The organism is Acinetobacter sp. NBRC 110496 (assembly GCF_000876115.1).
Lineage (GTDB): Bacteria > Pseudomonadota > Gammaproteobacteria > Pseudomonadales > Moraxellaceae > Acinetobacter.
This window is the reverse complement of record NZ_BBTF01000018.1, coordinates 1-57671: the sequence shown is the minus strand read 5'-3', so window position 1 is coordinate 57671 and position 57671 is coordinate 1. Positions and strand designations below refer to the sequence as shown.

Genomic DNA, 57671 nt, shown 5'->3' with positions numbered 1-57671 from the left:
TCAAGGATACGGAGTGAAAATGAGCTCATTGGATGAGAAAGAAAAACATCAGTTTATTGAAAGCCGCAGTATTGATTTCATTCCAGAACATGAAAGGCATGGCAGCATATTTGGTCAATTCACATTGTGGTTTGGTGCCAACTTGCAAATTACTGCAATCGTTACAGGTGCCTTAGCTGTTGTACTTGGTGGCGATGTATTTTGGTCAGTTATTGGTTTATTGATTGGGCAATGCTTCGGTGCCATCGTCATGGCCTTACATGCCGCACAAGGTCCTAAACTGGGTCTTCCCCAAATGATTTCCAGCCGCGTCCAGTTCGGTGTTTATGGAGCCTGTATTCCAATCTTCTTAGTTTGTTTAATGTACATCGGATTTACTGCCACAGGTGAGGTTTTGGCGGGTAAAGCCATCGCACAATTGATCAATGTAAGCAGCACAACAGGAATTTTAATTTACGCAGCTTTTATTGTGATCTTTGCAACCATTGGTTATCGTCTAATCCACTGGGTCGGGAAAGTTGCCAGTGTCATTGGCATCATTGCCTTTGTGATTATTTTAAGCCAAATTTTGACTCATTCAAATTTTGCAGCGTTAATTGCCGTTCAAAAATTTAGCTGGCCATCCTTTTTATTAGCGATCTCACTGTCAGCCTCTTGGCAAATTTCATTTGGTCCTTATGTTGCTGATTATTCCCGATATTTACCCTCAAACACCTCTTCCACACGTGTCTTCTTGGCAGTCGGTTTAGGCTCTTTAGTCAGTTCCCAAATTTCGATGACTTTAGGCGTATTCATTGCACAGATTGCTCAAGGCGGATTTGTCGGAAATGAAGTGCAATATGTCGTCGGCATGAATACGGCTGCTCTTATTATTACCTTTTTATATTTCAGTATTGCCTTTGGCAAAGTCACCCTGTCAACCCTGAATGCTTATGGGTGTTTTATGTGCATTGCAACGATTTGGAATAGTTTCAAACCTCATTCTCAAATTTCAAAAATGACGCGTTTATCTATCGTGCTTGCGATGGTTGCCATTTCTACACTCATCGCGATTCTTGGTGAACATACTTTTTTAAATACCTTCAAGGCCTTTATTCTGTTCTTGCTCACCTTTTTTATTCCTTGGAGCGCCATCAACCTCGTGGACTACTATTTCATTTCTAAAGAAGAATGTGATGTTGCCGCGTTATACGATCCAGATGGGGAATATGGTCGTTGGAACCCTATTGGTATTGGTTGTTATGTCATGGGAGTACTGTTACAACTCCCCTTTATTCACAGTAAAGTTTACACGGGTGCAATCGCGACCATGCTAGGTGGAGTCGATATCTCCTGGTTAGTCGGTCTCTTAGCAACGGCTATCATTTATTATTATTTTGCAAAAAAGGCACAAATTCGAGTATCGCACCCCATCGGCCATAAATAAAGAAATATTGCAAACGAAAGCCATCTTTTTTCTACTGATAACTTTATGAAATATGGTGCATACGTTATGATGAATAACGATTTTTGTAGAGTGTTTGAAAACCCTTATGCAACCTTTTGTTCTATATAACTCTGAGCAACGTAAAAAAGTTGAATTTGTCCCACGTAAAGAAGGTCAAATCGATATGTATGTCTGTGGCATGACAGTCTATGACTACTGTCATATCGGACACGCTCGGGTTATGGTTGCATTCGACTACATCATTCGCTTCCTGCGTAGCCAAGGCTGGAAAGTTCGTTATATCCGCAATATTACCGATATTGACGACAAAATCATTGCACGTGCCAATGAAAATGGTGAAAGCATCCAGCAACTCACAGCTCGTTTTATTCAAGCCATGAATGAAGATGCAGCAAATTTAGGTTGTGCTGAACCTGATGAAGCACCGAAAGCCACCGAATATATTGATCAAATGCAAAATATGATCGGTACATTGGTTGATAAAGGAGCTGCATACCCTGCTGCCAATGGCGATGTTTATTTTGAAGTCAGCAAGTTCAATAACTATGGCCGTTTGTCAGGCCGTAAATTGGATGATATGCAAGCAGGTGCATCTGAACGTGTCGATGTTGAAGTTGAAAAGAAGCATCCTTTTGACTTTGTACTCTGGAAACACGCCAAAGAAAATGAACCTGCTTGGGCTTCACCTTGGGGTAACGGTCGTCCAGGTTGGCATATCGAATGTTCAGCAATGTCAACCTGCTGCCTCGGCAACCACTTTGATATTCATGGTGGTGGTTCAGACCTGATGTTCCCGCATCATGAAAATGAAATCGCACAAAGTGAGGCTTCAACGGGCGAACAATATGTAAACTACTGGATGCATGTTGGCTTCATCAATGTAGATGGTGAGAAAATGTCTAAGTCTTTAGGCAACTTCTTTACCATTCGCGATGTGATGGAGAAATTCCACCCTGAAGTGATTCGCTACTTCATTGTGTCATCACACTACCGTAGCCCGGTTAACTTCTCTGATGTGGCTCTAAAAGAAGCAAAAACAGCACTCAGCCGTTTCTATCATTCGTTTAAAGCCTATCAACAGGTGTACGGTCAAAAAATGGTTGAGACGCTAGAACAGGGCTTTGTTGAACGCTTTAACAATGCCATGTGTGATGACTTTAATACTGCTGAAGCAATGGCGGTACTATTTGAACTGAATAAAGAACTAAATCGTGCAGTGAAAGAAGAGCAAGCAGAACAAGCAACAATGCTTTACTCTACCCTACGCCACTTAACGAACATTCTTGGTTTAGTTCAACATGATGTGGATGAATTCCTTAAGTCAGATATTGGTCAAGAAGCACTTAAACTGTCTGATACTGAAATTGAAAACTTCATTCAACAACGAGTCGATGCAAAAAAAGCCAAAGACTTTGCGAAAGCCGATGGCATTCGCCAGTCTTTATTGGATCAAGGTGTAGTTTTGGAGGATACCCGTCAAGGTACAATTTGGCGACGTGCTGATTAATTCAACACTTAGCATGATAAAGAGTTGACACTTGAATGAAACTCTCTATAATGCGTCCTATTGCGGGAATAGCTCAGTTGGTAGAGCATAACCTTGCCAAGGTTGGGGTCGGGAGTTCGAGTCTCCTTTCCCGCTCCAGATTCAAAAAACCCTCATCTAAAGATGAGGGTTTTTTTATTTCCCACACTTATCTCATCACCACTATTCTTCAAATAATAAGGCAAACTTTACAGCACAAATTAAATGTAATATTATAACATTACATTAAAACTTAGGAACCAAAATGAAAGTATGCTCATCCCTCAAAAGCGCCAAACGTCGCAGCAGTGACTGCCAAATTGTTAAACGTCGTGGCAAGCTATTTGTCATTTGCAAATCAAACCCCCGCTTCAAAGCAAGACAAGGTTAACTTGTCCTGCTTTACCAAAGGTTAAATAACCCTTACATTCCCTTACTACCATTTCTTTTTAAAATCTAATAACTTGGATATTAATGTTTTCACAAGGTTATATCTAAGATGAAAAAATCAATTATCGCCATTTCTTTAGCTTCTATTTTTTTAGTCGCATGTAATAAAGCAGAAACCCCTAAAACTGATGAACAAACCCCACCTGCAATGAGCACGGAAAGCAGCTCAGAAGTTGTAGATAGCGCACATACCGCAGAAAATTCATTAGACTGGAATGGTACATATAAAGGCGTTCTTCCTTGTGCAGATTGCGAAGGTATTGAAACCCAACTTCAACTCAATTTGGATAAAACCTACACACTCAAAGAAACCTATCTTGGTAAAGGTGATGGAAAAGCATTTGAAAACAAAGGTAAATTTACTTTTGACAGCAAAAACACCTCTGTTATTGAGCTCGATAAAGCGGGTGATGGCCGCAAATACTTTGTTGCTGAAGGCTACTTGAAAGCTCTCGATACAGAAGGCAAAGAAATTACTGGCGAACTGGCTGAAAAATACGAGCTACAGAAACAAGACCAATAAGCCCATCTATAAAAAGCCCACTCTTCTTGCTGGGCTTTTTAACAGGCAATAAAAAACCCAGTCATAAAGACTGGGTTTTTTAGAAGATACGAATTACTTCGCAGCAGCTTGAGCAGCAGCAACTTCTTCTGCAAAGCTCATTTCAGCTTTCTTCTCAATACCTTCACCCACTTCGAAACGAACGAATTGAGCTACAACAGTACCAGTCGCTTTTAATACATCAGCAACTTTCTTGTCATTGTCGATTACATACATTTGACGATCAAGAGCAACTTCGTTCAAGTATTTTTCAACTGAACCCGTTACCATTTTCTCAACGATGTTCGCAGGCTTACCAGATTCTAACGCTTTCGCTTCAGCAATTTCTTTCTCTTTAGCGATCAAGTCAGCTGGAACAGCTTCAGCATTTACAGCAACTGGGTTGAACGCAGCAACGTGCATTGCAATACCTTTACCAGTGTCAGCATCACCTGTGTAAGAAACAACAACACCGATTTTTAAACCGTGTTTGTAAACAGCCAAGTTTTCGCCTTCAACGATTTGAGCACGACGAACTTGAATGTTTTCACCGATTTTTTGAACCAATGCAACACGAGCTTCTTCTACAGTCGCACCGTCTTCAAGCTTAAGTTCAGCAATTTTCGCAGCATCAGTTTCGTTTGCAGCAAGTGCAGCAGCAGCAACTTTATCAGAGAAGTTTTTGAAGTTTTCGTCTTTAGCAACGAAGTCAGTTTGACAGTTAACTTCAACAAGAATTGCTTTGTTACCGTTTTGAATAATAGTGATCGCACCATCAGCAGCAATGTTGCCTGCTTTTTTAGCAGCTTTTGCTTGACCTGATTTACGAAGGTTATCAATCGCAAGTTCGATGTCACCGCCTGCTTCTGTTAATGCTTTTTTGCATTCCATCATTGCAAGACCAGTACGGTCACGTAATTCTTTTACCATGCTCGCAGTAACTGCAGTCATGTTGATCTCCTAAAATCGGTAGAAAATAAATCTGTTCAACAAAAACGGCCCAAAGAATCTCTGGGCCGTTTGCAATCTCGACGCTTTAATTTGCCACCATTACATGTCGCAAAAATGACAAGCTTGCGTCAAAACGCATTAAGCCTCAGAAGCGTCTTTAGCAGCGTCGTCGCCTTTAGCTTGTGCATTTGCTTGTGATTGAGCATATTCTTTACCAGCAAGAATCGCATCAGCCATAGCAGAAGCATATAAAGTTACTGCACGGATCGCATCGTCGTTACCCGGAATAACGTAATCAACGTTGTCTGGGTTAGAGTTTGTATCAACGATACCGATTACAGGAATACCTAAGTTTTTCGCTTCTTTGATTGCAATCGCTTCGTGATCAACGTCGATTACAAATAATGCGTCAGGTAAACCACCCATGTTTTTAACGCCGCCTAAAGCACGTTCAAGTTTTTCCATCTCACGAGTACGCTCTAAAGCTTCACGTTTAGTAAGCTTAGCAAAAGTACCATCTTGAGATTGAGTTTGAAGATCTTTTAAACGGTTGATAGATTGGCGAAGTGTTTTCCAGTTCGTCAACATACCACCTAACCAACGGTGATCTACATATGGTTGACCAGCGCGTTGAGCTTGTTCACGGATGATGTTAGAAGCAGCTCGTTTTGTACCAACGAACAATACTTTGTTCTTTTTGCTCGCTAGGTTGTTAACAAAGTTCAAAGCATCATTTAACGCAGGAACAGTATGCTCAAGGTTGATGATGTGAATTTTGTTACGCGCACCAAAAATGTATTGACGCATTTTTGGGTTCCAGAAACGAGTTTGGTGACCAAAGTGTGCGCCTGCTTGAAGAAGGTCGCGCATGCTTACGTTGTAATCTGCCATTTTCTTTACCTTAAAGTTTGGGTTAGGCCTCCATATATCCGCATTCTCCACCTATTGCTAGGCACCCAGAGTAATGTGTCGATATATGTGCGGATTTTTTTACGACTATTGTTATCAGATATCTTCGTAAAATCTTTTCATAAATAATAAAAGATAGTCACGAAAAGCATTTGATAAAATAGGCGGCTATTTATACCATAGACGCTTGCAAATTACCAAAAGTTTTTAGAGATCATGAATACGACTTATACAGCTCCTCGTCGATTAATCAAAACGCCCGAAGAAATTGAGAAGATGCGTGTTGCAGGCAAATTGGCGGCTGAAGTTCTAGACATGATTAAACCGCATATCAAAGCGGGTGTGAGTACATTAGAACTCGATACAATCTGTCGCAATCATATTGAAAATGTTCAACAGGCGATTCCTGCCTGCGTTGGCTATGGTGCTGCACCTGGTCGCCCTGCTTTCCAGCATTCTATTTGTACTTCTGTAAACCATGTGGTTTGTCACGGTATTCCTTCTGAAAATAAAATTTTAAAGAATGGCGATATTCTTAATATTGATGTGACCGTAATTAAAGATGGTTATCACGGCGATACCAATATGATGTATGTCATTGGTGGTGAAACTTCAATTTTAGCTAAACGCTTGTGCTCAGTGGCTCAGGAAGCGATGTATCGTGGCATGGCAACAGTAAAGGATGGTTCATACCTTGGTGATGTCGGTTATGCAATTCAGCAATATGTTGAATCTGAGCGCTTTAGTGTAGTACGTGAATATTGTGGTCACGGCATTGGCAATGTGTTCCATGATGAACCACAAGTGCTACATTATGGGCAAAAAGGTACAGGTATGCGCCTAGAGGCTGGCATGACCTTTACGATTGAACCAATGGTAAACGCAGGTGTTTGGCAGACTAAACTTTTAGGTGATAAGTGGACCGTCGTCACAAAAGATCACAAGTTATCTGCTCAATATGAACATACAATTTTAGTAACCAAAACAGGGATCGAAGTTTTAACAGCTCGCCCAGATGAAGATCTATCACGCTTTATGTGATTAATTTTCCTTAAATTTAGTTTAAAAAGTCACTTCGGTGGCTTTTTTTATTCCTTCACAATTTCTTCATCAATTTATCTAAATCAAACAAAAAAATTCATAAGCATAACAATTATAAATCCTAACTAAACAAAGCCCAAATAAAAATCGCGTTAAGGTGGGCGCAAGAAAAATCCTAACAAACATTCGGACATGGAGTCCTCAAATGATGAAAAAGCCCTTCGCTTGCCTAATTACAGGCTTATGTGCCCTACCCACTTTTGCTTTTGCAGACTCACCTTATTTCAGTCTAAAAGATGGCGATGGTTTCAAACGCTTTTCGGTTTCCGCAGGTTGGTTACATGCTATGCCTCAAGGCAACGGCAACCCAATTAATATCAACACGAGTGTAGCCGAGGGAACAAAGTCCAAAGTTGGTGATATCACCGTTGACTCTGTTTTGGGTGCTGTAGATCAATCCACAGCAGATGGTAAGAAAAAACATGATACCCTGCAAAGTCTGGTCACTAATCCGTTAACAAAACCACTTATTACTCACAAGGGTTCTGATGGAAAAACCTATTTAAATTCAGAAGTTGCTGGAGATGCCACCATCAATGGTTTATCTAATTGGCAAGCCCAAGGAACAGGTCTGACCGCAAATAATGTCGACACACTTGGTATAATGGCCAATTATCATTTTACTGATAATGTGTCCTTAGAATTTAAAGCAGGTATACCACCCAAAGTTAACATCAAGGGAGAAGGACAAATCTCAGCACCCTTAAGTGGATCAGATAAGCCAGGAAAAGTTGCAGGCATAATCGATGCTGGACAGATTATTGGTGGAGACTTACCACTGAGAAAAGATATTCCGATTACGAACCTCTCACAGAGCAAAAAAGCCGCGTCAGCAACTGCCTGGTTACCGGCTGCTGAACTTCATTATCAATTTGGTAAATCTGGTGTGAATAAATTCCGACCTTATGTAGGTATAGGCGTTATGTATGCCCATTTTACTCATCTAAAACTAGATGATAATGTTGGCAATGACTTAGTTGCTGCTGGTCATAAGATTCAGAATGTGCTTGATAACAAAGCTGGGGCAGCGCTTGATGGTAAAATATCATCGGCTAATCCTAAAATTAAGGTCGAAGCAGATGATGCATGGGCACCAATGGCGACTCTAGGTGCGACTTATGACTTTAATCCAAACTGGTTTGCTGTAGGTTCTGTCACGTATGCACCAATGAGCAGTGATGCAAAAATCACTATTTCAGACTCCAATACAGGTAAAGAGTTGATCCGCGCTAATACCAAAATTGATATCGATCCATTAATCACCTATGTCGGTGTCGGCTATCGTTTCTAAGCGTTTTAGCTCATAAAAAAGCAGCCGTTGCTGCTTTTTTTATTTCCTGACATTTTTTAATGGGAAACAAGTTATTCAAACGAATAGAACTCTAATCATTTTTTAGAATCGAAATATAAACAGAAGTATTTTAAAATACTTTTCACTTATTCCAAGATCACAACAACAATGCCAACTCCTCAATTTTCCAAACAATTGGTCTATATGCTAATTGGAAGTGCACTGATCCTTGCACTCTCATTAGGTGTCCGCCATGGTTTTGGTTTATACCTCGTTCCCATGAGTGATACCTACGGCTGGGGTCATCATATTTTTAGTTTTGCCATTGCCATGCAAAACTTAATCTGGGGTGCAGCGCAACCATTTACAGGGGCCATAGCTGATAAATATGGAACGAAAAAAGTGGTCATGACAGGTGGCCTCTTCTATGCCATTGGTTTAGTGCTCATGGCATTTAGCTCCACAAGTCTTTTACTTAATCTTAGCTTAGGCCTTATCATCGGGCTTGCGCTATCAGCGACCTCTTTTACCGTACTGCTTTCTGCGGTTGGTCGTGCTGCACCACCAGAGAAACGTAGTATGGTGATGGGGATTGCCAGTGCTGCGGGTTCCTTTGGGCAGTTTATCATGTTGCCTTCAACCCTCTTGCTACTTAAAACGATCGGTTGGTCTTCTGCTTTACTGGTGAGTGCCTTTGCCATTGCATTTATTGTCCCGCTGGCTTGGTTATTGAAATCCCCTGCCTCTACAACACCTAAAGCGTTAAATCAACCCAGCCTCAGCTTTAAACAAGTTTTACACATTGCCAGAAAACACAAACCATTTTGGTGGCTATCTCTTGGTTTTCTGGTCTGTGGCTTCCAAGTGGTGTTTTTAGGGGTACATCTGCCTGGCTATCTGATCGATCACGGCTTTGATGCGACAACAGGAACGGTGTTTTTAGCACTCATTGGTTTATTTAACATCATTGGGACTTATGCTGCTGGCTGGTTAGGCGACCGCTATTCAAAACCGAAGTTACTGATGCTGCTCTATGGTTTACGTGGGATTGCGATTATTGCATTTCTATTGCTACCACTCAGCACATTGACCGTTTATGCTTTTGGGATCATTATGGGCTTACTTTGGCTTTCAACGGTTCCACTCACCAATGGCATTGTAGCCAACATGTTTGGGGTCAAATATTTATCCATGCTGAGTGGTATTGTGTTCTTTACCCATCAAATCGGTTCATTTTTCGGTGGTTGGTTAGGTGGCGTCAATCATGACCTTGCAGGTAACTATAATATGATCTGGCTGGCCTGTTTAGTGCTTAGCGTATTTGGTGTGGTGATCCATCTTTTCGTCAATGAAGAGGCTATCATTCATGATGAATATTGAACGATATTTTACATTGATCCTGCTCGTCTGCGTTGTTGGCCTCATCAGCATCTCGATTCTGATCTGGTTTCAAACGCCTGATTTATTTGAATACTTCAATCAAGCCTTCTGTGCACATTAAGCACATATTTCGACTCTTCATTATTGTCATCTAACAATCAGAAAACTGTCATCAAATCATCAAATTTCGATGCTTTAATAAAAAATAAAAAGCTCTAAAAATGCAAAAAGCCTGCTGATTGATTCAATCAGCAGGCTTTTTACACTATGAATAAATGCATAAAATAAAAGAGCTGCACTTGAGCAGCCCTTTTATTAATCAACATCAATCAAGTTTACTACTGACGTTTAGGCAGCGGAATATATTGCGATTGTGCATTTTGCTGCACTTTACGCTCCCCAACTTTGACTTGCACAGTTTGCTGCTTACCATCACGCTCAATCACAACATCAATTAAGCTTTCTGGTGCTTGTAATGCAACATAATTAATTAAATGTGATGCAGAAGAAATCTGTTCATTATTCACCTGAATGATTTTATCACCACGTTTAATTCCCGCAGAATCAGCAGGACCTTCGCGTAGTACATCTGCAACAGTAACGCCAATCGGTTTAGCAGCCAATACATCTTCATCCAAGTTATTTGGAATCAAACTTATTCCTAACCAGCCACGCACGACACGACCATCTTTCAGAATAGAGTTCAGCACTTGCTGGCAGACTTTGGCAGGAATCGCAAAACCAATCCCTAATGAGCCACCTGATTGAGAGAAAATCGCGGTGTTAACACCAATAAGATTGCCCGCAACATCAATCAATGCGCCACCCGAGTTCCCCGGATTAATTGCAGCATCGGTTTGAATAAAGTCTTCATAGGTATTAATTCCTAAATCAGAACGTCCAGTTGCCGAGATAATGCCCTGAGTCACGGTTTGCCCCACACCAAATGGGTTACCAATTGCAAGCACAACATCACCCACTTCATTACCACTCAATTTGAATGGAAGAACAGGTAACTTGTCTAACTCAATCTTAATCACAGCCAAATCTGTATCAGGATCAGTACCAATCACTTTTGCTTCAGCACGACGACCATCATAAAGTGCAACTACGATATGCTCAGCTTGGGCGATCACATGATTATTGGTCAGAATATATCCATCTGCACGTACAATCACGCCTGAACCTAAACTGTTTTCATTTTGAGGCTGTTGCGGTACTTGGTTGCCAAAAAACTCACGAAATACAGGATCATTCAATAAAGGATGATTCATCTGCTTTACTTTCTGGGTCGTGAAAATATTGACCACGGCTGGCGCTGCCACTTTAACCGCAGCACTATACGACACCACCCCACCCGCACGCGAGGTATCGATCAACGGTTCAACCTTCTCGGCTGGCATTTTTACACCATCAGCCGCTACAGTTGGTTTCGGCTGATGCGATTTCTGCCAAGCCAGAAAACTAAATATAACAAGAATGAGTAATACCCAAGGTAACCATGTAAATGCACGGCGCACGTTTATTATCCTCTACGCGAAATTATGTTATGAACGTAATTTATTGAAGAACTGGAAGTTTCCACTATTGTAAAGTAAATTGCTTAAAATCAATGCAAAAGTTAAAAAAGTTTTGTCTAGCTTTAGTTACATTTAAAAATATGTTCTTATTGATCTTTAGAAAAGATGTAAACAATTGAGGAATCGCATGGCAAATTTGCATGACATTGTGCAGTGGTGTAATCAAACCTTAAAAGCAAATGAGTTTAAAGACTATGCACCAAACGGCTTACAAATCGAAGGCAAGCTTGAAGTCAACAAAATTGTCTGTGCTGTAACCGCATCAGAAGATGCGATTGATGCTGCCATTGTTCAGCAAGCTGATGCATTGCTTGTTCATCATGGCTATTTCTGGAAAGGTGAACCCTACCCAATTACAGGAATGCGAGGCAATCGCATTAAAAAACTGATTCAAAATAATATTTCTTTAATTGCCTATCATTTACCTTTGGATGCACATCCAACATTAGGCAATAACATCGCTATTGCCGATTTGATTGGTCTACACGATCTGGAAGCACTAGATCCAAGTGAAAAGCATCCTATTGGTAATATCGCCTATTTAGACGACTCGCTCAGCCCTGAACACTTCAAGGCAAAGTTGCAGACTATTTTTGATTTTAATGTGATCCATTTACCAAGTGATAAAACTGCAATTAAAAAAATAGGCTTCTGTACGGGTGGAGCGCAAGACTTTATCGCCAAAGCAGCTCAAGCAGATTGTGATGCTTATATTTCTGGTGAAGTAAGTGAGCGTACTTTCTATGAAGCTAAAGAACTTGGGGTACATTATTTTGCCTGTGGTCATCATGCCACTGAACGTTATGGTGTACAGCGCTTAGCACAAGCGATTGCCGATCAATTTTCAATTGACACTGCATATTTTGAACTCAACAACCCAATTTAACCCGATCCATCCATCAAGGGAGTGAAGTTTGTTTCACTCCTTTCCTTTATATTTCAACTCAATATTTAGACCAGCCCCTATCCAATTTAACTGATTAAAATCATGAGACGCTCCGCATCGCACTGCTTCTGACTATTTAAAATACGCGAACAGTCGGAGAGCAGATCCGCGTTACTCACCCTATCAGCTGCCAACTAGAATAAATGATAAATAAAATTTATTTTTTATCCCCTTTTGTATAGATAAAAGCGAATTAAAAGATATTGATTCTCATTTGCTTTTAAATAAATAATGAAGACGCTTTAATTTATGCCAATAAAATCATTTTGATTAAAAGGAATCAAACACATGGCTTATTCTTTACCAACGCTTCCTTATGCTTACGATGCACTTGAACCCAATATTGATACCAAAACCATGGAAATTCACCACAGCAAACATCATCAGACGTACATCAATAATATTAATGGTGCAATTGAAGGTACAGAATGGGAAAAACTCCCCGTAGAAGAATTGGTTGCCAAAGTGAATGAAGTTCCTGCCAACCTTAAAAATATGGTGATCAACAATGCAGGCGGCCATGCCAATCACTCACTGTTCTGGACAGTCATGAGTCCACAAGGAGGAGGAAATCCAACTGGCTCTGTTGCAGAAGCCATTGATCAACAACTAGGAGGCTTCGATGCTTTTAAAGAGGCTTTTACCAAGGCTGCCATTAGTCGCTTTGGGAGTGGCTGGGCATGGCTGAGCGTCACATCTGAACATCAACTCGTTGTGGAAAGTAGTGCTAATCAAGACTCACCACTGATGCATGGCAATACACCTATTCTAGGTCTGGATGTATGGGAACATGCCTACTACTTAAAATATCAAAACCGCCGCCCTGAATATATTGCTGCGTTTTATAATGTTGTGGATTGGGATGAAGTGAATCGTCGTTATCATGAGGCATCACAAGCTAAAGCGCAGTAGTTTTTCCGAAACTGGGCTTAGATCAGCATTGTTATAAAAACAGGTTAGAGTTTTTTATACCGTTCACTAAATGAACTAAAAACTCTAATCATTGTTGTATCGTATATGTCTCATAAAGAAATTTTTTGCATATTTTGTGTATTAAAAGACTGCCCTATTGTCTATAGAATCATTTACAATAAAGGCACTTAATGTAAAACCCAGCAAATTTGCAAGGAATGAAACATGACAACCATTACTTTACCTGCACTGCCATATGGCTATGATGATTTAGCGCCACACATCACTCGCGAAACTTTAGAATACCATCACGACAAACACCACAATACTTATGTTGTTAACTTAAACAACTTAATCAAAGGTACTGACCTTGAAGGTAAAACTTTAGAAGAAATCATCAAAGCATCTGCTGGTGATGCATCTAAAGCAGGTATCTTTAACAATGCTGCTCAAGTATGGAACCACACATTCTACTGGAACAGCATGAAGCCAAATGGTGGTGGTAAACCGACTGGCGCGATTGCAGCTAAAATTGATGAAGCTTTTGGTAGCTACGAAAAATTTGCTGAAGAATTCACTGCTGCTGCAACAACTCAATTCGGTTCAGGTTGGGCTTGGTTAGTGGCTGATGAAGTAAACGGTAAATTATCGATTACTAAAACTGCCAATGCAGATACACCACTTGCTCATGGTCAAGTTGCAGTATTAACAATCGACGTTTGGGAGCATGCTTACTACATCGACTTCCGTAACTTACGCCCAAAATACATCGCGACTTTCTTAGAAAGCCTAGTAAACTGGGACTATGCAAATGCAAAACTTGCAGGTCAACCAGCAGGCGTTGAGAAATAATTGATTATTTCTTGAATAAAAAACTGCTCTTGATGAGCAGTTTTTTATTGCCACGATATTTCTCATATCGCGCATCAGGACAACAGCTTTTACGACAATAAGAATGAGGCTTAATATTAATTATTCTTTGGCAAATCTTTTAAATGTAGCCTCTTGTCTGGCCTGACAGCAGAGACTCAAACAATAAACTTAGCTTCCCTTCTGAAAAGAATCACATTCAAACCACCACAGCACATCCAATTTTTAAGCAATGAAAAAACCCTGCTTTCGCAGGGTTTTCTTGAATCAGTTCAGTGCTTAGTGAGCAGCGAATTGGTTCATTGTGTTTTTAGCATCATCGTGTGCTTTAAGTGCGTTGTCACCAGAGAAGATTTCTTTGTGATCATCACCGATGTCAGAACCCGCCATTGCTTGGTGTTTAACACAAGCGATACCACCACGGATTTCTTTACGTTGTACGCCAGCAACATAAGCCAACATACCTTCAGTACCGAAGTAACCTTGTGCAAGCTCATGAGTAGAAAGCGCAGCAGTGTGGTAAGTCGGAAGTGTGATCAAGTGATGGAACACACCCGCTTCACGAGCAGCATCAGCTTGGAAAGTACGGATCTTAGCATCAGCATCAGCAGCTAATTCAGTTGCGTCGTACTCAGCGCTCATTAATTTAGCACGGTCGTAAGCAGAAACGTCTTTACCTTCAGCAACCCAACGGTCGTAAGCTTGTTGACGGAAGTTTAACGTCCAGTTGAATGATGGGCTGTTGTTATAAACAAGCTTCGCATTTGGAACTGTTTCGCGTACACGGTTAACCATGTGAGCAATTTCTTCTACGTTTGGAGTCGCAGTTTCGATCCAAAGAAGGTCAGCACCATTTTGAAGGCTAGATACACAGTCAAGTACAACACGGTCAATTTGAGTGTCAGCACGGAACTGATACAAGCCAGAAGCTAAACGCTTAGGACGGTGTAATTTACCATCACGCTTGATCAGGATTTCATCTTCTTGAGCATCAGCGATGTCAATTTCAGTTGTGTCTAAGTAGCTGATGTATTGAGAAGCGATGTCGCCTGGCTCTTTAACCACTGGGATTTTTTGAGTCAAGTCAGCGCCTTCAGAGTCAGTACGCGCAACGATGATACCATCATCAAGACCCATTTCTAAGAATGCATAACGTAATGCATGGATTTTAGCGATGAAGTCTTCGTGTGGAACAGTTACTTTACCAGCTTGGTGACCACATTGTTTTGCGTCAGATACTTGGTTTTCGATTTGAAGTGCACATGCACCCGCTTCGATCATTTTCTTAGCAAGTAAGTAAGTCGCTTCTTCGTTACCGAAACCAGCGTCGATGTCAGCAATAATTGGCACAACGTGAGTTTCAAAGTTGTCGATTTGAGCAGTGATTTCAGCTGCTTTAGCTGTATCACCCGCTTCGTTTGCTTTTTTAAGTGCGCGGAATAAATCGTTTAATTCTTTCGCATCAGCTTGACGTAAGAATGTGTAGATTTCTTCGATCAATGCTGGAACAGATGTTTTTTCGTGCATAGATTGGTCAGGAAGTGGACCAAATTCTGAACGAAGTGCAGCAACCATCCAACCAGAAAGGTAGATATAACGACGTTCAGTTGTACCAAAGTATTTTTTATTCGCGATCATTTTTTGTTGCGCGATAAAACCGTGCCAGCAACCTAATGATTGAGTATATTTGCTAGAATCAGCATCATAAGCAGCCATATCACGACGCATAATCGCAGCTGTATATTTTGCGATGTCTAAACCAGTTTTGAAACGGTTTTGCAATTGCATACGAGCAGCATCTTCAGGACTAATATCTGCCCAAGTGTTGCCAAATTTTGCTTTTAATTCGCGGATTGCATCAATCGCTGTTTGATATGTAGTCATGATCTATTCCTTTGAGGATTGGCATCGAATGTGGGCTAAAAATCCTGATTTTATTTAGTCTAGATTTCAAGCGCCTCATCAACATGTATCAAAGCTTAGTCTTTGGCAAGCGATTTATCCAATATTCTGGCTTAATCTTCAGTATTTTCTAAAAAAATATATGTATAAATATTTTTCAAAAATGCAAAAAATACAACACAAACACATGTTTTTATTTAATTTTTAAAATAAACTATCAAGTATAATTATTCGATTTTCGAGTCATTTATTAGACTCATCAGTTCAGAAAAAGCCAAAATTTGATTCTTAAAAACACTCAAAATGACAATTTTCAGCCGTGTTTTTCCACAAATGATATCGAAGAAATAATCACCTAAATACCTCTCAAATTAAATAAACCAACAGAATGTGCCAAGTTGCAGTACACATCTCGCTACTGTCGCTTTTATGTAGGATTAAGTTACACAAATAGCTTTGGATATGTCATAATTCAAGGCAATTCAAGGATTTTATTTTCGGTATTTTTTTTATGAATCTGGAGCGGGTCGATCTCAATTTATTAATTTATCTTGATGTACTTCTTCGTGAAAAAAATGTCACCCGTGCAGCGGAGCAATTGGGTGTTACCCAACCTGCAATGAGTAATATTTTACGTCGATTACGCAATCTGTTTAATGATCCCCTACTCATTCGCTCTTCTGAAGGCATGACCCCTACTGAACGTGCACTAGAATTACAACCTCGTATTCGAGATGCATTGTCAGATCTTTCAATGATTCTTGAACCACGTACCGAATTCCGTCCTTATACCAGTAATCGTGTGTTCCGGATTATGACATCCGATTATGCTGAAGCCACACTTGTTCCACGCTTAGTGAAAGCATTACGCTCAGAAGCACCTAATGTGGTTTTGGATTTCTTAACTCCGAGTGATGTGTCTTATCGTGATATGGAGCAGGGTAAAGTTGATTTGGCGATTAATCGCTTCAATGAAATCCCGCAAAGTTTCCATCAAGTCTTGGTTTGGCGCGATAGCTTTAGCTGTATTCTGAACGACAAACATCCCGCAGTAACCCACCTCAATTTAAAAAGTTATCTAGATGCTCAACATATTTGGGTATCTAAAACTGGCATGGGCGTTGGTTTCGGCGTAAATCCAGAAAAACAGGCAGGTTTAGGCTGGATTGATCAAGCTTTGGAACGTATCGGGCAACGTCGCAAGATTTCTGTCTTTACCCGTCACTATCAAATGCCCGCTCTGCTCGCTCAAAATGTAGATTTGATCGCAACCTTACCCACCCGTATGGCACGTTTGCAAACTCAGAATCCTAGACTGGTTATAAAGGATCCTCCATTTTATATTCCAGAGTTTGAATTAAAAATGGCTTGGTGTCCGTTATTGCACCATCATCCTGCTCATCGCTGGCTCAGACAACTGATTTTGTTTGTTGCACGCCAAATGATTGAGGAAGAAAATCGTGAGTATTTATTAAATAATGGCAACTCACAATTACCACATAGCTTTTTTTAATTGGCCAAATTAACTAGATGAAATTTCAGCCATATCTTAAGTATGGCTGACTGTTTTAATAACAATATCAATAAAAACTTATTTCTTTTACTTATTGATACATTATATTCTATTAAAGAATAAGCGAGTGAAATAATGCCAAAGCAAGCATTATTTACATAAGCGAACTATAGGCTGCGGCCTACCAACATAGGTGATGTATGGATATTTTTCAAAGCATGATGATTCTAGTTATTCTAGTCGCATGTTCATTCTTTTTATCCTTATCTGAAATCGCGATTGCAGGATCACGAAAAATTAAACTGAAACTCCTTGCTGAAAGTGGTGACGAACGCGCAAATAAAGTGATTGAGTTGCAAGAAAACTCAGCAGACTTTTTTGCATCAACTCAAGTCGGTGTCAATGCCGTCGCGATCTTAGGCGGTATTGTTGGTGAATCATCATTACGCCCCTATTTCTACAATTTAGCAACCGAGCTTTACCCAGGCCCATGGGCAGAAACAATTGGTTTTAGTTTATCCTTTTTAACCGTCACATCTCTTTTTATCTTATTTGCCGACTTGATGCCAAAACGTTTGGCGATGATTTTTCCTGAAAAACTAGCCATCAAAGTCATCAATCCCATTACCATCTTTATCAAAATTTGCAGGCCTTTAGCTTGGGCAATTAACATCATTGCTAATTCAATTTTCAGAGTCTTTAAAATTGATACCAAGCGTGATGACAGCATGACCTTTGATGATATTTCTGCCATCATGAATGCAGGTGCGCAAGCCGGTGTCTTACAAAAACAAGAACATCATTTCATTGAAAATGTATTTGAACTTGAAGAGCGTACTGTTCCATCAAGCATGACTGCACGAGAAAACATCGTTTATTTCACCTTGAATGAAGCTGAACACAGCATTCGTCAAAAACTGGCTGACCATCCTTATTCAAAATTTTTAGTCTGTAATGAACATATCGATCAAGTGATTGGTTATGTAGATGCCAAAGATATTCTGGTTCGTATTTTAAATAATCAATCTTTCACTCAACTGAATGAATCGATTATCCGCAATGTGCTGATTATCCCAGACAGCCTCACGCTATCAGAACTTCTTGACCGTTTTCGCTCAACCAAAGAAAAGTTTGCGGTTGTGATCAATGAGTATGCTTTAGTGGTCGGTGTCATTACCTTGAGCGATATCATGATCACCGTTATGGGTGACTGGGTGACCCCGATGGATGAAGAGCAGCAGATTATCAAACGAGATAATCATTCTTGGTTGATTGATGGCAGCACTCCAATTGAAGATGTAAAACATGCCTTAGCAATTGAAGAATTCCCAGAAAATGAAAACTACGAAACAATCGCTGGCTTTATCATGTATCGTCTACGCAAAATTCCACGTCCTGCGGATGCGGTCGAATATGCCGGTTTTAAATTTGAAGTAGTCGATATCGACCACTATAAAATTGACCAATTGCTGGTGACTCAAATTACACCAAACCTAGAAAATGATTCCCCTATCACCCAAGATGATTAAGCCGAGCCATCCATAAAAAAGCCCCTATACAGGGCTTTTTTTATTTCAGGACAAACCAGACTACGGCAGCCAAAATCAAGAAGATCAAAATCAAGACTTTCATTCCACCACGACTACGCTGTACCAATTGCTCTTGGATCTGTGCCTGTTCTTGTGGATGATCTTGCAGATACTGATCAATTAAGTCTTTAGATTCCTTGAGACCTAAACCTGTTTTTTCCCGTGTGATCTTAATGGCATCAATCAATTGCCCTGCCCTGAGCACATTAAGCGCTTCTGGCGGAATCTTCGGTGCTAAGGTCATAAAATTAACAATCCTTGTTATTTTCTATTGGAAACCGCATCAAAGCAGGATGTTTAGAATCCCCTAGTTTCCACCATATAATGAAATGAGCTCATCAAGTACGGCTTGATAATGAATACTGATATCTTCTGCTAAGATTTTATAAGCATTGTCAAACTGAACCATCGGCCAGCCTTCTTTCCAGAATGGAAAAATATTATGCAAATCGTGTGTGACTGTCGCATCTTCACGGCCAATAGCTTGTGCAACCTGTGCCAACACTTGAGCAGTTTCTGCACCGTCTATTGCTAGATAGTCAATACCACGCACTTTTAAAATACGAATACGGTCTTTTTTATAACGGATCTTTTTCGCCTGACCTGCATTCAAACCCAATGCCAGTGTCACTGCTTCGACAAACTTTTCTTCAAAGCTTGTACTGAGTGCAACCAGAGCCTGTTTATGTGCTTCTTGACGCCCAGCTTTCCCCCCATTACGGATCATCTCGTTTGCTTCCGTATCCAGCTTATCTTTTTTCATAGACTGTAAAATGTCTAAAATTTCGATATCGCTTAAAGATTCAGGAGATTGCTCAATCATGGGAGTCCTTATACACATAAATAAAGACATATTGTCTCATAAAAGCGATATTAAAGCAGAATAAAAATTTAAAATGGCCAGCCATCTTTGCTATTGTTGTAATGCGTACTCTATAGGTCCCGTTTGTAAAATCTGATCTTTTTCGATTTTTTTGGTTATTTATTTGCCAAATTCATTTTACCCTGATAATATTATTTTACCCAGATAAAAATATGTGATTAAAATGAATACTCAAACCACCTACACTGCATTCTCAGGCAGTACACTGATTGCAAGCGGCCAGCCGACTGATCTCGTGTTGAAGATTAAGCTTATTCCTGAAACAACCGAAAGCATTTTGATTTTTAATGATCAAACAGGGCAACAAATTGATCTCGATCTTTCGGGTTCTGAACAAGAGCTTCAACAACGCTACGCAGAACCAGAGGAAATTAAAAAAGTTGGACGGCCTAAACTCGGGGTTATCTCTCGTGAAATCACTTTACAGAAAAAACATTGGGATTGGTTAGATCAACAAAGTACAAGCGCATCAGCAGTGATCCGCAAGTTGATTGATAAAGAGCTGAATGATCCTAATTCTGAAAGTAATATCCTGCTTGCCAAACAAGCGACTGATCGTTTCATGTCTGCGATGTTAGGCAATATGCCAAATTATGAAGAAGCAACCCGTGCTTTATATCAAGGTGATCAGGAACTTTTCTTAAAATTAATTAAAGACTACCCTTTAGATCCCCAACAATATATTTGTAGATTATCAATGCATGCTTTTTAAAAAGCATGCATTGATTTATTGATAAGCCTCTATTGAAGAGGCTTTTCAAGTCAAGTTTTTCTTTTCTTTATACTCTTTTACCTTTCGATCACTCACATCTTCAGGATAACAATAAGGTGTGTATCCGCCTGCACGGTTATAAGCGCTACGTTTTCCACAACGACTACCATTACGTGCAGTGTTATAAGGACATGGGCAATTACCTGAATAGCTTTCGATAGATTCTTGAATAATTTTTCGCTTAATTACCTCTGCACTATTCCCTACCTGCTTGGCCTCAACATTAAACGCCAAACATAACCCCATTAAAAATAATAGTTTTTTCATATACACCTCTCTAAACAGGCATTGTATAGAGAAATATTTTATGTGAAATATCACATATACTTTAAATGCATTATTATTATTCGGTTAAATCTATAGGCATAAAAAAACCCGCTTACGCGGGCTTTTAAAATCAATTCAGTCGATTAAAGACGAACCAATTCCACCACTTTTTCAGCGGCCTCTTCAACTGTTTCAGCAGTAATCTCGGTATCAGCACCTTCAACGGTCGTTGTGATAATGACAACACCAGTTTCACGCAACAAGGCAATCTGCTCAACCGTTAAATTTGCTTTTGCAATGACAACTACACCTTGTTGAATCAATAAGCTTTCTAATGCTTGAGCTTTTTCAATCAACGATGCAGACACACCAATCACCGCAGGTTTTTGACCTAAACGTGCCGCACGATCTTCAGCAGTCACAGGATTGCTATGCGCCGTCCATTCAACTGCAGCTTCAACCATGCCCGCACCAACAGTCACGTTGCTGAGACGGTCAATAAAGATAAATGAGCCAGTGTAACGGCTATCCTGATATTGATCGAAGACCACTGGCGCATCAAACTCAACCACAACATCCGCAATCGCATTCAACTCAAGCTCTTCAACTTGCGTATGTTCCAACGTATTCACATTAACACGGAAATTAATTGCAGTGACTTTCGCTGGAACAGTTTGCGTGCCAATTTTGACGTTGTAGAGCTTACCTTTCACCAACGGATGTTCATTCATCCACACCACTGAAGCACGTACACTACGTGAAATCAAAGGTTGTTCGCCTGCACGGACCAAAACGTTACCACGAGAAATATCAATTTCATCGTTTAAAGTTAACGTCACGGCTTGACCAGCAACAGCTTGTTCAAGGTTACCATCAAAGGTGACGATTTCTTTGACTGTTGATTTTTTGCCAGATGGCAAAGCAACAATTTCATCACCAACCTTGATTTCACCCAACGCAATGGTCCCTGCGAAACCGCGAAAATCGAGGTTTGGACGATTCACATATTGAACCGGGAAACGGAATTCATGTTTATTTGATTCGCGTTTAATTTCCACTGATTCAAGAATGCTCATCAAGGTTTGACCCTTGTACCACGGCGTACTTGCTGATGGATTCACCACGTTATCGCCATTCAGTGCCGAAATCGGTACGAACACAATATTTTCAGGACGACGATCACCAAGTTGACTGACGAAAGCATCATATTCAACTTGAATTTCATTGAAACGTGCTTCAGAGAATTCCACCAAGTCCATTTTGTTAATTGCAACCACGATATTTTTAATACCGAGCAAGCTTGCAATAAATGAATGACGACGGGTTTGAGTTTGCACACCATAACGCGCATCAATCAAGATAATCGCAAGATCAGCTGTTGATGCACCTGTTGCCATGTTACGCGTGTATTGTTCATGTCCAGGCGTATCTGCAATGATGAACTTACGCTTTTCCGTAGAGAAATAGCGATAAGCCACATCGATGGTAATGCCCTGCTCACGTTCAGCCTGCAAACCATCGACCAGTAAGGCAAGGTCAGGTGCATCACCCGTCGTACCAACTTTTTTACTGTCACGGGTTACCGCTTGTAATTGATCTTCATAAATCAATTTTGAATCATAAAGTAAACGACCAATTAAGGTACTTTTACCGTCATCGACGTTACCGCAAGTCAAAAAGCGTAATAAGTCTTTTTGCTCGTGTTGTTTTAAATAACCCAAGATGTCTTGGCTAATAAGATCTGATTGATGAGACATTGCTCAAAACTCCACATATTCTTTAGAAATCGCTTTTAATCTCCCTAAATCCCTCTTTTAAAAGAGGGACTTGCTTAAGGAAATTAGAAATAACCTTCTTGCTTTTTCTTTTCCATCGAGCCCGCCTCATCATGGTCAATCATACGACCTTGACGCTCTGAGCTGGTTGCCAAAAGCATTTCTTGGATAATTTCAGGCAAGGTATCTGCTTCAGACTCAACTGCACCCGTGAGTGGATAACAGCCAAGCGTACGGAAACGTACCGATTTCATTTGTGGAACTTCCCCTTCTTTTAAACGCATACGCTCATCATCCACCATGATCAAGGTACCGCTACGCTCGACCACTGGACGAACCGCAGAGAAATAAAGAGGAACGATTTGAATATTTTCCAGATAGATATACTGCCAAATGTCTAATTCAGTCCAGTTCGACAATGGGAAGACACGAATACTTTCGCCCTTATTCACTTTACCGTTATACAGATTCCAAAGTTCTGGACGCTGGTTTTTAGGATCCCAACGATGTTTATTATCACGGAATGAATAAACACGTTCTTTGGCACGTGATTTTTCTTCATCACGGCGTGCGCCGCCAAACGCAGCATCAAACTGATACTTGTCCAAGGCTTGTTTTAAACCTTGTGTTTTCATAATGTCGGTATATTTTGAGCTGCCGTGATCGAACGGGTTAATCCCAGCCTCACGACCTTCGACATTTTGATGTACGATCAAATCGAAACCATGGGTTTTTGCCATGTTGTCACGGAAAGCGATCATGTCTTTAAACTTCCAACCAGTATCTACATGTAGTAGCGGGAATGGAAGTTTCGCTGGATAGAATGCTTTCAAAGCGAGGTGTAACATCACCGCTGAATCTTTACCAATCGAGTAAAGCATCACAGGGTTTTCAAATTCAGCTGCGACTTCGCGAATAATATGAATACTTTCTGCCTCAAGTTGTTTGAGGTGCGTTAATCTATTTTCAGTCATGTACAATTTCCCCCTTATCCATGCTATCCATAAAATCTATAAGTGGAATTACACCACCACTTTGAAGACTGTGTGGAGGAACGAGTGCCATAACAACTCCAATTTTTCATGATATCGATATTCTTACTTGTAGTAGAATGAACTACTGAGTAAAGGTTATTCATTATAATAATTTAGATTCAGTTCTTTAGCTTGTTTTTTCATATCAATATGCAAAATTATGATATGAAAATAAGATTTGAGAATAACAATAGACTCGATTTCACGTGAATTAATTAAAAAAAGAAGCCCTTAACGGACTTCTCATTGATCGATTAATATCGCTTAGAAACGGAACATCTTCGTTTCCAATGGAATTTCAACACCGACTGAAACACCACCATCACGACCATTTCGATCTGAATCTGTTACCCAACCATTAATTTTTAATGGAAGTGTGGGTTTGATATTATGTGTCCAGGTTAATTCTACACCCTTCACTGTATCTTCTTTTGGAAATTCGGCATTAATTACCAAACTTGATTGATTAACCTTCGCATAAAGCACACGCGCACTGAGACGGTTCATCACATCAAAACGAATATCACCACCCAACGAATACATTTGGCCATCACCACCCATCCCATGCCCTAATGGAAAGCCTTGCTGGTAAAAACCATCACGGTATACATAATGGCTATAAGAAATTCCTCTCACTTCACCATTAGTTCGGGTATCCGCCCACTCAGCATATAACTGGTAAGGCATATTTTTATAGCTTGATGAGAAGTCCATACCTGCAAGATACATCCATTTTGAAGGTAAATAACCTGCCTCATCTTCACCAATCATCTGTCCATATACACTTACAGGGATTTGTAATAAAGGCTGCAATGATAAGCGAGCATCAAATCCACCCAATTGATTTGATGGATCCTGACTACCATCTTCTACATTGTCATGACCCACCATAGCTTTCCAGAAGCGTTTCCAGCTTTCAGAACGATCGCCTCCACCAAATTGTATTGCTCGAGATGCGCCTAACTCTAAATAAGGTAAGGGCTGTGCAGTCAAACGCATACCTAATAATTTGACACCAGGATCTGATTCATAATCCTGTAAGCGCCCTACAAATGCTTGATATTGCCAAGGGCCAATCCAAGAAAGCCACTTAGATTCAAAAGCGTTTTGTACTGCACGTTGTACCGTCACCCCATAGACTGGACGGCTTGCATCACCACGAATCAAACTTCCGTCATGCCCTGGTCCCCAATACGTTGGGATTTGGCCCGCAATTACCCATTGATTCCAGAGTTTCCCCGCAATATATGAGCCTTCAACATTCGCATCATGACCATTATCAATCAAAGGGTCTTTTTCACCATTAACTCGTAACTTTGCATCCCAGTTCTCACCGCCCGCATTAAACTCGACAGCTGCCTGGTATTGAGATTTCTGGTTATCACCAAAGGTTTGTGGAATTTGCTTGAGATCAGTACCTGCATGTAAGCCAATTTTCACTGTTTCATTATCAGCTTGCAGCGCACTCATTACAGAATTGACAACTTTCTGCTGTGCACTGTTATTGACTTTTGCTTGAGATAAAGCACGCTTAACCTCATCACCACTTAACGGCCAAGTCGATGTACTGATTTGAATCACACCTTGTTGATTCAGCCAGTTTAGGTCCGTACGTAAATTTGCATCATTTAAAACAAGGCCTTGTGCAAAAGTAGTCGCAGAAAAAGACGTAAATAATGCGAGATAAAGCGATTTTTTTAGCAGCATGTCCAAACTGTTCTCAAATTTATTTATGTGCACATGATCGTTTTTTTACACTCGCATTTCAATCATCAAACGAAACAATTACATTTTTTAACGTAGAAATAAAAAGACCACCTCAAATAGGTGGTCTTTTTACAAGCAAAAAAGATTAATCTTTACGGCGCATATGAGGGAATAAAAGTACATCACGAATACTTGGCGCATTCGCAAATAACATAACTAAGCGGTCAATCCCAATCCCCTGACCTGCTGTCGGCGGTAAACCATACTCCAATGCTTCAATAAAGTCTGCATCATAATGCATGGCTTCATCATCACCCGCATCTTTTTCAGCAACCTGTGCCTGAAAACGTTCTGCCTGATCAATCGGGTCATTTAACTCGGAGAAACCATTTGCCAATTCACGACCGCCAATAAAGAATTCAAAACGATCTGTAATATGTGGATTATCATCATTACGACGTGCAAGCGGTGAAGTTTCTGCCGGATATTCCGTAATGAATGTCGGCTGACGTAATTGAGTTTCTACTGTTTCTTCAAATACGATGGTTTGCAACTTACCTAAACCAAATCCTGGTTTTACTTTCTCTTTCAATACATCTTGAATGAACTTCGCCAAGAACTCACGATCATTGACATTTTCAGGTGTAAAGGTTGGGTTATGTTCAAGAATCGCATCAAACATTGAAATTTTCTTGAATGGACCTTTGAAGCTATAGACCTCTTCACCATAAGGCACATCAGTTGTACCTAAGATATCGACTGCCAGTTTTTCAAGCATGTTTTCAGTCAAGATCATCAAGTCTTTATAGTCAGCATAAGCTTGATAGAACTCGATCATGGTGAACTCAGGGTTATGACGTGTTGAAACCCCTTCGTTACGGAAGTTACGGTTAATTTCAAATACACGTTCAAAACCACCAACCACCAGACGCTTTAAATATAATTCTGGTGCAATACGGAGGTAAAGCTCCATATCCAATGCATTGTGATGGGTCACGAACGGTTTTGCAGATGCGCCACCTGGAATCACATGCATCATTGGCGTTTCAACTTCCATGAAACGTTCATTGGTCAAAAAGGCACGAATACCCGCAACGACTTTGGCACGAATTTCAAAGGTCTTGCGTGTCTCCTCGTTGACGATCAAATCTAGATAGCGTTTACGATATTTCGCTTCAGTATCCGTTAGACCATGGAATTTGTCTGGCAGTGGGCGCAGGGATTTGGTCAATAGTTCAAAACCTTCAAGGTGAACATATAAGTCACCTTTACCCGAACGTCCAATATAACCTTCGGCAGCAATAATATCACCGAGGTCCAAGCTTTTAATGGTTTCTAAAATATCTGCTGGCAAACCTTTACGGTCTACATAAAGCTGGATACGACCTGTCATGTCTTGGATCACAATAAATGATCCACGGTTCAACATCACACGGCCTGCAACTTTGACATAAACTTTTTCAGCACCTTCAATTTGTGCTTTGTCTTGATCTTTAAATTGTTCTTGCAGATCGCCAGTATAGTGTTCACGCTTAAATGTGTTCGGCCACGGGCTCTTACCCGTTTGTTTTGCAGTCTCTTGGATTTGCTTTAATTTGGCATGACGCTGTGCGATTAAATCGTTTTCGGAAAGTGTTTGTTCAGAAGTCGATTGAGCGTTTTGTTGCGTCATCTCTGCCTCGATTAAGTAAAAAAAGAAGTGACATAGAATAGCAGATCACAATCCATTTTCGTATTGTTTCAACCAGACAATTCAAAAAAATCAAGATTTATCAGATTTTGAATCGAGATAACGCAACAATGAGCCACTCGAAAAACACACATTGATCCTTTATTTCTCAGCTAGATGTTTAACGATAGCCAGCCCTTGATCAAAACCTTGATGAATAAATTCTGCATGTTCAGGTTGAATATCGACTTCAACATGTAATTGGGTCTCACCATTAAAATCAAACAGCATATATTTCTCTAAAACGCCCGCCCAGGATTTAACCTCCTCACTATCCAGATCTTCCTTACCATCTTTAATCATTCCGAGATGTTTAAAAACAACTTCTTTGGGTACCTGTATACTTTCAATGGTGGAGACCATACCGTTACCTCTACCATCGCTAAAATAGGTTTTACCGCCGACTTTCCAATCGGTTTTCATGGTTGAATCGCAAGCAAAGAATTTTGTCCATTCCCGATAACTTTCAGGTGTCCACAAAACCTCCCAGACTTTCTCTGGGGTAGCATAAATTTTTATATTATATGACAGCGTTTCCATGTACTTTTCTCCATTATCATTGTTGTGATTTATCATAACGTGTTCTCGAATGTTTATTTTTTATACACACTATATTCATACGATTATTCATTTTTAATTACATAAGCATTTATATTGCTGTAAAAAATTAGAGCAATTGCTCAAATAACAAGACTTTCAGATAGAATAGCCATATCGCTATTTGAATAAATGATTAAACTCTTGCATTTACTTTACTTAAATGGCGTTCTGCGTAAAAATCTAACTCCCGATCAACACAAGTTAGTTCTATTGCAGCGATCGTAGCGACATTATGGAATAGTTTTACTGAAAGGCAATTTGAGCATACCTATCAGTTTGGAGAGTCACATGAAAAAATATCAATGTATCGTTTGTGGTTGGATTTACGACGAAGCAGAAGGCTGGCCACAAGACGGCATTGCAGCAGGTACCAAATGGGAAGATATTCCTGATGATTGGACTTGCCCAGATTGCGGCGTTTCAAAAGCTGATTTTGAAATGGTTGAAATCTAAATAGATCGAGAAGACCATGACAATGATCATGGTCTTTTTTTTGCTATCGTTTGTTTTTAAATAAGAAAATATTGGAGATTAGAATGCATCCTATCGTTATCATCGGATCAGGTATGGCGGGTTATACCGTTGCTCGAGAATTTCGTAAACTGAGTCCTGAACAAGAACTCGTTATGATCTGCGCGGATGATGCGGTAAATTATGCAAAACCAACATTATCCAATGCCTTTGCAGGCAATAAAGCACCTGAACAAATTGCTTTAGGCGATGCCAACAAAATGGCCACCCAACTAAATATGCGCATTGAAGCAGAAACCTGGGTAAAAGAAATCAATGCCGCCAACCATGAAATCACATTAGAAAAAAATGGGGAAACGCTGACTCAACCCTATTCAAAACTGGTACTTGCAGTCGGCGCAAATCCGATTCGCTTAGCAATCGCAGGCGATGGCAGTGAAGATATTCATGTGGTGAACTCACTCATCGACTATCGCAACTTCCGTGAAAATCTGGCTAAACGCAAAGATAAGCGTGTGGTGATTCTAGGAGCGGGTCTCATTGGTTGTGAGTTTGCCAATGACTTGTTACATAGCAATTATGATGTAACCGTGATTGATCTTGCAGCACAACCTCTGGGTCGCCTACTGCCGAATCATGTCGCTGAAGCATTCAAAACCAATCTAGAACAAGCAGGCATAAAATTCGCCCTTTCAACAACAGTTGAAAAAGTCACGAAAATTAATAACGGTGAAGACTATGCCGTCACTTTAGCCAATGGTCAGACTTTAGTTGCAGATATCGTACTATCGGCTATTGGATTACAGCCAAATATTGCTTTAGCGAAAGCAGCAGACATTCAAACCAGTCGTGGCATCATTACCAATACTTTATTGGAAACCAATCAAGTAGATGTTTATGCCGTAGGTGACTGCGCTGAGGTAAATGGTACGTTGCTGCCATATGTCATGCCAATCATGCAACAAGCGCGTGCTCTAGCAAAAACCCTGAGTGGTCAGAGCACTGCGGTACACTATCCAGCCATGCCAGTTGCAGTTAAAACACCTGCTGCACCATTAACTGTTTTACCAGCTCCCCTAAACGTTGACGTGAACTGGGAAACAGAGGAGTTCGAGGATGGCATGTTGGCCAAAGCGGCTGACGGCGAAGGCACATTAAGAGGTTTTGTGCTTCTCGGTGCAACAGCAGCAAAGCAACGTTTAAGCTTAACCAAGTTGGTTCCAGACTTGATTCCAGCACAAGTTTAAAGTTTAAATACGGGAGTTGCAGAAAAAATTTCTGTATCTCCCAAACGCATAAGAAGAATTCAACTCGGAACGGATATCATGAACAGTGCGCTTCAATTTAATGTGTCACCCTATGCTTCATTTATGCAAGAGACCAAAGTCACTTTAGGTAATGGCATTGAATTGCATGTTGAAATTGGAGGAAATCCTGAACACCCAACCATTTTGTTAATTATGGGCTTGGGTGCACAAATGCTATTTTGGCCTGATTTCTTTTGTAAGGCTCTCATTGACCAAGGTTTCCGTGTCATTCGTTTCGATAATCGGGATATTGGTTTATCTTCTAAAATCCGCAATAAGGGAAAACGGCTCAACACAATCAAACTCATGAGTCGCTTCATGTTTGGCCTTGGCAATGAAGGTGCACCTTATACCCTGTATGATATGGCCGATGATGTTACCCTGTTAATTGATCAATTAGGTCTTGAAAAAGTTTACCTGCTTGGTGCATCTATGGGCGGTATGATTTCACAGATTGTGGCCGCGAAATATCCAGAAAAAATAGAAAAAGTGGCTTTACTCTTCACCAGTAACAATCAGCCTTTTTTACCACCGCCCTATCCCAAGCAATTGTTTAGCTTACTTGGCAAGCCAGCTGCACACGATGAAGAAACAATTATTAATCATAGTTTAAACGTTTTCCGGATTATTGGGTCACCCGGTTATGTCAATCCAGTCGAATCAATTCAAACCATTCGCAAATTATATCGTCGTAGTTTTTACCCTGCGGGTGTACTTCAACAGTTTTTAGCAATATTATGTACGGGTTCTTTGTTATCATTGAACAAAACGATGACTCAGCCAACTTTGGTTGTACATGGATCAAAAGATCGATTGTTACCGCCAAGTCATGGGAAAGCTGTTGCAAAAGCAATTTCTGGTGCTAAGTTTGAATTAATCCAAGGAATGGGGCATGATATTCCTGCACATTTCATTCCACAACTTAGTGGTTTGTTTGCTCACCACTTTAGATCATCACACTAGGACACTATGGCTGCATTACCCTCATTAAGACAGCTATCATATTTAGTTACGTTGTCAGAAACTTTACATTTTACTGAAGCAGCGCGTCGTTCCTTTGTTACCCAGTCAACATTATCGGGTGGCATCATGGAATTAGAGCGTTTATTGGGTGGCGTCTTAGTTGAGCGTGATCGTCAAAACGTCCGTCTAACGCCTCTAGGCGAACAGGTTGTGGCTCGAGCACGAGTATTACTTGCAGATGCCCAAGACTTAATGCGCTTAAGCCGAGAAATGAGTGAACCTTTAACAGGTGATTTACATCTTGGTATTATCCCGACTATTGCACCATTTATTCTGACGCAACTGCTTGAAGAAGTGCATCAACAATTGCCAAAAATTCAACTGCATCTACATGAAGCACAAAGCGAGAAAATTGTAGAAAAGTTAGAACACGGCAATCTGGACATGATTGTACTTGCGCTCCCTTTTGACACACGTAGTTTAAAAGTCGCTGAAATTGCCAAAGAGCATCTGTTTCTTGTATACAACAAGAAAGATAACAATGCCGCCAATGCAAATTCCCTAGATGACTTAGATCTATCGCGTTTGATGTTACTTGAAGAAGGCCATTGTTTACGTGACCATGCGCTTAGTGCCTGTCCTGTGGGTGAGCGTAAAAATGATCACCGCTTAAAAGCAAGCTCATTACCAACGCTTGTTGAAATGGTTTCTTCGGATCTTGGCTTTACCTTATTGCCAGAGATTGCATTAAAAAACAGTATGATTCACTTCAATGAAGATATTGCAGTGAAATCAATTGAAGCTGCACCAAGCCGCACCTTGGCTTTAGTTACACGTAAAAGCACTCCATTACAAAGTGAGTTTGATGTGATTTTGCAAATTCTGCAAAAAATCACAGCGCATTTAGCGTAATGCAATAAAAAAGCCTGTAATCTCATTACAGGCTTTTTTAGATCTATAACAATGATTACTTGATATCTAATAAATTAACCAGTTCGACTTGCACATCACTCATCCGCTGTCCTTGATCCAGTAGCTGATCAAAATAAGCCTCGACGACCTTGGCTTGGTCTGCCGTATTTTCAACTTTATACATGCTCTGACGAAACTCATTGCTTGAGCGTAAACCTTTGGTATACCAAGCAATATGTTTACGGGCAATACGACAACCTGAGTATTCACCATAGAACTGATACAGTTCCGCCAAATGCCCAAGTAATACTGTTTTAACTTCGGCAATATCAGGCGCAGCAAGATGCTCCCCTGTTTTTAGGTAATGCGCAATTTCCCGAAAGATCCAAGGACGACCTTGAGCCGCACGCCCAATCATAATGGCATCAGCCCCTGTATAGTCCAGCACATATTTGGCTTTTTCCGGACTATCAATATCGCCATTGGCAATCAATGGAATATCGATCAGTTCCTTAACCTGTTTAATCAGCTCATATCGTGCAGTATTCAAATACATATCTTCACGGGTACGGCCATGCAAAGCCAATGCTGCAATTCCAGACTCTTCAGCCCGCTTGGCAACACGCATAATATTTTCATGGCCATTTAAAAAGCCTAAACGGGTTTTTAAAGTGACAGGAACATCCACAGCTGCCACTACAGCATCAAGAATACGTGCGACCAAATCTTCGTCTTGCAGCAATGCAGAGCCTGCAAGTTTATTACAGACCTTTTTCGCGGGACATCCCATATTGATATCAACGATTTGTGCCCCATTTGCGACTTGATAACGTGCCGCTTCCGCCAATTGTTCAGGATCAGAGCCTGCAATCTGTGCTGAAATTGGCGCGAGTTCACCATCAAAATTGGCTCGATATAAGCTCTTTTTACTCATGCGCAATGTCTTGTCAGCAGTCATCATTTCACTGACCGCATGTCCTGCACCAAAGTATTTACATAGCGTCCGAAAGGGCCGATCTGTAACGCCTGCCATCGGAGCAACAATCAAATTATTTGACAGTTGATATGAACCAATATACATATATTTTCTTACAATTTCTGATCAACATAGTATACTTCATTCGCCCGTTCGGCTCATCTTTTTGTGCGGTGTTGTTTCATTATGAACCAAGTGTTTTCGACTCGTCCTCTATTCAAGACATTTAGCCTCTTGGCAATCAGCATAAGTTTAGCAGCTTGTGGTGATAATGCGTGGTGGTCAAATGGTAAAGAGCCTGAAATGAAGGCAGAACAAATTACCAAAGTTCTTCCGCCTCGCGTCAATGACCGCCAATCATGGTCGCAAGATATCTTCGATATCATGCAACAACTCAATATTCCGAAAACCAAGCAGAATGTCTGTAGTATTGTCGCTGTGGTCGATCAGGAATCGAATTTTGTTGCTGATCCTGCTGTACCTGGGCTGGGTGAAAAAGCTGTCAAGGAAATCAATACTCGACTAAATGAAAAGTTTGAAGCCAAACTGGGTGAAACTATTGGTGGTACCGTTGCTGGTTATTTTGAAGACGTATTAAAAAACCAGCCATCACCCGAAAATAACTACATGAGCCAAATGCGCAAAGTGAAAACCGAGCGTGAACTTGATTTACTTTATCGCGAAATTTTTGATTATATGTCAAAGCACTATCATGTTAGTGCTTTAACTGGTGCAGCCAAGTTGGTCGGGCAAGACATCGGTGAGAAAATGAACCCGATTACGACATTAGGTTCAATGCAAGTGCATATTAATTATGCCAAAGAGCATAAGCGCCAAAGTGGTAATATCGCGGAACTCCGTAATGATCTCTACACCCAATACGGTGGTTTATATTATGGAATCCATCGCTTGATGGAGTATTCTGCCGATTATGATAAAGCCATTTATCGCTTTGCTGATTACAACTCAGGTATGTATTCCAGCCGTAATGCCGCTTTTCAAAAAATGGTTGAGGTAATTCAAAATAAAGACCTCGATTTGGATGGTGATTTACTGCTTTATAATAAAGACGGTAGCCCACAATCGACCCTCAGCCAATCTGAAAAAGAGATTATCGCAGCCTTTACTAATAACAAGGTTTTAGTGACGCCACGCCAAATTCGCGCGGATTTAAAAAAAGAGAAAGAGAAAAAATTCGAAGATACACAAACCTATTTAGCCATTCAAAAGCTGTATCAAAGTAAAACCAATAAAGAACCAATTTATGCAATGATGCCTGAAGTCATCATTTCAGGCCCTAAACTCAGTCGTGACTATAATACCAATTGGTTCGCCAGTCGCGTAAATGGACGATATGAAACATGCATGCAAAGAGCGAAACACATCAGACTATAAATTTAGCTTTATTTGATTTTGATGGGACACTTTACCCAAGAGATAGTTTTACTGGGTTTATTTTCTTTGTGCTTTCCAAACGCCATATTGTCAAAAAAGGCTTGAAGATTCTCCCTTGGATTCAAGCCTATTATTTACGCCTCTACCCTGCTCATGCGATGCGACCCCGCCTGTTCGAAACCATGTTCAAAGCCATTCCAATCGATTTTGTTGAAAAACTAGCTCAGGAATATGCACAAAAACTGATTAAACACCTAGATCCAGATTTACTACAACAACTTCAACAACACCAGCAACGAGGCGATCATGTTGTTTTGGTTTCCGCCTCTATTGATCTGTACCTAGATTCAATCTGTAAACTACTGAATATCGACTTAATTTGTACCCAGACAGAGATCAAGGATGGCGTTTTAACAGGCCGTTATCGCTCAGAAGATTGCAGCTGTGAACAAAAGAAATTACGTATTTTGCAGAAATACAATTTAGCAAATTACCAAAGTATCTATGCGTATGGTAATAGTGAAGAAGATTTAGAGATGCTTTCTCTAGCAGACCATGCTTATATGGTGGGCACGAAGCAAGCCCTGCCCTCATTAAACGGTACACAATTAGAACTGGCAGACATGAAAAAGCCCGCTTAAAGCAGGCTTTTTCATTGAAAACAATTTAATAAATCGCCATATGATCCCGATGAATCATTTCTAGCGAACGTGCTTCACCTAGAACCTGATACACCTTTTCCGACGATAAACCCTTGATCATTTCTGCTGAACGCGAACTAAAATTCACACGTCCAACGGCAATTCGAGCACCGTTTTTATCAACACATTCCACCACATCACCACGATCAAAATGCCCTTCAATCGCTTTAACACCCACAGGCAATAAACTACGATGCTTGAGCTTGATCGCTTCAACCGCACCATCGTCAATCACCAAACGACCCGCGGTTTGTAAATGTGCAGCCAGCCATTGCTGATGTGCCGTCACGCGGTCATTGTCTGTGGTAAATAAAGTTCCCAACATCTCGCCCGCCATTAAGCGTGCTAATACGTTGTCACTTTCACCACTGGCAATCAAGGTTGGGCAACCTGATCGTGCTGCAAGACGCGCTGCACGGACTTTAGTGACCATACCACCACGCCCCAGTACACCACCGCCGCCTGCCATTTCAAACAGGCCATCATCCAATGCACGAACAGCCGAGAACAGCTTCGCATTCGGATTACTGCGCGGATCAGAATCAAACATACCTTGCTGGTCTGTCAGAATAATCAATAATTCCGCTTGTACTTGTCCTGCAACCATTGCAGCCAAGGTATCATTATCGCCAAAGCGAATCTCATCGGTCGAAACCGTGTCATTTTCATTGATGACAGGAATCACATGCCAATCAATCAAGTTTTGCAAAGCATCACAAGAGTTAAGATAACGACGACGATCGGCTAGATCATCATGGGTGAGCAGCACTTGTGCTGTTTGAATGCCATGTTGATCCAATACACTTGACCACGTATGGATCAAGCCCATTTGACCAATGGCAGCACAAGCTTGCAAACTGGGTAGATCAGTGGGTCGACTCGCAAGTTTCATACGTACCATCCCTTCTGCTACTGCACCTGATGAGACCAAAATAATCTCATGTCCAGCATTGTGTAGATCTGCAATTTGTTTCGCCCAATGCGAAATTGCATTTAAATCTAAACCTTGCCCGTTTGCAGTGAGTAAAGATGATCCGATTTTAACAACGATTCGTTTACACGCATTGAGCTGACGTTGCCCATCGACCACTTCTATCATTTTTCCCTCGGTTTACTAGTCACGAATGTAGATGCTTTCTACATCGCCTTCATCCTCATCATCATCAAAGTCTTCATCATCGTCCAAACCAGCTTCACGCTGAGCTTTACGCATGGCACGATATGCTTCTTTTGCTGCGATGGTTTGTTCACGTGTTTCAGCTTCAAGCTGCTCACGGAATGCTTTCACTTCTGCTGCATACTCAGGATCTTCAACTTCACGCTCACGTTGCTGCTCGATCTGATCCATTAAGTAATACACAACGTCTTTAGTCCCTTCCGACATCAAACCAGAAGTTTTGAATACAGGGCCTTTCCACTGCAATTCATCAAGAATGTGCTGACACCACTCTTCTCTCGACTCTTCAGGAAGCTGATCAAGCTTGTTCAACACCAATACCACTGGAAGTTTTGCCAGTGTTGGAGAGAACTTCTCTAATTCACCTAAAATTGCGCGTGCATTGTGGGCAGGATCAGAACCGTCAATGGGTTGAACATCCACAATATGCAACAGGATACGGGTACGCGCCAAATGCTTCAGGAAGCGAATTCCCAGACCTGCACCTTCTGCTGCACCTTCAATCAATCCTGGAATATCCGCCATAACAAATGAACGATGACGATCCGCATCGACTACACCCAGATTTGGAACCATCGTGGTAAATGGATAATCGGCAACTTTAGGTTTTGCTGCGCTAACTGCACGAATAAAGGTTGATTTACCCGCATTCGGCATACCAAGTAAACCAACATCTGCCAATACTTTCAACTCTAGACGAACTTCGCGATATTCGCCTTTGATACCATGTGTACACTTACGTGGTGAACGGTTGGTTGATGATTTAAAGTGAGTATTCCCCAAGCCACCATCACCACCATGCGCAACTTTTACGCGCTGACCATCAGCGATCAAGTCACCAATGATGTCACCAGATTCAGTATCCACAATGGTTGTACCCACAGGTACTTTTAAAATCACGTCTTCACCGCCACGGCCGGAACAATTCGCACCCGAACCATTTTTACCGCGTTCTGCACGATAACGACGTGTATAACGGTAATCTACAAGTGTGCTGGTATCATCATCTGCTTGGATGTAAATACTTCCGCCACGTCCCCCATCTCCGCCATCTGGGCCACCAAAAGGGACAAATTTTTCACGGCGAAAACTGGCTACGCCATTGCCACCGTCGCCAGCCTCTACGGTAATGACTGCTTCATCAACAAAGCGCATGTGCCAATCCTCAAATTCTTAAAAGCGGACTATTTTGCCACATTTTAATAAAATTCTCGAATAGAAAAATCAGCAAATTGGTTTTTTTAAATGTATTATTTGTTCAATATTCAATTTCATGACTTTAGTCAGCAGACTAGAAGAATTTTTCTCCTCGATTACGGTCTTACATTCTTCAACGGCAACTGCATTTGCATATCTAAATTCGCTTTAGTCTGCTGCACAGAGTTATACATGATCGCATCGAAAGAAGAGATATTGCTCATATTAATTGCATCATTCATATAAAAGCTTGGCTTAAATTGATGCTTCACAGCTAAATCAACTGACTCATCAAAATCAAAATAAACCGGCCCATCAAAAACAATTTTTACAGGAACGGTATAGGTTCGTTTCAGTTGAAATGGAATATCTAACTTCACTGGAATATTCAAACTCAAAGGAAACTTAGGCAATAATTTATTTTGATAAATCAAATCCGTACTGGTCTCGATCGGCATCACTTCATCCACTTTCAACATGGTTTCATAGTTAATATTGACCGTGATCGGTGTCTCCACCTCAAAACTTAGATCAGCCAAATACTTGCCTTTTAATGGCAAGTGCAAAGTTTGATCAATATCCAATACCGTCTTGAGCTGACCTTCGGACTTGACCCTTAAATGATCTCCCACCTGAATTTTAGTTCCTAATGATTCAGGCAAACGAATATCCGCCTGCTGTGCAGAAACAATCAATGACGCCTGAATATTCAAATAGAACCAAAACAAGATGGCCACCAAAGTGGTGACGATCACAAAACTGATCAACAAGCTTTTAAACGATTTGGTGATATCCATTATTCACCTACTTTTACATTATGTTCAGCAGCTTGTACTTCTACGGGTTGAGTTTTGACCCGATCCAGATACATGGTAGACAATGGAATTTTTAACTCGCCCTGCGCAATTTTAACCGGTAAGGTATTTTTTACATCCACAGTAGCATTCAGCTCAGAGGTAATCGGGACATTTAAATTACCTTGAATTGGAATATTGGCATTTAATTGTGTTTTCAACGGAATGTTCAAGTTTTCTTTCAGTTCTGTACGAACAGGCGCATCAAATTTTAAATGAACTTTTTGCTGTAAGGGAACTTGAATATCAATCGGTACATCCAGTTGCAATGGAATCGAGCCTTTCAATGGCAAAGTAACATCACGACCTAGAATTTTAACCTGAACCTTGGTATCAATCGGCAGACTTTGGTTCACTTTAATGGTTTCTTTAACAGGAATCGTGGTACTGATAGGAACCATATTATCGAAATAGACACGTGGTTTCAGGGTTTGAGTGAGTGGAATATTCAGTTGTTCATTAATTGGTATCTTGGCATCAACACGCCCATTCACATCCACATTGAGTGCATCTTTGACTTTAACCCGAACCTGTAAAGGCTCTTGCAAGTCAATAGCGACATCCTGATTCTTCAATGGAATATAAATATTAAAATGCTTAAATACCCACATTGCGATATACACGCCGCACAAGTTGGCCACTACAATTAAAGCAAATATCACAAACAAACGTCTGAACTGCAACAATGCACGATTCCTTAATTAATTATTTCCCTTTTCGCCTATTCTTATCGATTTTTATGTTTAATTCAGCATATATTCTGTACAGTCAATAAAAAAGCCCAGTTAAAAACCGGGCTTTTTGTTATCGCTTTGCGAACAAATTATGCATTTGTTTCAGCAGGAACTTTCGCATAGCTTACACCACACATTTGTTCAGCAATACGCAATACTTGGCAGCTGTAACCGACTTCGTTATCGTACCAAACATAAGCTGTTAAACGCGTACCAGATGCGATAGTTGCTTGTGCATCAAACACGCCCGCAGTACGCGAACCGATAAAGTCACTTGATACCACTTCAGTTGAGTTGGTATAACCGATTTGACCTTGTAACTTCGAGTTGATCGAGATTTGACGAATGTATTCGTTCACTTCTTCACGATCAATTTCTTTCTCTAAGTTCAAGTTCAAGATTGCAAGTGAAACGTTTGGAGTTGGTACACGGACCGAGTTACCTGTTAACTTGCCTTTAAGACCTGGCAATGCTTTTGCAACTGCTTTTGCAGCACCAGTTTCAGTAATGACCATGTTTAATGTTGCAGCACGACCACGACGGTCTGCCTTATGGTAGTTATCAATCAAGTTTTGGTCGTTTGTGAACGAGTGAACTGTTTCAACATGACCATTTAATACTTTGTATTTGTCATCTAAAACTTTTAATACAGGTGTAATTGCGTTGGTTGTACAGCTTGCAGCAGAGATGATCTTGTCTTCATCCAAGATATCGCCGTTGTTCACACCAAATACAACGTTCTTCATCTCACCTTTACTTGGTGCAGTTAATACGACACGCGCAACGCCTGCACATTTCAAGTGTTGGCTTAAGCCTTCAGCATCACGCCACTTACCCGTGTTGTCGATAAGAAGTGCGTTATCAATACCGTAAGCCGTGTAATCCACTTCGCTTGGGCTTGATGCATAAATCACTTTAATGAATTGACCATTGGCAATGATTGCTTCATTTTCTTCATCAACAGAAATTGTACCGTCGAAAGTACCGTGAATCGAATCACGACGTAATAAAGAAGCACGTTTCGCCAAGTCACCGTCAGAAGATTTACGTACAACAATTGCTTTCAAGCTTAAACCACGGCCCAAACCTGATTGGCTGATGATTAAACGTGCCAAGATACGACCGATACGACCAAAACCGTAAAGAACAACATCTTTAGGTGCAGCAGTAGCAGCATTACCTTTGATTGAAGCAACCGCTTGTGCAACAAAAGCGTCTACATCACCGCCTTGGTTCTTGTATTCAACAGCAAGCTTACCGATATCAACTTCTGCAGAACCGATATTGTCAACTTTCATTAACGCTTCCAAAATCGGGAAGGTATTTACCACAGAAAGTTCAACATCAAGCATACGTGTACGACGATGCGTCTTCAGAATTTGAATTACTGAACGGTTAATTAAAGAACGACCGTAAACAGAAACAACAATATTTTTCTCACGATATAATTGACCGATGAGGGTAATCATACGTTCCGCGATTTCTTCACGGTTTTTCCAACGACCTTGGTGTTCTGCATGTAGGGCAACGATTGTTTCTTTGCTCACAGTTACGTCCTCTAATTTATATATACTGGGCGTGAATTTTTAAAACGCCATTATTGTAATAGAATTATCATCAAGATTGAATCAAAAGCCGCTAAACGAGCTAAGATTTTGTCCTAATTGACTATAAATTCATAAAATACCTATAATTATTTTTGTGAATTTTGGTAAAAAGTGACTTTAATCATCAGAATAGCTGAAACTTCTCCTATGCATTCAGTGATTTTACTTATAAAAAATTTAGTACTCAGCGAAATATGATCTAAATCACCCTCTAAGTTTAAAATGCTCACCAAATCAGATTAAAAGCCAGAATCACTACACAAGATATTGAAATAAAAACAAAAATAACGTATCAACTTGGTCGTACCTAGTATTCAAAAACATGAAGAGCAAATGAATTTTAAAACATGGTTATTACTGATTAGTATTCCCCTTGCCTGTGAAATCTCTATGGGCCTTATCGGAATGATCGGGCTTGGGCTGACAAATATCGTTTATTTTCCTATTTCTTGGATTGGCGAACCCTTTTTCAACTGCAATGGTGAGATAGGCTGTCTTCCCCGAGAATATGGGCGTATTTTAATGTTTCTGACCATCAACCTGAGCTATTATTTATATGCAAAGATTAAAGGAATTTAGTTAGAAAACTAGATTCGCCTCAATCTAGTCCCCATCACTCAAACGTTGCGAGTATTGTTTCAAGTTCAATTGCAAATGTTGCTTGCGGCGTCTTTGTTGATATAAATGTGCCGCCCCCTCAATCACGAGCAGCAAAACGGCCAACCAAATTGGGATATACGTCAACCATTCATCAGCTCCAATTTTCTCTCCAAGCAATAACGAAACCAAGGCTAACAATACGGGTTCCAAATAGCCGAGTAAGCCAAAAATAATTAAAGGTAAGTAGCGACTAGCAAGAATATAGCTTCCCAACCCAATCGCGCTTAACAAACCTAATCCGATCACGACAAAAACCAAGCTCGGTTGATCCAAGAATTTGAGATATGACATCTCACCAGCCTGAGTAAAGAAAATCGCAATCGGTAAAATCAGCATAAGATCCCACCAAAAACCACCTAAGTGATCGGTTTGAATCTTTTTACGCAAAATAAAGTAAGCAGCATACCCCAATGCAACAAATACCGTTTCCCAAGCAATACTGCCTAAACGCCATATTTCATGCCCAACGCCTAACACAGCCAGCAATACTGCGACATACTGGAATCTGGAGAGCTTCTCCCCATATAAAAAACTCCCTGCCAACACCAGAACTAAGGGTAAAAGAAAATAACCCAAAGAAACTTGCAGGCCTCTGCCATGCATGGGGGCCCATAGAAATAGCCAGAGCTGAGCTGAAGTGAGTACTGAAGTGGTCAATAAAAGTAATAATAAGCAAGGATTGGCAAGAATCCGTTTAAACACAGTTTTGATCAGGGATAAATCACCACTTAACCACATAAATAGGGTCAGAAATGGAATTGTGGCAATAATTCGCCAACCAAAAGTCTGCTCACTATCCAAAGAACCGAGGAACTGACTATAAAAATAGAGAACGCCAAAAGTAACAGAAGCCAAAATTGAATAAGCAATTCCTTTTATCATTTTCAGCCTCTGCTTGAATAATATTTTAAAAAGTACATGATTTATCCACTATATAAAATAAAAAAAACCATGCATGCATGGTTTTTCAACAAGTATAACTGATTTAATGATGTTCAGGATAAATAACATCCGCAATATCATAACCCAATGATTGAGCATAATTTAAATATTCATGAATCACTTCTTTTTTGGGATTAGGTATGCGTGAAAGCACCCATAAATATTTACGGCGCGGTTCTCCTACCAGAACCGTTTGATAGTCATTATCGAGTTTTAAAATCCAGTAATCACCACGGATTACAGGCACCCAACGCACGACTTCAGGCAAGAAGCTCACTCGTAATTTAGTATTAAAGGGAGCATTATCAACAAAAGCCTCTCCGAGACTTTGCTGTAAATTACCTTCACTGTCATAACATTTGTTATCAACAACAATATTGCCATTTTCATTTAAGGTGTATGTAGCAGTGACGTTATAAGCACACTTCCGCTCAAAAAACATCGGTTTTCGCGCCACTTCATACCAAACACCCAAATATTTATCGAGTTCTACTTTGTCAACTGTTGGCAAGGGTTTTGCTTGCGCATAAGCAATCGTTCCAACAGCCAGCCCAGTTAAAACAGCCCCGCCAATGGCAATCTTTGCAAGGCGCCAACTCGCTTTCGGGAAATTTTTAATAAAAGGCATGAGACATCCTCAAAACAGTAATTTGTTATCAATAGTCATATAGTTAGCAATTTAAAATAGCTTACTTTATAAACAAAAACTGTTGCGATATGTATCCCTTTTCAGGATTCCCGACCTAGATCAAGACTGCAACATATGCGCTTTGAGACGAACAATCTCATCACGCAATCTTGCAGCTTGCTCAAACTGTAACTCTTTCGAGGCTTTCAACATTTCCTTTTCCAGTTTGCCGATGTGTTTTGCAAACAGTTTTGGATCAGATAAAAGATGCTGTTCATCTGCGCTGATAGTTTGTGCTTGTTCAAGCACTTTTTCATCAATTTCATCATCAGTCAGTACTTCACCTGTATCAATTTCCTTGATGGTTTGACGAACTGCACTACGTGGGGTAATACCATGTAACTCATTAAATTCAATTTGTTTATTACGCCGGCGCTCAGTTTCATCTATCGCTTTACGCATCGAATCAGTAATACGATCGGCATATAAAATTGCTTTACCTTTGACGTTACGTGCAGCACGACCAATGGTTTGAATCAATGAACGTTCAGAACGCAAGAAACCTTCTTTATCCGCATCCAGAATGGCAACCAGAGAAACTTCTGGCATATCCAACCCTTCACGCAGCAAGTTAATGCCGACCAGAACATCATGCACGCCTGTCCGTAATTCGTGAATAATCTTGACGCGCTCAACCGTATCAATATCCGAATGCAGATAAGCGACTTTGACACCATATTCTTTCAGGTATGAAGTTAAATCCTCAGCCATCCGTTTGGTCAAGGTGGTAACAAGGACACGTTCATTTAACTGTTTACGAATATTGATTTCAGAGAGCACATCATCGACTTGGGTGAGCACCGGACGAACTTCAATTTCAGGATCAATCAAACCTGTTGGACGTACCACCTGCTCAACAATCTGCTCAGACTTTTCCAGTTCATAATGGGCTGGCGTTGCGCTGACGAAAACAGTGGTCGGAACAATCCGCTCCCATTCTTCAAATTTCATTGGACGGTTATCCAAGGCACTTGGTAAACGGAAACCATAATTGACCAAATTTTCTTTACGCGAACGGTCACCTTTATACATCGCTCCAATTTGTGGAACGGTCACATGCGATTCATCAATGATCAACAACGCATCTTCAGGGATATAATCAAATAAGGTTGGTGGCGCTTCACCAGCTCCACGACCAGAAAGATGACGTGAGTAGTTTTCAATGCCATTGGTATAGCCCAATTGTTGCATCATCTCTAAATCATAGCGCGTACGCTGCTCAATCCGTTGCGCTTCCAATAACTTGTCATGTTCTTTAAAAAACTTCAGTTGATCTTTCAACTCGTCTTTGATGGTATCAATTGCACGGGTCAAATGATCTTTTGGTGTCACATAATGACTTTTTGGATAGATGGTTACGCGTGGCACTTTACGCACCAACTTTCCTGTTAGCGGATCAAACCAGCGAATCGAATCAACTTCGTCATCAAATAATTCCACCCGAATCGCATCTTTATCCGATTCAGCTGGGAAAATATCAATGATTTCACCACGAATACGATAGGTACCGCGCAAGAACTCCAGTTCATTGCGGGTATATTGCATCTCCACCAAACGGCGAATGATCTCATCACGACTGACGCGATCACCTTGTACAATATGCAACAGCATTTGCATGTAGGCATTTGGATCACCCAAACCATAAATTGCCGACACTGAAGCCACAATAATGGCATCACGTCGTTCTAATAAAGCGCGCGTTGCGGAAAGACGCATTTGATCGATGTGATCATTAATCGCAGAGTCCTTTTCAATAAAGGTGTCTGAAGATGGGACATATGCCTCAGGTTGATAGTAATCGTAATAACTGACGAAATACTCCACCGCATTATTTGGGAAAAAAGCTTTAAATTCACCATACAACTGTGCTGCAAGTGTTTTGTTGTGCGCCATGATAATGGTTGGCCGTTGCGTTTGGGCAATCACATTGGCCATGGTATAGGTCTTACCTGACCCTGTTACACCAAGCAGTAATTGATTACGAAAGCCCTGGTTAATACCACTAACCAATTTTTCAATCGCCTGAGGCTGATCTCCCGCCGGTTGGTAATTGGTGACTAACTCAAAAGGTTGGTTTTCGCTCACGGGACTTCTCTTTTCTGAATATGTGCTATTAATGGAGTCATTGGGTAGAATTTACAATCTATTTTAGCCACTTTAATACCTTTTTAGATGTAGAGCTTAAGCTTGAAGAATTATTTTCAAATTCACATATTTATATACCTTACAAAGTACGGCTAATTTTTTATTTTCAACTAAAAGATTGAATTCTTATACAAAATCACCTTAATCTATGCGCTTCAAAAATATCAAGAACTTTATTTTCCTTTGTGAATTCAATTAACACACAATATTTTATATTAATCGTTCCCAGCTGCCTATTTTTCATAGGTTTGGCCTTTACATTCTGTCGCTTAATTTTTAAAGCTGAGATTTTTTTATTATGGATCGGTTTGGCCTATGCAATTCCCTCCATTGCGCTTTTCATACAATGCCTAATGAGCAACCCTCAACTAACGATTGCTGCTCCATTTACTGCAATTCTTTATTTATTAGGGAGTTGGCTTGGTGCATATGCAGTTACTATCAAACTAAATACCAGTTTCAATCATTACGTTGCTTTAACACTCTCAACCTTTGCCATTATTACACTGGCCTATTTTTCCTATGTAAATCCGCAAATATGGCTAAGGTTAATTATTTTGAATGCCAGCTTAGGATTGATTGGCTTTATTGCAATCCCAGCGGCATTAAAATCGCTACCCACCAGTAAATCATTTGATCGCTGGATTTTGATTTTCTATTTGCTGAATGTCTCCTATTCTTTTTGTCGTGCCATCATCAATTTTATATTTCTAGATACCATCGATAGAGACCATTTCATCCTCACCTCATCAACATGGTGGTTATTGGGCATGTCAGTCAATATTATTTTAAATATTTTATTCGCAATTGTAATCAGCGGTGGTGCAGTCAAGGATGTAATTCAGCGTCTCAACAATGAACGTCTACATGATCCTCTAACACAATTGCTTAATCGTCGAGGTTTTTCCGAAAAAAGTGAAAAACTCGCTTTCAACAACCACTGTTATTTTTTAGTTTGCTTCGATCTTGACCACTTTAAATTAATTAATGACACATGGGGACATTATGTTGGTGATCAAGTCTTACAAAAAGTAAGTCGAGTGATGTTACAACAGCAAAAACCAAATGATCTAATGGCACGTTTTGGTGGTGAAGAGTTTATTTACTTAATATCTGCCAAAGATGCAACTGAGGCATTATCTCGAACAAAACAACTCAAGACACGGCTTGAACAGTCCTCATTTACCAGTTGTAAAATTAAAATAACAGCCAGCTATGGCCTCACGCAAATACATAACTTTCATGAACTTGAAGAAGGGTTGCAGCGTGCAGATGATTTACTTTATCAAGCAAAAGAGAATGGGCGCAATCAAATTTCTTTCGATCTAATAATCTAAACATTTCACCCATGAGTCACTCCAAATTTTAACCTACCTTTAAATGGATTAGTCCTAGTCAAGACAAAATGCGACTTTAAAATAAAATATAAAAGAAAAATACAAACAGCACTTGACCCTTTGCATAATCAACTGCAACATGAATTTATACTCTATTGCAATGATAATAATATGGCTTACCAATATCATGATGAAACAATAATTACGGAACTCCCTGAAGACACTGTTTTTGTTTTTGGCAGTAATTTAGCGGGCATCCATGACAGTGGTGCCGCTCGAATCGCAGCCCAACATTTTGCAGCAGTGAGAGGTGTTGGCCGTGGCTGGGCTGGACAGACTTTCGCGATTCCTACCTTAAATGAACATCTACAACAAATGCCCCTCTCCCAAATTGAGCATTATGTCGACGACTTTAAAATCTACGCAAAAAATCATCCCAAAATGAAATACTTTTTAACGGCTTTGGGTTGTGGGATTGCAGGTTATAAAGTATCAGAAATAGCGCCTTTATTTAAAGGGATTAACAGTAATGTGATTTTCCCAGAATCATTTCGTCCCTATATCGAAGATGATGCCGTTTCGCAATTTCCAGATCTAACCGCCGATGCTGTACATGCCTTTATTTCAGATGAGGTTATTTTCTATTTTGATCATGGCTATGAATCTTTCCAAGAAGCACTGGATCAGACCAATCTAAGCTCAGCAGAAAAAGCAATTGCACTGGTGGTGTTAAATGAAGAGCTCTATCCACGTGATCGTTATGGCCGTGGTCGTGAACACGAAATTAATGATATTTTAGGCAAGCTTAATGGCAAGATTTTTAATTTCCATAACAATGAAGAAGGTGCCATGACCTTTGTTAGTGTAATTATTGCTTTAATGGAATTGTATGACATTGATGAATATGATTTTCTCAAGCTTTGGCGTGGCGAGTTGCAAATACAACATCCTGTAAACCGTCGCCAATAATCAGAAAAAAAGCCAATCAACAGATTGGCTTTTTTATTAACGCTTACCCATCGAACGACGTGTGCCGCGTGGTGGCATCCAAGTGCGATCGGCATATTGCTCAGGTTTTGGACGAACCTGATTATGAGTTGCATCTTCAGCGTCATCCTGAGCAGATGGCATAGGAAATGGCAATTTCACCAAAGCCTTTTTGGCTTTAGGTTGTTGGGTAGTCATTGAAATTCTCTCGAAATCTAGATTTCTAACCGCATATTGTAATAGATTTTTGTGCTTTTGATAAAAATAAAATATGTAAAAAATCAGAATGATTTTAAAGCTTAAAATTTAGTAACTTTTTATGCGATTCAGGCAAGTTTCAGCCACAAAGAAGGCTATTTAAGCTAAGATAAGCTGCTTTTTATTTTTTAATCCCATAAGAAGGAATAATGCCGTGGACGTACGTCTCTCTGATCGTGTCAATGCTATCAAACCGTCCCCTACACTTGCAGTCACCAACAAAGCTGCTGAGCTTAAAGCTGCGGGTAAAAACGTGATTGGTTTAGGTGCAGGCGAACCAGACTTCGATACCCCTCAACACATCAAAGATGCTGCAATTGAAGCAATTAATAAGGGCTTTACCAAATATACAGCGGTAGACGGCACTCCAAGCTTAAAAAAAGCAATTATTGCGAAACTCAAACGCGATAATAATTTAGATTATCAAGCCAACCAAATTTTGGTGTCTTGCGGTGGTAAACAAAGCTTCTTTAACTTAGCGCTTGCTTTGTTAAACAAAGGTGATGAAGTGATCATCCCTGCGCCATTCTGGGTAAGTTATCCAGATATGGTGATCATTGCTGAAGGTACACCAGTCATAGTGAAATGTGGTGAAGAACAACGTTTCAAAATTACACCTGAACAATTAGAAGCGGCGATTACCCCAAACACACGTTTAGTGGTACTGAACAGCCCGTCTAACCCAACAGGTATGATTTATACCAAAGCTGAATTAGAAGCTTTAGCAGAAGTATTACGCCGTCACCCACAGGTTTTTGTTGCATCTGATGACATGTATGAACCAATCCGTTGGGAAGATGAGTTCTACAACATCGCGACAGTTGCACCAGACTTATATGACCGTACTATCGTATTAAATGGTGTTTCTAAAGCCTATGCCATGACAGGCTGGCGTATTGGTTACGCAGCAGGCCCTGCGAAAATCATTGGCGCCATGAAAAAAATCCAGTCTCAATCCACTTCAAACCCAACTTCAATTTCACAAGTTGCGGCTGAAGCGGCATTGAATGGTCCACAAGACGTTTTACAACCAATGATTGAAGCGTTCAAACGCCGTCATGATCTAGTTGTGAATGGCTTAAATGACATCAAAGGTATCTCTTGCTTACCTGCTGATGGGGCGTTTTATGCTTATGCAAACATTCGCCCGTTAATTCGTGCCAAAGGCTTAAAATCTTGCACAGAATTCTCTGAATGGTTACTGGAAGAAACTGGTGTTGCTGTTGTTCCGGGTGATGCGTTTGGTTTAGGTGGATTTATGCGTATCTCTTATGCAACTGCTGATGAAGTATTAGTTGATGCTTTAGCACGTATCAAAAAAGCGGCCGATTCAATTGAAGGTGTTGATGCCGCAATTGCATCTATCCAAGCAGAAAAAGCTGCAAAATAATTTTTGCCGCAATAAAAAGAAGCTTCTTTATGAAGCTTCTTTTTATGTCTAATAGAAAGTCGGAATCTTACTCAGCAGATTCACCACTAAAGAGCGCAACCACCTCAGCTTCAGTCATTTTCTTGGTTGAGTTCTGGAATGCATAAAACTCAGGTTTGCAGTCAATATAGATTTCCAGATCAAGATTCAAATCTTGCGGTGAATCATTCAATGCAAAGGCGTTGATATTGCAATAATTCTGATCTTTAGTCCGCCAAAATAAATTGGTACCACAAGCATTACAGAAACCTCGCTCCCCCCAAGCCGATGAATTATAAACAGAGAGATGGTCTTGTTTTAAAAATTTTAAGCTGCCCTGTTTCACATCAATGGTCATAATCACACCACTGGTCTGTCGACGACAGATTGAACAGTGACAGGCATGTACATCATGATTACTTAATTCAACTTCAAATGTGGTTTCGCCACACACACACTGTCCTTTCATTATAAATTTACCTGTTATTCAAAATTGTTATTGATGAATTATCGTTAGCATAAAACAAAGCAAGCATCGCGCAATCAATAATTTGTAAGACTTACTCTTCAGCGATGAACTGTATTGACAGCCTGTAATAGAAAGACTAAGTTATGAATAAGTTCCTTTTTAGAACTATTCAGGAAAAAAAATGAAACACCCAAAAGAAATGAACGGACTAGAATTTCTAACCGCAATGCGTGCAGGGCAAATTCCACCAGCCAGTATTAGTGAAACGATTCCCATGCAACCAGTTGAAGTTGCTGAGGGCTATATCAAATTTGAGGTACAGGCAGATCAACGTCACCTTAACCCTCTCGGGGGCGTACACGGTGGTTTTGCTGCAACGGTACTCGACTCAGTAACAGGTTGTGCAGTTCATACACTTTTAGAAGCAGGCGTTGGTTATGGCACAATTGACCTGAATATTAAAATGTGTCGGCCTATCCCTAAAAATCAAAAGTTAATTGCAACAGGCAATATCATTAATATCAGTAAAAATTTAGGCATCTCTGAAGGCAAGATTGTCGATGCAGATGGCAAGCTTTATGCCCATGCAACCGCAACCTGCATGATCATTCGCCCATAAAAACTCTAAGGATAGATATGGGCTATTCACCATAGCCCTATGCAATTGCTTTATTCACATGAAACTTTTTCGGTCGAATACATAAGTGGCTAAATACTGCATATTGCCAAATGCTTTTTACTTGTACTGAGATAATCTTTTGCTCTGCCACAGACCAAGCAAGCGCAGTATTTGCGCCTAAAAAAAGCTCACCGCCTAACTGAAACAAATACAAAGGTGTTTGTTCATCAATATTCGCAGCACTCTTTTGTAGCAAGAGGTCTTTAGCTGTTTGAATTTTCCATTTGTTGCCAAACCATAACTGCAACAAATCGCCCAGATACAAGGCCTGCTGTTTAAATGGAAAGGTATTGAGCAAAGCATGTTCAACAGGCGTGTAATATTGCTCAGGATCTTGAATAATTTCGAGGTAGTGTTGTTGATAAAAAGAAAAATTTGAAAAAATAGACTGAATATTTAGAATAGTCATTTCGACCTCCAGTTTAGCCATTTTAGTGCTGGCAAGTAGGGTTAAATCCACACTGTTTAGATGAATATCTAAACGTTCTTTCTCATTCGAATCTAGCAATAGCCCGTTCAAAGTTCAAGTTATTTTTGCTACTTTATCGCAATTGTGCAAATAAAAAGCATACGATGCAAAAATGAAGAAAACATGACATTTTTATCTTGACCAATTTTAAAACCCACCTATAATGGCACTCAGATTCTCCCATAGCTCAGTCGGTAGAGCGACGGACTGTTAATCCGCAGGTCCCTGGTTCGAGCCCAGGTGGGAGAGCCAAGATTCTAAAAAGCCCTGATCATTGATCAAGGCTTTTTATTTTATCAGCATAAAACTCTTTTCCATCCTTATAACTACGATTCATTTATTCATTTTCATGTTGAATATGGTATATATTTTATCCTTCTCTCTATTTTTAATAGAAAATAAAATTTAACGATGATGTTAAGGAAAACACATAATGAAAAAGTTTATATTCTGTCTGATATTCCTATGCAGCCCAGCAATGGCCGCTCAAACCACTTGGTATGCAGGTTCTTCTTATAAAGGTACTGTGACTGTCCCAATTGAGAATGGACCCAATGTCGTGTGGAAGTGTAATGGAGCAGTTTGCACAATGTCTGGCCCTTGGGGCAATTCTCTCTCCTTAGACTCCTGTCAAAGCCTAGTATTACGTATCGGTAAGATTAGTTATTATAAAAACTCGGCAGGTGCCATCTGGAATGCCCAATCGCCTGAATTGGCGCAATGCAACCAAGTTGCACGTTAATACCTAATATTTTAGTTAAGCGATTATTATTTATACTCATTTTACTTGACGGACTTTCATTTACCCCCTAAAATTCGCTCCAGATTCTCCCATAGCTCAGTCGGTAGAGCGACGGACTGTTAATCCGCAGGTCCCTGGTTCGAGCCCAGGTGGGAGAGCCAAGATTCTAAAAAACCCACTCTATTGAGTGGGTTTTTTTTATTCGCCCTTTGATAAGCATATGTTTCAATCTAACCATCTTCTCTTTCTTACCATAGGCTTCATTAGTACAGCTTTACTGCTGTTTAGCTGCCTACGCCCTTTCTTTCCAAAACAAAAGTTCTTCGCTCGTCCCGTCATTACTTTATTCGAATCACGAATGTTTATCCGGTTACAACAAGCCTTTCCACAACACCACGTACTTGCACAAGTTGCCTTTAGTGCATTGATTACCAGTGATCATTATAAAATCCGCAGTAAATTTAATCGTAAAGTAACTGACTTTGTGATTTTGGATCAGGAAATGCAAGTGCTGGCGATTATTGAGTTAGATGACCCAAGCCATATCGGAAAAGAGTTAGAAGATAAAAAACGCGATCAGATGCTGCAAGAAGCTGGCTATTTGGTACAGCGCTATACACAAATTCCATCTGTAAAACAGTTACAGATGGATATTCGATAATAAATCGTCCTCAGAGGAATTATTCAGCCTGAGTGGTTGGTTCAGCTTGTTTTTGTTGTTCAAACTTTTTTGCGATTTCAGCATGTTGCTGATCATATTTTTTCTTGGTTTGTGCATCGCTTCTTGCCGCAAGAAAAGCCATCCCCACAATAAAAATTGGAATCAATAATCCCAACCCCATCAATAACCAAGGAACAGATCTTTTTTCAACAGGTTGCTGACTCATACGTACTTCAAACTCAAACGACATCAATTTCAAGATGCGTAACAATATAACAAAAAAGAGCCTCAATAAAGAGGCTCTTTGCTTAAAGCTTATTTCTAGCAATTATTAGAATTTACCAGTACACTGCGCGCTTTGACTAGCATCAATTTTGGTCGGATCAACCACTATATTGGTCTTTGCAGGCATCTGCGCTTGAACAAAGTTATACACTTGCAAATTTCTACACACAATCGCTTGTGTATGCGTTGCATTCAGGACAGGATCAAGTGTTACACTTGCTGATCCCAGAGCCTTTAAATTAGCAACTAATCCCTGAGTTACAGGGAATGGAACATTTGTATCAGCTGTTCCTTGAACAATATATACAGGCTTATCGATTCGCTTGGTTCCAGGTTGATTATCCACCAAGAACTTCTGAACAGTTTGATTATTCTTGAAGTTATTGGTATCTAATCCAGGATAATCCATAACCTTCTTATCAGGATTAACCGTCATAAATTGAATGATATCCGTTTTAAACTTCTCAATCAGACTTAAACTTGGATCATTTCCATCATCCAAACACAGTCCATTTTCGCCAGTTGTACCTTCTGCAAACTCAGCGAGGGATTTAGCTCTTTCTTGAAAAATGTCACGATAATTAAATCGTGGTTCATAGGCTTTGATACCAACTCCTGTCAATGCTGCATAGGCAAGTAGCGTTGCATAGGAATCCACGGATATACGGTTTGCTAAAGGTACACCCGCTGCTATCTCTTTTGCCTCTATGTCTGCTAAAGCTGTTGGTGCAACTTCTAGAATAATTTTACCCAGACTGGATGCTGGCGCACCAGCAACAGCACCTCTATAAGTTACATCAGCATTTGCATATTCTGCTGTGCCTAAAGAAGCCTGACCACCTTGCGATTGACCAATCGACATCCACTGTCCATTAAGCTTTGTTCCGTAATGATCTTTTGCTGCTTTAACTGCTGCAATCGCAGACTTCGCCTCACTGCCCAAGTTTAGATATGGATGAATTCCTGGTGTACCCAGGCCCTCATAATCAGGTGCAATCACCACATAGCCTGCTGCCAATAAACTATCCGCAAGAATTCTAAAGCGTGGATTCACTACATTATTACTGGGTGCACAGCTATCCCCTACACCAACGGTACCATGCTCCCAAACAACTACTCGGTAACCATCCTCAGGTTGGGCAATTTTAGGGAACATCACCAAAGCAGTGGCTTTGGCAGTGCGACCTTGAACATTGACCATGTTATACGTCATGATTTTGATTGATGCAGCATTATCTACCTTATCCTTGGAATAAGCTGCTTCAGACAGATAGGTTTTATCCGAGTCTACCCCAGTATAATTATCATCATTGTCATTACATGCGGTTAAAAATAAAGCCGAAATAGAGAATGTTATTGCCAATGCAATTTTAGACCGTTTCATAAAATATCCTTTTAGTCCTTGTTTTATTTAAAGCATGAAACTACATGCCACATTATTAATGCACAAAAAAAGTGCCCTGCATAGGACACTTTTCAACTATTCAGTCAATTTAAAATATGAATTCTAAAAAAATTCCAATAAAAATAATCAGCCCGACCCAACGATTATGCCGAAATGCCCAAAAACAGAGTTGTGGATCCCGATCTTTGGTTTTAAAAGCTTGATAGGCAAAGTCTGCCGCAACCATCAACAATGCGACCAATCCAAATGGAAGTAATAAATTTTCCCGATACAAAGCACCACCAATAAACAGTAAGCTTAGAATCTGTAGTAAACCAATAATCTGGATATCATAACGACCAAACAGAATCGCTGTTGATTTCACCCCAATCTTCAAATCATATTCGCGATCGGTAATTGCATACTGGGTATCATAAGCCACTGTCCATGCCAAATTGCCGAAATATAAAAGCCAACAGGTTAAATCTAAAGGTTTCCCCATTGCCGTAAATGACATTGGAATTCCCCATGAAAATGCCATGCCCAAAACCACTTGTGGTAAGTGGGTATAGCGTTTCATAAAGGGATAAATAAACGCCAGTACCAACCCCGCTAAAGCGCAATAAAAGGTCGCAATAGGGAGAAAAAACAAGGTACAAGCACTAGCAGCAACCAAACCCAAAAAAACATAAACTGCTTCGCGTGGACGAATCACGCCTGTCGCTAATGGACGTGTTTTAGTTCGTTCCACATGCGCATCTACTTTACGATCGGCAAAGTCATTAATCGCGCAACCCGCCGCACGCATAAAAATAGTACCTAAGACCATGGCGATTAAAATCTGCAACGGCGGTAAACCACCCGCAGCAATCCATAACGCCCACATGGTTGGCCAAAAAACCAGTTCTGTACCAATCGGTTTATCAAAGCGGCATAAATAATAATATGCTTCTAAACGTTGCCGCCATGTTGTGTGTTGCACTGTTTCCATGATGAATCCTTAGAGTCAATGCTGTCGAATAAACTGTTCAAATGCGGGAAGAAAGGTTTCTTGCACAATAAATTTGCACCCATGCCAAGTATAACAACTTTGTCTGGTCCAACCTTCTTCTAAATAAATCACCCGTCTTTCACAAGCAGGAGTCGTTCGTTGAAATAAAAACCAGCCAATAGGCTTATTACGGATATGTCTAAATATCCGTGCTTTCTTATGTAAGCTTAAAATTGGAAAGATACTTTTTGCTTTAACCCAAGCTTCTGTTTCACTGCCGTATAAATTGGTTTCACGTACCCAGGCAATATGATGTGTCGGCATCTGCATCCACTGGCTGTCATTAAAAGTGAGTCGCTGGAAATGCTCTTTAAGGCGTTCGACATGAAACTCCCCTTCACCCAAATCAGTCAACTGTTGAGTGAGAGAACCTGATGCATACAACCATTTTTTTAATTCAGTTGGGATCTCTCGCCCCTTAATTCTGTTTGGTCGTAAATTTCGCATGCTTGGCTCACTAAAAACATCATTAGGGTCTGCTGATACTTCAGCCATGCATTGCGTTATAGGCTAAAACCACACAAACAAGGCATGGAACGTAGACAATGGCGATACCCTTGTCAAGTTTCATAACGAAGTTTGGGGAAGTTTTAGACATAACCCTTCGGGACAGGGTCATTTTTTGATGTTACTACGTTAGCCCGTATTCATTTAGAAGCACTAAATTTCATACGCCCCGCCTTGTAACATCTAAAAAATGTCCTCTGTCGCAAGCATCTGTGAAGTGCCAGCAGACCCTATGAGTGTACATGAATTTCTTAAGAAAAACGTATGACTTTCAATTGAATCAAAAACATAAAAAAAGCTCGCCGAAGCGAGCTTTTTGGAATTGGATATATTACAAGCTGTAGTACATATCAAATTCAACTGGGTGAGTTGTCGTGTTAAGACGACGTACATCTTCAGTTTTAAGTTCGATATATGCATCAAGCATTTCTTTAGTGAATACACCACCTTTCAATAGGAACTCATGATCCGCTTCAAGTGCAGCAATCGCCATTTCCAAGTTGTGAGCAACTGTTGGGATTTTTGCTTCTTCTTCAGGAGGAAGATCATACAAGTTCTTGTCAGCAGCTTCACCTGGGTGGATCTTGTTTTGGATACCATCAAGACCAGCCATCAACAATGCCGCAAAACCTAAGTACGGGTTCATTAATGGATCAGGGAAACGCGCTTCGATACGCTTGCCTTTAGGACTAGAAACGTAAGGAATACGGATAGAAGCAGAACGGTTACGTGCTGAGTAAGCAAGCATAATCGGCGCTTCGTAGTGTGGAACCAAACGCTTATAAGAGTTTGTACCTGGGTTGGTAATCGCATTCAACGCACGCGCATGCTTGATTACACCACCGATGAAGAATAATGCCATTTCTGATAAACCAGCATATTCATCACCAGCAAACAAGTTCTTGCCATCTTTAGAGATTGACATGTGAACGTGCATACCAGAACCGTTATCACCCACCATTGGCTTAGGCATGAATGTTGCTGTTTTGCCATATTGGTGAGCAACGTTCCAAACTGCATATTTGAACTGTTGAACTTCGTCCGCTTTACGAACCAAAGTATTGAAGCTCACACCAATTTCTAATTGGCAAGATGCAACTTCATGGTGATGTACTTCTACGCGACCAGGCCCCATGATGTCTTCGATACGTGCACACATTTCAGCACGCATGTCTTGATGAGAGTCAACTGGAGGAACTGGGAAGTAACCACCTTTAACACGTGGACGGTGACCTGAGTTACCTGCTTCATAGTCTTTACCTGTAGACCAAGCAGCTTCTTCAGCGATCAATGTGTGGCGCGCGCCAGACATATCGATGTCCCATTTTACTTCGTCGAAAACGAAGAATTCTGGTTCTGGACCAAAGAATGCTGTATCACCGATACCTGTAGATTTTAAATATTCTTCAGCACGACGAGCAATCGAACGTGGGTCACGCTCGTAACCTTGACCAGTTGAAGGCTCGATGACGTCACAAGTTACAACAACTGTAGGCTCAGCAAAGAACGGGTCAAGAAAACCTGTTTCAGCATCTGGACGTAAGATCATGTCAGAAGCTTCAATGCCTTTCCAACCAGCAATTGAAGAACCATCAAACATTTTACCGTCTTCAAATGTATCTTCATCAATGGTATCAGCTGGGTAAGTTACGTGCTGTTCTTTACCCTTAGTATCAGTAAAGCGAAAATCGACCCATTTTGCGCCACTTTCTTTGATGAGTTGAAGGACCTTGTTCGCCATGCTCATTTGCTCCAATGAAGTTTTTATGCACTTGTTAAGTGCGTGTTAGTTGTTGATGTATAATTAGCAATTATCATACCAACAATTTAAAAGCATACCTAAAACATTGAAATTCTTTGCAGAAAAAATGCTTTAGGTTCCCTGTCCTATGCCTACTATAATGTATGCATTTAAAAATGCACCATATTTAAACATTCCTATTTTAGCGCGTCCCCAAAAAAGACATAATGAACCAAAATAGTGCAATACATATAACAAAGAACCAATGTAGTGCCAATTACGCTTTTATTATTCGCGTAAATTGGCTTTTTATATCATTCTTTTCAACATCATTCCAATCAATTCATTTAGACTTTCGATTCACTTTCAGTTTTATTTCTCAAGCCTTTCAATTACAAAAATTTATTATCGATTAGCAGCTCATTTCTACAAACAAAATTGGCCCTTTATTTAAGTGCTGAGATTTCCGAAATATTCAACATTGGCTATTTGTTTTTGCTATGATTATTCGTCTAAGAATTGTGGTCCATCATTCTCCATTCTTCTTAAAGTGAGTAACAATGTGAGCAATATCAGCACTCACTTGTTAAAACCTTAAATATAATCAATAGGTTGAATATAAAATGCTTCTAATGGTCGATAACTATGACTCATTTACTTACAACATCGTTCAATACTTTGGCGAGTTGAATCAAGAAGTAAAAGTTGTTCGTAATGATCAAGTAACATTAGAGGATATTGAGCGATGGCAGCCGAAATATCTGGTGATTGGCCCTGGTCCATGCTCTCCGAGTGAAGCAGGCATTTCCATTCCAGCCATCAATCACTTTGCTGGCAAGGTTCCTTTGCTTGGCGTTTGCCTAGGTCATCAAGCCATTGGTCAGGCTTTTGGCGGTCATATTATCCGTGCCAAAACAGTGATGCATGGCCGTCTTTCTGATATGCACCACAGTGACAAAGGAATTTTCAGCAATCTGCCTTCTCCTTTTGCTGCTACGCGTTATCATTCGTTGGTGATTGAGCAAGAAACCTTACCAGAATGCCTAGAAGTGACTTGTTGGACTAACCAGACAGATGGCACGATTGAAGAAATAATGGGGGTCAAACATAAAACACTGCCTGTCGAAGGCGTGCAGTTCCACCCTGAATCAATTTTAAGCCAACATGGCCATCAAATTTTCAAAAACTTCTTGGATATTTATGCTTAGATTCAAGTTCTGATTTTAATTTAAGTCCTCAGTAGCCCATTTTAATGTAATGGGCTGCTTTTATTTTGAACATATAAAAACA

At 40.3% G+C, this 57671-nt stretch carries 57 protein-coding genes and 3 tRNA genes; 31 read left to right on the top strand and 29 right to left on the bottom strand.

Features of this window, described 5'->3' with window-relative positions; genetic code table 11:
* Nucleotides 1-19: 19 nt before the first annotated feature.
* The 5 genes from Aba26S_RS10845 (at nucleotide 20) to Aba26S_RS10825 (ending at nucleotide 3945) form a co-directional block, all read left to right on the top strand.
* Complete coding sequence (locus tag Aba26S_RS10845; protein ID WP_043971862.1) at nucleotides 20-1426, top strand: cytosine permease; 1407 nt, start codon at nucleotides 20-22, stop codon at nucleotides 1424-1426.
* A 106-nt stretch (nucleotides 1427-1532) separates the two neighbouring features.
* Nucleotides 1533-2954, top strand: coding sequence for a cysteine--tRNA ligase (gene cysS, locus Aba26S_RS10840; RefSeq protein ID WP_043971861.1), 1422 nt, complete (start codon nucleotides 1533-1535; stop codon nucleotides 2952-2954).
* Between the two features lie 62 nt (nucleotides 2955-3016).
* Nucleotides 3017-3092: transfer RNA gene (locus tag Aba26S_RS10835), tRNA-Gly, on the top strand.
* Nucleotides 3093-3237: 145 nt separating this feature from the next.
* A complete protein-coding gene (gene ykgO, locus Aba26S_RS10830) occupies nucleotides 3238-3363 on the top strand; it encodes a type B 50S ribosomal protein L36 (RefSeq protein ID WP_010590029.1) in 126 nt (41 codons plus the stop codon).
* A 108-nt stretch (nucleotides 3364-3471) separates the two neighbouring features.
* Nucleotides 3472-3945, top strand: coding sequence for a copper resistance protein NlpE (locus Aba26S_RS10825; RefSeq protein ID WP_005243186.1), 474 nt, complete (start codon nucleotides 3472-3474; stop codon nucleotides 3943-3945).
* A gap of 93 nt (nucleotides 3946-4038) precedes the next feature.
* On the opposite strand, the gene tsf is transcribed toward Aba26S_RS10825, so the two are convergent.
* Nucleotides 4039-4914 (bottom strand): translation elongation factor Ts, encoded by an 876-nt coding sequence (gene tsf, locus Aba26S_RS10820; protein WP_004652724.1) that lies wholly within the window; start codon nucleotides 4912-4914, stop codon nucleotides 4039-4041.
* A gap of 138 nt (nucleotides 4915-5052) precedes the next feature.
* The gene (rpsB, locus tag Aba26S_RS10815) at nucleotides 5053-5805 is read right to left on the bottom strand and encodes a 30S ribosomal protein S2 (protein WP_004652723.1); all 753 of its coding nucleotides are present in this window, start codon (nucleotides 5803-5805) and stop codon (nucleotides 5053-5055) included.
* Nucleotides 5806-6039: 234 nt separating this feature from the next.
* Here rpsB and map point away from each other — a divergent pair, with 234 nt between their 5' ends.
* The 4 genes from map to Aba26S_RS21580 all read left to right on the top strand — a co-directional run bounded on the left by map (nucleotide 6040) and on the right by Aba26S_RS21580 (nucleotide 9716).
* Entirely contained in the window at nucleotides 6040-6864 is an 825-nt protein-coding gene (map, locus tag Aba26S_RS10810) for a type I methionyl aminopeptidase (RefSeq protein WP_043971860.1), read from the top strand.
* 205 nt (nucleotides 6865-7069) lie between these two features.
* Nucleotides 7070-8215, top strand: coding sequence for an OmpW family protein (locus Aba26S_RS10805; RefSeq protein ID WP_043971859.1), 1146 nt, complete (start codon nucleotides 7070-7072; stop codon nucleotides 8213-8215).
* A 168-nt stretch (nucleotides 8216-8383) separates the two neighbouring features.
* Nucleotides 8384-9595, top strand: a complete 1212-nt coding sequence (locus Aba26S_RS10800) for an MFS transporter (RefSeq protein WP_043971858.1) — start codon at nucleotides 8384-8386, stop codon at nucleotides 9593-9595.
* The gene (locus tag Aba26S_RS21580; RefSeq protein WP_005243193.1) at nucleotides 9582-9716 is read left to right on the top strand and encodes a hypothetical protein; all 135 of its coding nucleotides are present in this window, start codon (nucleotides 9582-9584) and stop codon (nucleotides 9714-9716) included. Before Aba26S_RS10800 ends, Aba26S_RS21580 begins: the two co-directional genes overlap by 14 nt.
* A 217-nt stretch (nucleotides 9717-9933) precedes the next feature.
* Here the strand turns inward: Aba26S_RS21580 and Aba26S_RS10795 are convergent, their stop codons facing one another.
* The gene (locus Aba26S_RS10795; RefSeq protein WP_005243194.1) at nucleotides 9934-11115 is read right to left on the bottom strand and encodes a trypsin-like peptidase domain-containing protein; all 1182 of its coding nucleotides are present in this window, start codon (nucleotides 11113-11115) and stop codon (nucleotides 9934-9936) included.
* 187 nt (nucleotides 11116-11302) lie between these two features.
* Between Aba26S_RS10795 and Aba26S_RS10790 the strand changes: the two genes are divergently transcribed.
* From Aba26S_RS10790 to Aba26S_RS10780, 3 genes are all read left to right on the top strand, one after another.
* Nucleotides 11303-12061, top strand: a complete 759-nt coding sequence (locus Aba26S_RS10790; RefSeq protein ID WP_005243195.1) for a Nif3-like dinuclear metal center hexameric protein — start codon at nucleotides 11303-11305, stop codon at nucleotides 12059-12061.
* 348 nt (nucleotides 12062-12409) lie between these two features.
* Complete coding sequence (locus Aba26S_RS10785; RefSeq protein ID WP_043971857.1) at nucleotides 12410-13033, top strand: superoxide dismutase; 624 nt, start codon at nucleotides 12410-12412, stop codon at nucleotides 13031-13033.
* 225 nt (nucleotides 13034-13258) lie between these two features.
* Complete coding sequence (locus Aba26S_RS10780; RefSeq protein ID WP_005243197.1) at nucleotides 13259-13885, top strand: superoxide dismutase; 627 nt, start codon at nucleotides 13259-13261, stop codon at nucleotides 13883-13885.
* A 297-nt stretch (nucleotides 13886-14182) separates the two neighbouring features.
* On the opposite strand, the gene Aba26S_RS10775 is transcribed toward Aba26S_RS10780, so the two are convergent.
* Entirely contained in the window at nucleotides 14183-15787 is a 1605-nt protein-coding gene (locus Aba26S_RS10775; RefSeq protein WP_004652709.1) for an isocitrate lyase, read from the bottom strand.
* Nucleotides 15788-16316: 529 nt separating this feature from the next.
* Between Aba26S_RS10775 and Aba26S_RS10770 the strand changes: the two genes are divergently transcribed.
* Both Aba26S_RS10770 and Aba26S_RS10765 read left to right on the top strand, forming a co-directional pair.
* Nucleotides 16317-17318 carry a LysR family transcriptional regulator gene (locus Aba26S_RS10770; RefSeq protein ID WP_004652708.1) on the top strand — a complete coding sequence of 334 codons (1002 nt, stop codon included), beginning with the start codon at nucleotides 16317-16319 and terminating at the stop codon, nucleotides 17316-17318.
* A 200-nt stretch (nucleotides 17319-17518) separates the two neighbouring features.
* The gene (locus tag Aba26S_RS10765) at nucleotides 17519-18847 is read left to right on the top strand and encodes a hemolysin family protein (RefSeq protein ID WP_005243198.1); all 1329 of its coding nucleotides are present in this window, start codon (nucleotides 17519-17521) and stop codon (nucleotides 18845-18847) included.
* A 40-nt stretch (nucleotides 18848-18887) separates the two neighbouring features.
* On the opposite strand, the gene Aba26S_RS10760 is transcribed toward Aba26S_RS10765, so the two are convergent.
* Nucleotides 18888-19151: a hypothetical protein gene (locus Aba26S_RS10760; RefSeq protein ID WP_016651800.1), complete on the bottom strand. Its 264-nt coding sequence runs from the start codon at nucleotides 19149-19151 to the stop codon at nucleotides 18888-18890.
* Nucleotides 19152-19214: 63 nt separating this feature from the next.
* Nucleotides 19215-19730, bottom strand: a complete 516-nt coding sequence (locus Aba26S_RS10755) for a hypothetical protein (RefSeq protein WP_005243200.1) — start codon at nucleotides 19728-19730, stop codon at nucleotides 19215-19217.
* A 214-nt stretch (nucleotides 19731-19944) separates the two neighbouring features.
* Here Aba26S_RS10755 and Aba26S_RS10750 point away from each other — a divergent pair, with 214 nt between their 5' ends.
* Nucleotides 19945-20502, top strand: coding sequence for a DUF2239 family protein (locus Aba26S_RS10750; protein ID WP_168926862.1), 558 nt, complete (start codon nucleotides 19945-19947; stop codon nucleotides 20500-20502).
* Between the two features lie 45 nt (nucleotides 20503-20547).
* On the opposite strand, the gene Aba26S_RS10745 is transcribed toward Aba26S_RS10750, so the two are convergent.
* The 6 genes from Aba26S_RS10745 to Aba26S_RS10720 all read right to left on the bottom strand — a co-directional run bounded on the left by Aba26S_RS10745 (nucleotide 20548) and on the right by Aba26S_RS10720 (nucleotide 27614).
* The gene (locus tag Aba26S_RS10745; protein WP_043971851.1) at nucleotides 20548-20829 is read right to left on the bottom strand and encodes a hypothetical protein; all 282 of its coding nucleotides are present in this window, start codon (nucleotides 20827-20829) and stop codon (nucleotides 20548-20550) included.
* 143 nt (nucleotides 20830-20972) lie between these two features.
* Nucleotides 20973-22586: a sulfate adenylyltransferase subunit CysN gene (cysN, locus tag Aba26S_RS10740; RefSeq protein ID WP_043971849.1), complete on the bottom strand. Its 1614-nt coding sequence runs from the start codon at nucleotides 22584-22586 to the stop codon at nucleotides 20973-20975.
* Between the two features lie 83 nt (nucleotides 22587-22669).
* Nucleotides 22670-23578, bottom strand: coding sequence for a sulfate adenylyltransferase subunit CysD (gene cysD, locus Aba26S_RS10735; protein WP_005243206.1), 909 nt, complete (start codon nucleotides 23576-23578; stop codon nucleotides 22670-22672).
* Nucleotides 23579-23902: 324 nt separating this feature from the next.
* A complete protein-coding gene (locus tag Aba26S_RS10730) occupies nucleotides 23903-25345 on the bottom strand; it encodes a capsule assembly Wzi family protein (RefSeq protein WP_043971847.1) in 1443 nt (480 codons plus the stop codon).
* 145 nt (nucleotides 25346-25490) lie between these two features.
* Complete coding sequence (lysS, locus tag Aba26S_RS10725; protein ID WP_005243209.1) at nucleotides 25491-27017, bottom strand: lysine--tRNA ligase; 1527 nt, start codon at nucleotides 27015-27017, stop codon at nucleotides 25491-25493.
* A 159-nt stretch (nucleotides 27018-27176) separates the two neighbouring features.
* Nucleotides 27177-27614, bottom strand: a complete 438-nt coding sequence (locus tag Aba26S_RS10720; protein ID WP_005243210.1) for an SRPBCC domain-containing protein — start codon at nucleotides 27612-27614, stop codon at nucleotides 27177-27179.
* A gap of 348 nt (nucleotides 27615-27962) precedes the next feature.
* On the opposite strand from Aba26S_RS10720, the gene rubA reads away from it, so the two are divergent.
* From rubA to oxyR, 4 genes are all read left to right on the top strand, one after another.
* Nucleotides 27963-28127 carry a rubredoxin RubA gene (gene rubA, locus Aba26S_RS10715; RefSeq protein WP_004678010.1) on the top strand — a complete coding sequence of 55 codons (165 nt, stop codon included), beginning with the start codon at nucleotides 27963-27965 and terminating at the stop codon, nucleotides 28125-28127.
* 83 nt (nucleotides 28128-28210) lie between these two features.
* A complete protein-coding gene (rubB, locus tag Aba26S_RS10710; RefSeq protein WP_005243211.1) occupies nucleotides 28211-29392 on the top strand; it encodes a rubredoxin reductase RubB in 1182 nt (393 codons plus the stop codon).
* Between the two features lie 78 nt (nucleotides 29393-29470).
* Nucleotides 29471-30415, top strand: coding sequence for an esterase EstB (estB, locus tag Aba26S_RS10705; protein WP_005243212.1), 945 nt, complete (start codon nucleotides 29471-29473; stop codon nucleotides 30413-30415).
* Between the two features lie 6 nt (nucleotides 30416-30421).
* Nucleotides 30422-31327 carry a LysR family transcriptional regulator OxyR gene (gene oxyR, locus Aba26S_RS10700; protein WP_005243213.1) on the top strand — a complete coding sequence of 302 codons (906 nt, stop codon included), beginning with the start codon at nucleotides 30422-30424 and terminating at the stop codon, nucleotides 31325-31327.
* Nucleotides 31328-31382: 55 nt separating this feature from the next.
* Here the strand turns inward: oxyR and dusB are convergent, their stop codons facing one another.
* Nucleotides 31383-32408 carry a tRNA dihydrouridine synthase DusB gene (gene dusB, locus Aba26S_RS10695; RefSeq protein ID WP_005272184.1) on the bottom strand — a complete coding sequence of 342 codons (1026 nt, stop codon included), beginning with the start codon at nucleotides 32406-32408 and terminating at the stop codon, nucleotides 31383-31385.
* A gap of 81 nt (nucleotides 32409-32489) precedes the next feature.
* Here dusB and Aba26S_RS10690 point away from each other — a divergent pair, with 81 nt between their 5' ends.
* Together Aba26S_RS10690 and Aba26S_RS10685 are read left to right on the top strand one after the other, a co-directional pair.
* On the top strand, nucleotides 32490-33698 hold the full coding sequence (locus Aba26S_RS10690; protein ID WP_043971844.1) for a DUF1615 family protein: 1209 nt from the start codon (nucleotides 32490-32492) through the stop codon (nucleotides 33696-33698).
* Nucleotides 33665-34339 (top strand): HAD-IB family hydrolase, encoded by a 675-nt coding sequence (locus tag Aba26S_RS10685; RefSeq protein ID WP_043971843.1) that lies wholly within the window; start codon nucleotides 33665-33667, stop codon nucleotides 34337-34339. The genes Aba26S_RS10690 and Aba26S_RS10685 overlap by 34 nt, the downstream gene beginning before the upstream one ends.
* 25 nt (nucleotides 34340-34364) lie before the next feature.
* Here Aba26S_RS10685 and proB read toward each other — a convergent pair whose 3' ends face one another.
* The 5 genes from proB to Aba26S_RS10660 all read right to left on the bottom strand — a co-directional run bounded on the left by proB (nucleotide 34365) and on the right by Aba26S_RS10660 (nucleotide 39908).
* The gene (proB, locus tag Aba26S_RS10680; RefSeq protein WP_005243225.1) at nucleotides 34365-35498 is read right to left on the bottom strand and encodes a glutamate 5-kinase; all 1134 of its coding nucleotides are present in this window, start codon (nucleotides 35496-35498) and stop codon (nucleotides 34365-34367) included.
* Nucleotides 35499-35513: 15 nt separating this feature from the next.
* Nucleotides 35514-36731 (bottom strand): Obg family GTPase CgtA, encoded by a 1218-nt coding sequence (cgtA, locus tag Aba26S_RS10675; RefSeq protein WP_005243226.1) that lies wholly within the window; start codon nucleotides 36729-36731, stop codon nucleotides 35514-35516.
* Nucleotides 36732-36889: 158 nt separating this feature from the next.
* Nucleotides 36890-37570, bottom strand: coding sequence for a hypothetical protein (locus tag Aba26S_RS10670; RefSeq protein WP_005243227.1), 681 nt, complete (start codon nucleotides 37568-37570; stop codon nucleotides 36890-36892).
* Nucleotides 37570-38313, bottom strand: a complete 744-nt coding sequence (locus Aba26S_RS10665) for a hypothetical protein (protein ID WP_043971841.1) — start codon at nucleotides 38311-38313, stop codon at nucleotides 37570-37572. The genes Aba26S_RS10670 and Aba26S_RS10665 overlap by 1 nt, the downstream gene beginning before the upstream one ends.
* Nucleotides 38314-38450: 137 nt before the next feature.
* Nucleotides 38451-39908 carry a glyceraldehyde-3-phosphate dehydrogenase gene (locus tag Aba26S_RS10660; RefSeq protein WP_005272197.1) on the bottom strand — a complete coding sequence of 486 codons (1458 nt, stop codon included), beginning with the start codon at nucleotides 39906-39908 and terminating at the stop codon, nucleotides 38451-38453.
* 393 nt (nucleotides 39909-40301) lie between these two features.
* Here Aba26S_RS10660 and Aba26S_RS10655 point away from each other — a divergent pair, with 393 nt between their 5' ends.
* Nucleotides 40302-40547 carry a hypothetical protein gene (locus Aba26S_RS10655; protein ID WP_010590098.1) on the top strand — a complete coding sequence of 82 codons (246 nt, stop codon included), beginning with the start codon at nucleotides 40302-40304 and terminating at the stop codon, nucleotides 40545-40547.
* Between the two features lie 24 nt (nucleotides 40548-40571).
* On the opposite strand, the gene rarD is transcribed toward Aba26S_RS10655, so the two are convergent.
* From rarD to uvrB, 3 genes are all read right to left on the bottom strand, one after another.
* The gene (gene rarD / locus Aba26S_RS10650) at nucleotides 40572-41510 is read right to left on the bottom strand and encodes an EamA family transporter RarD (protein ID WP_043971836.1); all 939 of its coding nucleotides are present in this window, start codon (nucleotides 41508-41510) and stop codon (nucleotides 40572-40574) included.
* 103 nt (nucleotides 41511-41613) lie between these two features.
* Nucleotides 41614-42198, bottom strand: coding sequence for a lipocalin family protein (locus Aba26S_RS10645; RefSeq protein WP_005243233.1), 585 nt, complete (start codon nucleotides 42196-42198; stop codon nucleotides 41614-41616).
* Nucleotides 42199-42318: 120 nt separating this feature from the next.
* Nucleotides 42319-44343: an excinuclease ABC subunit UvrB gene (uvrB, locus tag Aba26S_RS10640; protein ID WP_043971833.1), complete on the bottom strand. Its 2025-nt coding sequence runs from the start codon at nucleotides 44341-44343 to the stop codon at nucleotides 42319-42321.
* Nucleotides 44344-44756: 413 nt separating this feature from the next.
* On the opposite strand from uvrB, the gene Aba26S_RS10635 reads away from it, so the two are divergent.
* Together Aba26S_RS10635 and Aba26S_RS10630 are read left to right on the top strand one after the other, a co-directional pair.
* Entirely contained in the window at nucleotides 44757-45740 is a 984-nt protein-coding gene (locus tag Aba26S_RS10635) for a GGDEF domain-containing protein (protein ID WP_081408445.1), read from the top strand.
* Nucleotides 45741-45911: 171 nt separating this feature from the next.
* Nucleotides 45912-46709, top strand: coding sequence for a hypothetical protein (locus Aba26S_RS10630; RefSeq protein ID WP_043971831.1), 798 nt, complete (start codon nucleotides 45912-45914; stop codon nucleotides 46707-46709).
* Nucleotides 46710-46745: 36 nt separating this feature from the next.
* On the opposite strand, the gene Aba26S_RS10625 is transcribed toward Aba26S_RS10630, so the two are convergent.
* Nucleotides 46746-46925, bottom strand: coding sequence for a hypothetical protein (locus tag Aba26S_RS10625; protein ID WP_016540500.1), 180 nt, complete (start codon nucleotides 46923-46925; stop codon nucleotides 46746-46748).
* A 214-nt stretch (nucleotides 46926-47139) separates the two neighbouring features.
* Between Aba26S_RS10625 and Aba26S_RS10620 the strand changes: the two genes are divergently transcribed.
* The gene (locus Aba26S_RS10620; RefSeq protein WP_005243238.1) at nucleotides 47140-48375 is read left to right on the top strand and encodes a pyridoxal phosphate-dependent aminotransferase; all 1236 of its coding nucleotides are present in this window, start codon (nucleotides 47140-47142) and stop codon (nucleotides 48373-48375) included.
* A gap of 67 nt (nucleotides 48376-48442) precedes the next feature.
* Here the strand turns inward: Aba26S_RS10620 and Aba26S_RS10615 are convergent, their stop codons facing one another.
* Nucleotides 48443-48862 carry a GFA family protein gene (locus Aba26S_RS10615; RefSeq protein WP_043971827.1) on the bottom strand — a complete coding sequence of 140 codons (420 nt, stop codon included), beginning with the start codon at nucleotides 48860-48862 and terminating at the stop codon, nucleotides 48443-48445.
* Nucleotides 48863-49043: 181 nt separating this feature from the next.
* Here Aba26S_RS10615 and Aba26S_RS10610 point away from each other — a divergent pair, with 181 nt between their 5' ends.
* On the top strand, nucleotides 49044-49481 hold the full coding sequence (locus tag Aba26S_RS10610; protein ID WP_043971824.1) for a PaaI family thioesterase: 438 nt from the start codon (nucleotides 49044-49046) through the stop codon (nucleotides 49479-49481).
* Nucleotides 49482-49518: 37 nt separating this feature from the next.
* Here Aba26S_RS10610 and Aba26S_RS10605 read toward each other — a convergent pair whose 3' ends face one another.
* The gene (locus Aba26S_RS10605; protein ID WP_043971874.1) at nucleotides 49519-49950 is read right to left on the bottom strand and encodes a hypothetical protein; all 432 of its coding nucleotides are present in this window, start codon (nucleotides 49948-49950) and stop codon (nucleotides 49519-49521) included.
* Between the two features lie 236 nt (nucleotides 49951-50186).
* Between Aba26S_RS10605 and Aba26S_RS10600 the strand changes: the two genes are divergently transcribed.
* The 4 genes from Aba26S_RS10600 (at nucleotide 50187) to Aba26S_RS10585 (ending at nucleotide 51413) form a co-directional block, all read left to right on the top strand.
* Nucleotides 50187-50262 (top strand) — tRNA-Asn (locus Aba26S_RS10600).
* 181 nt (nucleotides 50263-50443) lie between these two features.
* On the top strand, nucleotides 50444-50752 hold the full coding sequence (locus Aba26S_RS10595; protein ID WP_043971822.1) for a hypothetical protein: 309 nt from the start codon (nucleotides 50444-50446) through the stop codon (nucleotides 50750-50752).
* A gap of 85 nt (nucleotides 50753-50837) precedes the next feature.
* A tRNA-Asn gene (locus Aba26S_RS10590) sits at nucleotides 50838-50913 on the top strand.
* 59 nt (nucleotides 50914-50972) lie between these two features.
* Nucleotides 50973-51413, top strand: a complete 441-nt coding sequence (locus tag Aba26S_RS10585; protein WP_043971819.1) for a DUF2726 domain-containing protein — start codon at nucleotides 50973-50975, stop codon at nucleotides 51411-51413.
* Nucleotides 51414-51432: 19 nt separating this feature from the next.
* Here the strand turns inward: Aba26S_RS10585 and Aba26S_RS10580 are convergent, their stop codons facing one another.
* The 5 genes from Aba26S_RS10580 to glnA all read right to left on the bottom strand — a co-directional run bounded on the left by Aba26S_RS10580 (nucleotide 51433) and on the right by glnA (nucleotide 56387).
* Entirely contained in the window at nucleotides 51433-51639 is a 207-nt protein-coding gene (locus tag Aba26S_RS10580; RefSeq protein ID WP_026040204.1) for a hypothetical protein, read from the bottom strand.
* A 105-nt stretch (nucleotides 51640-51744) separates the two neighbouring features.
* On the bottom strand, nucleotides 51745-53082 hold the full coding sequence (locus Aba26S_RS10575) for a lipase family protein (protein WP_005243245.1): 1338 nt from the start codon (nucleotides 53080-53082) through the stop codon (nucleotides 51745-51747).
* Nucleotides 53083-53191: 109 nt separating this feature from the next.
* Nucleotides 53192-54073, bottom strand: coding sequence for a 4-hydroxybenzoate octaprenyltransferase (gene ubiA / locus Aba26S_RS10570; RefSeq protein ID WP_043971817.1), 882 nt, complete (start codon nucleotides 54071-54073; stop codon nucleotides 53192-53194).
* Between the two features lie 15 nt (nucleotides 54074-54088).
* Nucleotides 54089-54580, bottom strand: a complete 492-nt coding sequence (locus Aba26S_RS10565) for a chorismate lyase (protein ID WP_043971873.1) — start codon at nucleotides 54578-54580, stop codon at nucleotides 54089-54091.
* Nucleotides 54581-54971: 391 nt separating this feature from the next.
* The gene (glnA, locus tag Aba26S_RS10560) at nucleotides 54972-56387 is read right to left on the bottom strand and encodes a type I glutamate--ammonia ligase (protein ID WP_171057879.1); all 1416 of its coding nucleotides are present in this window, start codon (nucleotides 56385-56387) and stop codon (nucleotides 54972-54974) included.
* A gap of 617 nt (nucleotides 56388-57004) precedes the next feature.
* Here glnA and Aba26S_RS10555 point away from each other — a divergent pair.
* Nucleotides 57005-57589 (top strand): aminodeoxychorismate/anthranilate synthase component II, encoded by a 585-nt coding sequence (locus Aba26S_RS10555; protein ID WP_005243249.1) that lies wholly within the window; start codon nucleotides 57005-57007, stop codon nucleotides 57587-57589.
* Nucleotides 57590-57671: the final 82 nt, after the last annotated feature.

Coding starts and splice junctions, on each gene's coding strand:
- Aba26S_RS10845 (WP_043971862.1), top strand. CDS start 20: ATGAGCTCATTGGATGAGAAAGAAAAACATCAGTTTATTGAAAGCCGC.
- cysS (WP_043971861.1), top strand. CDS start 1,533: ATGCAACCTTTTGTTCTATATAACTCTGAGCAACGTAAAAAAGTTGAA.
- ykgO (WP_010590029.1), top strand. CDS start 3,238: ATGAAAGTATGCTCATCCCTCAAAAGCGCCAAACGTCGCAGCAGTGAC.
- Aba26S_RS10825 (WP_005243186.1), top strand. CDS start 3,472: ATGAAAAAATCAATTATCGCCATTTCTTTAGCTTCTATTTTTTTAGTC.
- tsf (WP_004652724.1), bottom strand. CDS start 4,914: ATGACTGCAGTTACTGCGAGCATGGTAAAAGAATTACGTGACCGTACT.
- rpsB (WP_004652723.1), bottom strand. CDS start 5,805: ATGGCAGATTACAACGTAAGCATGCGCGACCTTCTTCAAGCAGGCGCA.
- map (WP_043971860.1), top strand. CDS start 6,040: ATGAATACGACTTATACAGCTCCTCGTCGATTAATCAAAACGCCCGAA.
- Aba26S_RS10805 (WP_043971859.1), top strand. CDS start 7,070: ATGATGAAAAAGCCCTTCGCTTGCCTAATTACAGGCTTATGTGCCCTA.
- Aba26S_RS10800 (WP_043971858.1), top strand. CDS start 8,384: ATGCCAACTCCTCAATTTTCCAAACAATTGGTCTATATGCTAATTGGA.
- Aba26S_RS21580 (WP_005243193.1), top strand. CDS start 9,582: ATGATGAATATTGAACGATATTTTACATTGATCCTGCTCGTCTGCGTT.
- Aba26S_RS10790 (WP_005243195.1), top strand. CDS start 11,303: ATGGCAAATTTGCATGACATTGTGCAGTGGTGTAATCAAACCTTAAAA.
- Aba26S_RS10785 (WP_043971857.1), top strand. CDS start 12,410: ATGGCTTATTCTTTACCAACGCTTCCTTATGCTTACGATGCACTTGAA.
- Aba26S_RS10780 (WP_005243197.1), top strand. CDS start 13,259: ATGACAACCATTACTTTACCTGCACTGCCATATGGCTATGATGATTTA.
- Aba26S_RS10775 (WP_004652709.1), bottom strand. CDS start 15,787: ATGACTACATATCAAACAGCGATTGATGCAATCCGCGAATTAAAAGCA.
- Aba26S_RS10770 (WP_004652708.1), top strand. CDS start 16,317: ATGAATCTGGAGCGGGTCGATCTCAATTTATTAATTTATCTTGATGTA.
- Aba26S_RS10765 (WP_005243198.1), top strand. CDS start 17,519: ATGGATATTTTTCAAAGCATGATGATTCTAGTTATTCTAGTCGCATGT.
- Aba26S_RS10760 (WP_016651800.1), bottom strand. CDS start 19,151: ATGACCTTAGCACCGAAGATTCCGCCAGAAGCGCTTAATGTGCTCAGG.
- Aba26S_RS10755 (WP_005243200.1), bottom strand. CDS start 19,730: ATGATTGAGCAATCTCCTGAATCTTTAAGCGATATCGAAATTTTAGAC.
- Aba26S_RS10745 (WP_043971851.1), bottom strand. CDS start 20,829: ATGAAAAAACTATTATTTTTAATGGGGTTATGTTTGGCGTTTAATGTT.
- cysN (WP_043971849.1), bottom strand. CDS start 22,586: ATGTCTCATCAATCAGATCTTATTAGCCAAGACATCTTGGGTTATTTA.
- cysD (WP_005243206.1), bottom strand. CDS start 23,578: ATGACTGAAAATAGATTAACGCACCTCAAACAACTTGAGGCAGAAAGT.
- Aba26S_RS10730 (WP_043971847.1), bottom strand. CDS start 25,345: ATGCTGCTAAAAAAATCGCTTTATCTCGCATTATTTACGTCTTTTTCT.
- lysS (WP_005243209.1), bottom strand. CDS start 27,017: ATGACGCAACAAAACGCTCAATCGACTTCTGAACAAACACTTTCCGAA.
- Aba26S_RS10720 (WP_005243210.1), bottom strand. CDS start 27,614: ATGGAAACGCTGTCATATAATATAAAAATTTATGCTACCCCAGAGAAA.
- rubA (WP_004678010.1), top strand. CDS start 27,963: ATGAAAAAATATCAATGTATCGTTTGTGGTTGGATTTACGACGAAGCA.
- rubB (WP_005243211.1), top strand. CDS start 28,211: ATGCATCCTATCGTTATCATCGGATCAGGTATGGCGGGTTATACCGTT.
- estB (WP_005243212.1), top strand. CDS start 29,471: ATGAACAGTGCGCTTCAATTTAATGTGTCACCCTATGCTTCATTTATG.
- oxyR (WP_005243213.1), top strand. CDS start 30,422: ATGGCTGCATTACCCTCATTAAGACAGCTATCATATTTAGTTACGTTG.
- dusB (WP_005272184.1), bottom strand. CDS start 32,408: ATGTATATTGGTTCATATCAACTGTCAAATAATTTGATTGTTGCTCCG.
- Aba26S_RS10690 (WP_043971844.1), top strand. CDS start 32,490: ATGAACCAAGTGTTTTCGACTCGTCCTCTATTCAAGACATTTAGCCTC.
- Aba26S_RS10685 (WP_043971843.1), top strand. CDS start 33,665: ATGCATGCAAAGAGCGAAACACATCAGACTATAAATTTAGCTTTATTT.
- proB (WP_005243225.1), bottom strand. CDS start 35,498: ATGATAGAAGTGGTCGATGGGCAACGTCAGCTCAATGCGTGTAAACGA.
- cgtA (WP_005243226.1), bottom strand. CDS start 36,731: ATGCGCTTTGTTGATGAAGCAGTCATTACCGTAGAGGCTGGCGACGGT.
- Aba26S_RS10670 (WP_005243227.1), bottom strand. CDS start 37,570: ATGGATATCACCAAATCGTTTAAAAGCTTGTTGATCAGTTTTGTGATC.
- Aba26S_RS10655 (WP_010590098.1), top strand. CDS start 40,302: ATGAATTTTAAAACATGGTTATTACTGATTAGTATTCCCCTTGCCTGT.
- rarD (WP_043971836.1), bottom strand. CDS start 41,510: ATGATAAAAGGAATTGCTTATTCAATTTTGGCTTCTGTTACTTTTGGC.
- Aba26S_RS10645 (WP_005243233.1), bottom strand. CDS start 42,198: ATGCCTTTTATTAAAAATTTCCCGAAAGCGAGTTGGCGCCTTGCAAAG.
- Aba26S_RS10635 (WP_081408445.1), top strand. CDS start 44,757: ATGAGCAACCCTCAACTAACGATTGCTGCTCCATTTACTGCAATTCTT.
- Aba26S_RS10630 (WP_043971831.1), top strand. CDS start 45,912: ATGGCTTACCAATATCATGATGAAACAATAATTACGGAACTCCCTGAA.
- Aba26S_RS10625 (WP_016540500.1), bottom strand. CDS start 46,925: ATGACTACCCAACAACCTAAAGCCAAAAAGGCTTTGGTGAAATTGCCA.
- Aba26S_RS10615 (WP_043971827.1), bottom strand. CDS start 48,862: ATGAAAGGACAGTGTGTGTGTGGCGAAACCACATTTGAAGTTGAATTA.
- Aba26S_RS10610 (WP_043971824.1), top strand. CDS start 49,044: ATGAAACACCCAAAAGAAATGAACGGACTAGAATTTCTAACCGCAATG.
- Aba26S_RS10605 (WP_043971874.1), bottom strand. CDS start 49,950: ATGACTATTCTAAATATTCAGTCTATTTTTTCAAATTTTTCTTTTTAT.
- Aba26S_RS10595 (WP_043971822.1), top strand. CDS start 50,444: ATGAAAAAGTTTATATTCTGTCTGATATTCCTATGCAGCCCAGCAATG.
- Aba26S_RS10585 (WP_043971819.1), top strand. CDS start 50,973: ATGTTTCAATCTAACCATCTTCTCTTTCTTACCATAGGCTTCATTAGT.
- Aba26S_RS10580 (WP_026040204.1), bottom strand. CDS start 51,639: ATGAGTCAGCAACCTGTTGAAAAAAGATCTGTTCCTTGGTTATTGATG.
- Aba26S_RS10575 (WP_005243245.1), bottom strand. CDS start 53,082: ATGAAACGGTCTAAAATTGCATTGGCAATAACATTCTCTATTTCGGCT.
- ubiA (WP_043971817.1), bottom strand. CDS start 54,073: ATGGAAACAGTGCAACACACAACATGGCGGCAACGTTTAGAAGCATAT.
- Aba26S_RS10565 (WP_043971873.1), bottom strand. CDS start 54,580: ATGCGAAATTTACGACCAAACAGAATTAAGGGGCGAGAGATCCCAACT.
- glnA (WP_171057879.1), bottom strand. CDS start 56,387: ATGAGCATGGCGAACAAGGTCCTTCAACTCATCAAAGAAAGTGGCGCA.
- Aba26S_RS10555 (WP_005243249.1), top strand. CDS start 57,005: ATGCTTCTAATGGTCGATAACTATGACTCATTTACTTACAACATCGTT.